Origin of the sequence: Streptomyces bicolor (genome assembly GCF_000719285.1) — a bacterium.
Lineage (GTDB): Bacteria > Actinomycetota > Actinomycetes > Streptomycetales > Streptomycetaceae > Streptomyces > Streptomyces bicolor.
In genome coordinates, this window is record NZ_JOFS01000009.1 from 56,075 (window position 1) to 112,590 (window position 56,516).

The window sequence follows — 56,516 nt, forward strand, 5'->3', positions numbered from 1 at the left end:
GATGCTGGTCGCGCTGCAGGTCGAGGACGGCAACCGAGTCCTGGAGATCGGCGCGGGCACCGGCTACAACGCCGCCCTGCTCGCCCACCGGCTCGGCGACGACGACCTCGTCACCACCGTCGATCTGGAGCCGGAGATCACCGAGTCGGCCCGGCGGCATCTGGCGGCCGCCGGCTACCAGCCCGTCGTCGTCACCGGGGACGGCGCACGCGGCGTCCCCGAACGCGCCCCCTTCGACCGGATCATCGCGACCTGCACCCTGCCGTCGATCCCGCGTGCCTGGCTGGCCCAGTGCCGCCCCGGCGCCCGGATCCTCACCCCGCTGGCCACCGGCCTGGTCGCCCTCGCCGTACGCGACGCCGAGCACGCCGAAGGGCGGTTCCTGCACACGCCCGCCTACTTCGTGCCACTGCGCGGCGGCATCCGTTCCGCGCCGGGAGCCGCGAACCTGGGTGGGCTGCCGCGCCAAGCCCGCGATCACGAGCTGTTCCGCTTCCTGCTGGCGCTGACCCGCGGCAGCCTCGACCCGCAGGAGGCCTACGCGCTGTGGGAGCGGGAGGGGCAGCCGCAGCGGGAGCGGTACGGGATCACGGTGAGCGGCGAGCACGAGTGGGCGTGGCTGGACGACCCGGACGGGCCGTACGCGTGGGCGCTGCCCGGCTGACGCGCCGGGCGTCGGTCGAACGCCGGAGGGGGCGGTCGTACGGCACTTTTCGCCGTACGACCGCCCCCTCCCGGTCTTGAGTCCGAACCGCGCCCGGACCTGAGGGCCGGTCCGTCGGATCAGCCCTGGCCGCGCCGGATCGTGATCGTCGTCCACGCCCCGACGTGCACCCGGTCACCGTCCTGCAGCGGCACCGGCACGAACGGTGTGATCGGCTCCTCGGCGCCGTTCACGGTCGTGCCGTTCGTCGAGTTCTGGTCGACGACCGCCCAGGTGCCGTCCGGCTGCTGGACCAGGACCGCGTGCTGGTGCGAGACGCCCGGGTCCTCCGGCGGCACCGACAGGTCGATGTCGGGGGTGTCGCCGGTGGAGTGGCGGCGGCGGCCGATGGTGATCTGGTTGCCGGTGAGCGTGCGCTGCTGCTCGGGCGAGTACGCGGGCAGGTTGAGGCCCGCGGCCTCGGGGCCGGAGCGCTGCATCATCGCCATGAAGTAGTCGCGGTCCGGGCCGATGGTCGCCAACCAGGTCGCCGGCTGCTGCGGGTAGGCCGGACCGGGCGGCGGGGCCTGGGCCGGGCCGGGCTGCGGGTAGCCGTAGCCGCCCTGAGGGGGAGCGCCGGGGGCACCCGGGCCGCCGGGACCGCCGGGGCCCGAGGTCGGCGGGGAGATCACCCAGTCGTCGTTGCCGCCGCCGAAGGACGGGCCGCCCTGCTGCGGACGGTTCGGGTCCTGCCCGAATCCGGGCTGGGCCGGAGGGGCGGCGGGACCGGCCGGGCCGGCCGGCTGGAACGCCTGCGGGGCACCGCTGGTCGCGCCGGGACCGCCGGGCGGGGTCGGGCCGTGCGGCGGCGGAACCGGCCGCGACGGGTCGCCGCCGAAGCCGGAGGGCGCGTTGCCACCCGGACCGCCGTGCCCCCCCGGACCACCGGGGCCGCCGGGGCCACCGAAACCGCCAGGGCCGCCAGGGCCGGTCGGTCCACCGGGGTTGCCCGGACCACCGTGGCCCGGACCGCCAGGGCCGGGACCGAAGCCGCCGGGACCACCGGGACCGCCAGGCCCGCCGAAGCCCGCACCAGGACCACCAGGGCCACCGGGACCAGGGCCACCGGGACCAGGGCCACCGGGACCGCCGGGACGGGGACCGCCGGGCCCACCCGGGCCTCCGGGGCCGCCAGGCCCTCCCGGACCAGGCGGTTCCGCGCCGAACGGCGGAATCGGTTCCGCCGGGCGGTTCACCTGGGACGGGCGCGAGCCCTGGTACTCGTACGAGTCACCGCCGCCGAACGACGGCGGGGGACCCGACTGCTGCTGGAAGTGGGAGGGCACGCCACCGCCGGGCGCCGGCGGGCGCGGGGCGGCGGGGGTGTACGACGTCGCCGTGTTCGTCAGGAAGTTCCACCGGCACTCCTCGCAGAACGGCGCACCGCCCTCACGCGGCGTACGGCACTGCGGGCACAGCTGGGGCTCCGGTACGGCGGACGGGTGCGGACGGCCGCCCGGCTGACCGGCGTTCGGGCCACCGGACGGACCGCCGGGGCCACCAGGGCCACCGGGCCCACCCGGGCCGCCGGGCGGCGGGAAGCCGTAGCCGCCGCCGGGCGGGGGCGGCGGAGGAGGTGGAGGTACGGCACCCGCCATGCGGTGACCGCAGACCTCGCACCAGTCGTCGGAACCCGACTGGTGTCCGTTCGGGCAGGTCGGCATGTCGGCGCTTCCCCCTCTCCTTTCCGGCCGTCCTCGACCGGACTTCTCCAACCCCAAGGGGTCAGGCTCGATGCTTTCAGGGTCCTGCTGGGGCAGTACTAGGTCACTTCTTTACACGAACAGTCTTTGTCGACCGTGTCTCGAGAGTCATCTCGTCGGCCTCCGCGACCTTCGCCTTCAGTCGCACAGTACCCGTCGTGGCGTCGACCACGTCCACCACCTTCGCAAGGAGTTTCGCGGTATCCGCGTTTCCGGAGGCGCTGGCGAGCTGTACGGCGCGGCCCAGTTTCGCCGTTGCTCCATCGATATCGCCCGCTTTGCGAAGATCGAGCCCTTGTTGGATGGCTTCTGCCAGTTCTGCCTGGCCGGTGTAATGGGCGACCTGTGGGTTGATCGACGTCGAGGCGACCATGTCGTCGGTCCACACGGCCCGTACGAGACCCTGGGCGCCCAAGTTCCGCGCGCTGCCGTCGGATTGCGGGACGACCAGGGAGACCCGGGCCGCGAGCATCTCCCGGCCCAGCTCAGCGGCGGGGACCTCGACGCAAACGTGGTAGTCACGGGACTCGTCGCCCCAGGAACCGGTGGGGTAGTCCCCGGCGCGCGGGCCGGCCTCCGTGCGCCGGTCGGTCAACTCCTCGACCGTCGGCGCGACTTGCTTGACGAACTTGATGGTCGTGCCCACCGGCGTCCACACCCGCAGGGCGACGTCCGCGACCTCCTTGCCCATCGCCGTCTCCATCATCCGCGTGAAGTCGGCGGCGAGACCGGCCGGGTCCGCGACGATGTCCGCGCTGCCGAGCAGGGCGGAGGCGATGCCTGTGACTTCTTTCACTTCCCAGTCGGTGCCCACGCCACGGGCGTCACAGGTGAAACGTCCGGCGCAGGCGTCGAGCGCGGCCTTGAGGTCCTCCGGGGACTCGTGCTCGTTGCGGCCGTCGGTGAGCAGGATGCCGTGCCGGATGGCGACGTCGTCCGAGTGCAGCAGCCGGTCGGCGAGGCGCAGCCAGGTGCCGATGGCCGTGCCGCCGCCCGCGCTGAGCCTGCGCAGCGCCTGTTTGGCCTGGTCGCGGGTGGTGGCGTCGGCCACGGCCAGGCGGCCGCCGCCCGGGTAGACCTCGCGGGCGATGTGCGTGCCGCCGATCACCGCGAAGTGCACACCGTCACGCAGGGTGTCGATCGCGGCGGCGGTGGCGTCCCGGGCGTTGCGCATCTTGGTCGGCGGGTAGTCCATCGAGCCGGAGCAGTCGACCATGATCGCCACGCCCGCGGACGGACCCTGCCCCGGCGCGTAGAGATGGGGTGCCGCGACCGCGCTTCCGACCGTGCCCCCGCCGGTCGAGGTCACCGTGACGATCGCGTTGACCTCGCGGCCGCCCTCCGGCAGGTACTCGTTCTGGTACACGTCCACCGAGAACTGCGGCACGTTCGACTTCGAGAAATTGGCCATGCGTTCTCAAATCCCCCTAAAGAACCCCATGGCGGTGCCATGGCTGTCGACGGACCGGTCCCCTCCGGTCCGTTGAGACCCCGCCCCGCGGTGCGGCCTCAGGCCGATCCTGCCCCCATCGGCGGCGCGGGGAACGGCAGGACGGCCACTGTTACGTTGTCGTGGCCCCCGCCGTCGAGCGCGTGACCGACCAGGACCTGGGCACTGTGCAGGGGGCGCGCGGCGGCGTCGAGGGGCACGACGTCGGCCATGTCCTCGGCCGCCTCCGCGTAGTTCCACAGCCCGTCCGTGCACACCACCACTACACCCGGGCGGTCCGGCTTGAAGGAAGCGGTGTGCGGCTCCAGTTCGTACGCGTCCGCGCCGAGCCAGCCCGTGATGGCGTGGGCGCGCTCGTCGGCGTACGCCTCGGCCTCGTTCATCAGGCCCGCGGCGACCATCTGCGCGGCCCAGGAGTCGTCCTCGGTGAGCCGGGCCGGGGGAGTGCTGCGGTCCGCCGGCACCCAGTAGGCGCGGCTGTCGCCCACCCAGCCGACGATCAGCAGTTCGGGAGTCACCACGGAGCCGACGATCGTGCAGGCGGGGGCGTTCTGGTGCGGGGCGTGCTCGCGGGCCGTGGCCGGTTCGCCCGCGAGCGCGTTGACCGCGTTCGCGGCGGCGACGATCGCCTCGTGCATCGCCTGCTGCGGGTGGGTGCCGCGCGGCAGGGCGGTCAGCAGCGACTCGCTCGCGGCCCGGGAGGCGGCCATCGATGCGGCGTCGGGGCGGGTCGCCGAGGACACGCCGTCGCAGACGATCGCCAGGACGGCGGGCCGGCCGTCGGGCAGCGCGGTGCAGCCGACGGCGAACGCGTCCTCGTTGCGGTGGTGGCGCAGACCGCGGTCGCTGACGGCGGCGACCGGGCCCACGTCCTGCTCCATGTGGTCGCGCTCGCGCGGCTGCGCGTGCCCGCAGTTCTCGCAGTACCCGTCGTGGTCGACCCGGCCCGCGCGGCAGGCCACGCACACCTTGGTGCCCTCGCGCGGGGTCGGCAGGTCGGGGGCGATGCGGGGGTCGGGCGCCTGCAACGGGTACTCCTCGGGCTCCGGCGGACGGTCGAACCGGACGCCGGACGCCGGGGAGTCGGGGGAGCCGGTCGGGGTGGGCGGACCGGCGGGCGCGGGCTGCGGGTGCGCGCCGTCCGGCACGCCGGCGCCCGGGGCCGGGAAGGCGAAGCCGGGCGCGGCGTGGTGGCCGGGAGCCGGCAGGCCGTGGTCGGTGGCGGCCGGGGAGCCCGGTGAGCCGGGCATGTCGCCCTGGTTGCCCTGAGCCGGGGCGACGGGCGCCGCTTGGGGACCGCTCATCGCCGGGGGTGCCGGTGGGGCGGGCGGCGGTGACAGCGGGGGCGGGGGTGTGCCCGGGGGCAGTTCGTGGCCGCCGGAGTCCCTGCCCTGAAGATCCGCCGGCAGATGCGTGGCCGCCGGGGCGGCGGTGCCGTCCGGCGCTGCGGCGACAGGCCAGTCCGTGCCCGGCGCGCCGGCAGGGGGCGCCGTCGAGCCGTTCATGGCGATGGTCGGGTTGTCGTCCGGCCGTACGGGCACGGCGGACAGGTCGTATCCGCACGCACCGCAGAAACGGTCACCTGACTCGAGCGGCCATTCGCAGCTCGGGCAGGCGGACAACTGGGGCATCTGCGACATCAACTACACCCACGTCCGGGGGCGGTAACGGTTGGCACGTTCCACCAGGTCGATCCTCTCCTCGCCGCCCCGCGCGAGCCGGGCCAGCGTGCGGTACGAACGCTCCAGGCCGAAACGCAGTCCCCGCTCGTCCAGGCCGCTGCCGAGCAGCGTCCGTCCTCCGGCGGCAGGTGGGGCGGAACCCTGGCCACCGGAGAGTATCCAGTCCAGCGCGCAACCGAGGACTTCCGCCGACAACTGCTCCCGGCGCGCCGGATCCAGACCGTACGCGTCCAGCGCCTCGACCTGGCTCGCGGCGGCGGTCAGGTCCTCCAGGAACGGTACGTCGGCGGCGGCCGCCGTGCGCCCACGCAGCCGCGCGCGGACGGCCGCCACGCGGGCGGCCGTGTAGTGAATGGAGCTTTCCGGAACCGACTCCAGGGTCCGTACGGCGTCGTGGCGGTCGCCGCTCGCGAGCTGGACGCGGGCCAGACCGAAGGCGGCGCTCACATAGCTCGGGTCGGTCGACCACACCAGCCGGTAGTACTCGGCGGCGTTGTCCAGCTGGCCCAGCACCTCCGCACACATGCCGAGGGCCAGCTTCGGGGCCGGCTCGCCGGGGAAGGCGTCGTAGATCGCGTCGAAGGCGAGCGCGGCGCCCTCGTGGTCGCCGGTGACGAGGGCGGCCACACCGCGGTACCAGACGACCCGCCAGTCGTCGGGCCGTTCGTCCTCCAGCTTCAGCAGCGTCTCGTGCGCGGTGCCGGTGTCGCCGTTCTCCAGCCAGGCGCGCACCTGCCGCAGCCGCGTCTCGGTCGACGGCGCCGACGCGGCGGCGAGGGCGCCGAGCAGCTCGGCCGGGGCGGTGGTCATCAGGCCCGCGAGGAAACCGGCGTTGGGGTCGGAAGGGTCCACGTGCGGGACGGGGAGCGCGAGGGCGGCCGCCGGGGCGTTGACGCCCTTGACGAGGTTCGAAGCGGCCGTCAGGGCGTTCGCGGCTCCTGCGTCCGGCCGCTCGGCACGTCCGGTGCCGACGGCAGGCCGACCGGCGGACGAGACGGGCGCGGCGAAGGAGTCGGGCGCGGCGGGAGACGGCGGAGCGGCCGTCGGACCGGACGCGGCCGACGCCTTCCTACTCCGTACCGCCCGCGCCCCCAGCCGCGAGACATCCCCGTCCAGCTTCGGGAACAACTCCGTGTCCGTGACCCGTACCTCCGGCCCGAACAGCGTCGACAGCGACGGCCGCGCCCGCCCCGTCTGCAGGGACACGACCTCGCGCAGCACACCCGTCAGCTGCTCCGCCATCTCCTGGGCGGAGGCGAAGCGGCGGGCCGGGTCGGGGTCGGTGGCGCGGACCAGGAGGCGGTAGAAGGACTCGTACTGGCGGAAGACCTCGATGTTGTCGGGGTCGGGCAGGGAGTCGACGTAGACGTTGGTGTAGCCCTGGAAGTCGAAGGTCAGGACGGCGAGCGTGCGGGCGACCGTGTAGAGGTCGGACGCCACCGACGGGCCCACGTCCGCGACCTCCGGCGCCTGGTAGCCCACCGTGCCGTAGATGGCCGACTCGTCGTCGTCCATCCTGCGCACCGCGCCCATGTCGATCAGCTTGAGCTGGTCCTCGGTCTGGATGGCGTTGTCGACCTTGAAGTCGCAGTAGAGGAGGTTCCGGCTGTGCAGATGGCCGAGGGCCTCCAGCGCCTCGATGCCGTACGCGCACGCCTGCTCCACGGGGAGCGGGTCCCGCCTGCCCTCGGGAGTGCGGCGGCCGTTGGCGATCTCCTTGAGCGACTTGCCGCCGACGTACTCCATGACGATGTAGCCGTCGAGGGAGCCGGTGCGCTTGTCGAGGTGCTCGACGAAGTTGTAGATCCGCACGATGTTGGCGTGCTCGATCTCCGCGAGGAAGCGCCGCTCGGAGATCGCCGCCGCCATCGCGTCCTGGTCGCCGGTGTCGAGCAGGCCCTTGAGCACCACCCAGCGGTCGGAGACCGCGCGGTCCACGGCGAGGTAGATCCAGCCCAGGCCGCCGTGCGCCAGACAGCCCACGACCTCGTACTGGCCGTGCACGATGTCCCCGGCCTTCAGCTTCGGGATGAAGGAGTACGGGTGACCGCACTTCGTGCAGAAGCCCTCCGTACGGCCGGGGCGGTCGCCGCGGGCCCGGCCGACCGGGGCACCGCAGTCCGAGCGGGAGCAGAACCGCTTGCGCTCGGGCACCTCCGGGTTCTCCAGCACCATCGCGCGCGGGTCGGGGCGCGGGACGTCCGGGACCTGGACGAGGCCCGCGCCGAGCCTGCCGCGCCCGCTGGAGCCGGCGCCCGAGCCGGAGCTGCGCACCGACACCGAGCGGCCGGTGGTACGGCCCGACAGCGAGCGGGACAGCCGTCCCGACACCGAGCGCCGGGACTTCGACGACTGGGACGACGTACGGGAGCTGCCGCGGCTGGTGGGGCGGGAGCTGCCGCTGCCCGCCGAGCCGCGCGAGCCCTTGCCGCCGACCGTCACTCCGGTGGGCGGCGAGCCCACCGTGCCGGTCGCCGAGACGACCGGGGCGAGGCCGCAGGTGTCGCAGTACAGCTCGCCGCCACCCATGTCCTCGTACGTCCCGCCGCAGTCCGGGCGCTGGCAGGACTGCTGTGCCTGACTCATGACGACGACTCCCCCCTGTCCCTCATCCCTGCGGCCCCCCGCGGTCCTCGGGCCCGCGCGGCCCCGGCACGCGTGGGCCGCCGAGCAGTTCGGCGGCCGCCTGCTGGTAGCGCAGGACGGCCTGTTCGGCGACGCGCAGGTCACAGGGCGCGCTCCAGAGCATGCGGCGGGCCGCGTCGTAGCGCTCGATGAGGAACGGGTCCTCCGCGAGGCCGTGCCGGGCCACCTTCGCCTTGTACGCGTCGAGGCGGCCGCGCAGTTCGGCGCGGACCGCCAGGGGTGCGGTGACCGCGGTCAACGACTCGCGGGCGCGCAGCAGTTCGTCCTCCGCCTTCTGCTCCAGCGACTCCAGGAGCGGCGACAGACGGTGCCACTGGGCCTGTCGGCGGTACTCGGCGGCCGTCGCCAGCTGCTCCTGCAGCACGGTCGGCGGGCCGCTGACGACCGGCACCTCCGTGGCGGCGATCTTCGCCAGCACCTCGCCGCGCGCGGTGCGGGCCTCGGCGAGCGTACGGTCCGCGCGGGACAGCACGTCACGCAGCTTGACCAGACGCTGCTCGGCATCCTGGCGGACCGTCAGTACCGCGTCGATCTCACGGCGTACGTCTTCCAGGGCGCGCGCCTCGCGGTCGTAGACCGTGGTGTCCGGCCGGCCGCCGCCCGGCGCCGAACTCCCTTGCGTGGGCAGCCAGTACGCGAGCGGGTCGGAGACCACCTCCGCGCGCAGGTTGGTGAGCGTGCGTGTGATGCGCTCCAGGTCGTCGCCCGCCGGATGCTCGCCGGGGCGTACGCCGACGGAGTGCGCGAGCCTTCGCGTGCGCTGGAGCTCGGCGGCCAGTAAATCGATACGGGCGGGCAGCGCCGACCAGACCGCGTCGGCGGCGACGACCATGTCCAGCGAGGTCGCGTACAGCTCGTTCATCCGGTCCACGAGCGTGGTCAGGGTGAACTGTTCGCTGAGCTTGCCCGAACCGCCGTGCAGGGTGGGGGCGTTGGCGGTCGCGGCCGTCGATCCGGCCACCGTCACGGACTCGCCGCGCAGCAGCTCCGTCAGTTCCACCAGGTCGTCGCGGCTGGACCAGCGGCGCCGGGCCCTGATCTCGCGGGCGGAGCGCAACGCGTCGGTGTAGGCGTCGAAGTACGCCCACAGCAGCGTGATCGACGCCTCCGCGGTCGTCCAGCGCTCCTTGGTGACGCCCGTGAGCTCGGCGCCCTCGAGGAGTCTGCGGCCCGCGTGGTCCTGCAGGGCGAGGAGCGAGGTCTCGATCGCCTCGTGCTCCGCGCCGAGCCGCGCCAGCGCACGGTCCACCTCGTCCCGGTCCATCACCGGCCCGGCGGGGTCCGTGACGCCCATCGATCACCTCTCGCTGCGTTGTGTTCCGTCGTCTGCTGTCGTGTGCTGCCGTCTGCTGCCGTGTTCCGTCGTGACGTCCGTCAGTCGATGGTCCGTCACTTGTACCGGGCTTCGGGAGGAGTCGCCGACGCCGACTTCTTGTCGCCCTGGTCCATGGTGGGGTGCAGCCACTTCTCGTACGACGCCTCCCAGCCGCCGTCCTTGACGTAGTTCTCCAGGGTCCGGTTGACCTGGCGTACCAGATCGTCGGAGCCCAGTTTCATCGCCACGCCGTAGTACTCGTCGGTGAACAGGCCGCCCTTGAGTTCGACCGTGGGGTCCTGCGCGGCCTGACTCGCGGCGAGCGCGCCGTCGGTGACGACCGCGTCGACCTGGCCGAGCTGCAACTTCACCAGGCAGTCGAGCTGGTTGGGCACGGTGGTCCTGATGTCGGCGGAGTCCGGTAGGTCGCCGTTCTTCCTGCCCTCTTCGAGGTTGTCGTACGCGGTGGAGCCCTGCGCCGAGCACACCTTCTTCTCGGCCAGGGTCTTGTCGAAGCCGGTGATCGTCGAGGTCTTGGGGGCCAGGACCTGCTGGCCGGTCACGAAGTAGGGCGCCGAGAAGGCGACTTGCTCGATGCGGTCGCAGTTGATCGTCATGGTGCGGACCACCATGTCGACCTCGCCCTTCTGGATCGCCTCGATACGGCGGCTGGTCGGGATCGCCTTGAACCGCACCGCGTCGCGGTCGCCGAGGATGTCCTCGGCGATCCGGTGGACCAGGTCGATGTCGAAGCCCTCCAGCTCACCGGCCGGGTTGTTCGGGTCGAGGTAGCCCCAGCGGTAGCTGTTGGTGTCGACGCCGACGATCAGGCGCCGGTCCTTGCGGGCCTTGATGGCGTCCAGCGTGGGTGCCTTGCCGTCGCCGCCGGACGGCGACAGGCTCTGGTCCTGCGGGTTCTCGCAGTCGTCGGCCTTCACCTGGGTGGTGTGGGTGATGCCCTGGCCGCCGGTCGTCGTACCGGCGTCGTCTCCCCGCGGCTGGCTCAGGGGCAGCAGCAGGGCGAACGTCACCGCCAGGGCGCAGAGGAGGGCCATCGCGCCCACGCCGCCCCAGCCGCGCAGGCCGGTGCGCAGACGCCGCCACGGGCCGGCCGCGGGCCGGAGAACGACCGGGGCGTGGGCGGCTGCGTGCGTCGTCGTGCCGTGTGCGTGCGTCGTCGTGTCGCGTGCGTTCATCGTGGTGCCCCCTCTCACCGGTACTCCGACAGCCGGCGGCCGATGCCGAGGACCGCGCCGGTCGCGCCCAGGACCGCGAGGACCGCGGCGCCGGTCGGGAGGCCGGTCAGCGAGTCACGGCCGTCGCTCGCGGCCTGCTTGAACTCGTTCTGCTCGTGGGTGAGCGCCGTCGCCAGCGCCTTGTCGACGTTGTCGAAGCACACGCTGGTCGGCTCCTTCGCGGCGCCGATGACGCGGTCGCGGGCAGCCTGGTAGTTGCCGGAGTTGTTGTCGTCGCGGGCGAGGCTGTGGCGGTCCTTCCAGATCTTCATGAAGCCGTTCGCGTCCTGAACGGGCTTCTGACCCGCCGAGTCGTCGGCGAGGCCCTCCGCTCGGGCGAGAGCCTTGCCGAGCTCGTCGATCTGCTGGTCGTAGCCCCACTCGTAGGCGTCCACGACGGCACCGTCGTCGAGCGTCTTGGAGTCCGCGCCCCTTCGCACCAGGGTCATGTTCTCGTCGCTGCGGGCGGTCAGGGAGGCGATGCGGGCCTCGTGCAGGACGTTCAGGGAGCGGACGCCGTGCTCGTAGGAGTCGTTCAGGCCCGCCCGTGCCACCGTGTGGCTCACGGCGAGCCACAGCAGGACCACGCTGGCGGCGGCTGTCGCGGTGACGAGGCCGTGGTTGAGGACCCTGTTCGTGCGCTGGTAGTTGCGGCGCTGGGCCCAGGCCAGGGCGGCAAGGGCGAGGAGGCCGAGGCCGGCCGATGCCCAGGGGAAGGACTTCGCGTCCGCGTAGTCGGAGCGCAGACGCTGGTTCTCCGTCTGGTACAGCTCTTCGGCCGACGGCAGCATCTTCTGCTGCATCATCTCGTTCGCCGCGCGCAGGTACGCGCCGCCCACGGGGTAGCCCTGGCGGTTGTTGGCCCGCGCGGTCTCGACCAGGCCCTTGTACTCCGGCAGGAGCCTGCTGAGTTCAGCGATGGTGTTCGCCGAGGGGGAGCCCGGTTCGGAGTTGGCGGCGGCCTTGACGAGTTTCTCGGCGGCCGTGCGGATGTCCTTCTCGTAGCCCTCGCGCATGGCGGGCTTCTCCTGCAGGCCCGCGAGGTAGCCGCTGGCGGCCGCGGTGTTGGCGTCCGCCAGGGAGCGGTAGATGTCGGCCGCGTCGGAGCTGAGGGGCTGGCTGCGGTTGAGGACGTCGTCGGCCGCTGCGGCCCGCTCCGTCATCTGCCAGGCGGCCACGGCGCCGAAGGCGACGACGAAGAGGGCCAGCAGGGCGCCGATGATCCTCAGGCGGCCGGGTTCGGTGGTGGCGACGGCGCGGAGTTGGTCCAAACCCTCGGCGAAGGCCGTACGGCGGGGTTGGGCGGGGATGGCGGGGCGGCTGGGCTGTGGTGGTACGGACGGCATGGTGGGTGCGCCGGGGGCCGGGCTGTGTCCCGGTGGTGGTGCGCTGCTCGTCGGCGTCTGTGTCACTGTTGACCTCCCCCGTGGTCATCCCGTCGCCGCAAGTATCGCTGGCGGGACTGACATCCGCACCGGCCTTCACTGGATCTTGATCGGATCGCAGTGGAAGCGGCTGGGCAGGATCCCCCCCGCACCACCCCTGCCCATGAACACGCGGCGGGAATCGGTTCGGTTCCCCCTGGGGCCTGCGGGCCCCAGAGCCCCGCTGACGCGGACCGGCGTTCAGGGTTCGAAGTGGGTGCGTACCCGCTCGTGCACCTCCGCCACCGCCCCCACCCGGTCCAGGCCCAGCAGTGCCGCCCCCAGTACCGGGCTCGCCGTGACCACCCGCGGTACCGCCTTGGGGGCGCGGGACGTGAGGAGGTCACGGATTCCGTCGGTCAGTCGGGGGTGCCGGGCCGCCAGTACGCCCCCGCCCAGCAGTACCGGTGCCTCCTCCTCCAGTAGGTCGAGGCGGGTCAGGGCCACCGTGGCCATGGTCACCACCTCGTCGGCCAGGCGGTCCACGATGGCGCGGGCCACGGGGTCGCCGGACGTCGCCGTGGCGAACAGGACCGGCGTCAGTTCGTGGCGGCGGGCGTCGGGGATGTCCTGCAGGTGCAGGGCCTCGATCAGGGCGTACATGGTGGGCAGGCCGAAGTGGCCGGGGAGCGTTTGCGCCAACGCCGTGGCCACTCCGCGGCCGTCCTCCGCGCGGGCCGCGTGCCACAGCGCCTCCTCCGCCAGGCCCCAACCGCCGCCCCAGTCACCGGAGATACGGCCCAGCGCGGGGAAGCGGGCGGTACGGCCGTCGGGGCGCATGCCGACGCAGTTGATGCCGGCGCCGCAGACCACGGCGACCCCGCGAGGTTCCGGCACGCCCGCGCGCAGGATCGCGAAGGTGTCGTTGCGGACCTCGACGGTCGTGCCCCACGCGCGTGCGTGCAGCGCGGTCGCCAGGGTCTCCTCCTCCACCGGGAAGTCGGCGTTCGCCAGACAGGCCGAGACATGGTCGACGGAGGTCACCCCCGCCGCGGTGAAGGCCTGTTCCACCGCCTCGGCGAGGGTGTCCATCGCCGGCTGCACGCCCACCGCCGGCGGGCGGAAGCCGCCTCCGCGGGCGGTGGCCAGGACGGTTCCGTCGGCTGCCACCACCGCCACGTCGGTCTTGCTGTTGCCCGCGTCGACAGCGAGGACACGTGCGGTCATGCCCACGCGAGGTGCTCCCGGTTGTGTGCGATCAGCTGGTCGGTGAGGGCGTCGGCGTACGCGTACTGGCCGATGAGGGGGTGCGCGAGCAGGGTCCTGAACACCCGGTCGCGGCCGCCGCGCAGCGCCGCGTCCAGGGCCAGGTCCTCGTAGGCCGTGACGTTCGCCATCAGGCCCGCGTACAGGGGGTCCACGGCGGGCACCGGCAGCGGGGCCGGACCCGACGGCCCCACCGCCGCCTGCACCTCGATCACGGCGTCGTCGGGGAGGAAGGGCAGCGTTCCGTTGTTGTACGTGTTCACCACCTGGTAGGGGCTGCCCGCGCCGTTCAGCAGCGCTGCCGCCAGGTCCACCGCCGCCTCCGAGTAGTAGGCGCCGCCCCTCTTGGAGAGCAGGTCCGGCTTCCCGTCCAGGGCCGGGTCGGCGTACAGGTCCAGCAACTGCCGTTCCATTTCGGCCACTTGGGCGGCGCGTGACGGTTTGGTGCGCAGTTCCTCCACCACTTCGTCGTGGGCGTAGTAGTAGCGCAGGTAGTACGACGGGACCACGGCCAGGCGGTCCAGGAGGGTGCGGGGGAGGTGCAGGTCGGCGGCGATGGTGTCGCCGTGGTCCGTGAGGAGTTTCGGCAGGACGTTCTCGCCCTCGGGGCCGCCCAGGCGCACCCCGGTCTCCCAGGTGAGGTGGTTGAGCCCCACATGGTCGAGGTGGACGTCGGAGGGGGTGACGCCGAGCAGGGCCGCGAACTTGCGCTGGAAGCCGATCGCCACGTTGCACAGGCCGACCGCCTTGTGGCCCTCCTGGAGCAGGGCGCGGGTCACGATGCCGACCGGGTTGGTGAAGTCGATGATCCAGGCGGTGGGGTTGGTGCGACGGACGCGGTCCGCGATGTCCAGGACCACAGGGACCGTGCGCAGTGCCTTCGCCAGGCCGCCGGCGCCCGTCGTCTCCTGGCCCACGCAGCCGCATTCCAGGGGCCAGGTCTCGTCCTGTTCGCGGGCCGCCTGGCCGCCCACCCGGAGCTGGAGGAGGACCGCGTCGGCGCCGTCCACCGCCTCGTCCAGGTTCGTGGTGGTCGTGATCGTGCCGGGGTGGCCCTGGCGGGTGAGGATACGGCGGGCCAGGGCGCCGATCAGTTCCAGGCGGTCCGTCGCCGGGTCCATCAGGACCAGTTCCTCTATGGGCAGGGTGTCCCGGAGGCGGGCGAAGCCGTCGATGAGTTCGGGGGTGTAGGTCGAGCCTCCGCCGACCACGGTGAGTTTCATAGGTTGTTCAACCCTTTACTCCGGTGAGTGTGACGCCCTCTACGAACGCCTTCTGGGCGAAGAAGAACACGACGATCACGGGGGCCATGACCAGTACGGTCGCGGCCATGGTCAGGTTCCAGTCGGTGTGGTGCGCGCCCTTGAACGACTCCAGGCCGTAGGACAGGGTCCATGCGCCGGGGTTCTCGGACGCGTAGATCTGGGGGCCGAAGTAGTCGTTCCACGCGTAGAAGAACTGGAAGAGGGCCACCGCGGCTATGCCCGGTTTCGCCATGGGAAGGACGACTCGCAGGAGCGTGCGGAACTCGCCGCAGCCGTCCACCTTCGCCGCGTCCAGGTACTCGTTCGGGATCGTCGTCAGGAACTGGCGCAGGAGGAAGATCGAGAACGCGTCCCCGAACGCCATCGGGATGATCAGGGGCCAGAGGGTCCCCGAGAGGTCCAGTTGCTTCGCCCAGAACAGGTACATCGGGATGATGACCACCTGCGGCGGCAGCATCATCATCGAGATGACCAGCATCAGGGTCAGATTCCGGCCGCGGAAGCGGAACTTGGCGAGCGCGTACGCCACCGGGACGGACGACACCACGGTGAGGACCGTGCCCAGGCCGGCGTAGACGAGCGTGTTCTTCCACCAGGTCAGGAAGCCAGGTGTGTCGAAGACCTTGGTGTAGTTGCTCCACTCCCAGGTGTCCGGGACGAGGTCGCGGGTGAGCGCCTGCTGGTCGCTCATCAGGGAGGTCAGGACGACGAAGACGAAGGGCAGGGTGAAGAAGAGGGCGGCCGCGATGCCCAGGGAGTGGATCGCTATCCATTCCAGGAGCGCCTTGCGGCGGGCCGTGCGCTCGGCGACTGTTGGGGTTCCCAACTGAACCGGCTTTTCCAGCACTTGGGTCATGGTCAGTCACCTGCCTGGATCAGTCCGCCCCGGCGCCGCATCAGCAGCGCGGTGAACGCCATGGCGAGGGCGAACAGGACGAGCGCGACCACGCAGGCAGAGCCGTAGTCGAAGCGCTGGAAGCCGAGGTTGTAGACGAGCTGGGGGAGGGTCAGCGTGGACTTGTCCGGGTAGCCGGGCTCGAACTGCTGGCCGGAGCCGCCGATGATGCCGGAGGCGACCTTCCCGGCGACCAGCGGCTGCGTGTAGTACTGCATCGTCTGGATCACGCCCGTGACGACGGCGAACATCACGATCGGCGAGATGTTCGGCAGGGTGACGTACCGGAACCGCTGCCAGGCCGATGTGCCGTCCAGCTCGGCGGCCTCGTACTGCTCCTTCGGTACGTCGAGCAGCGCGGCCATGAAGATGACCATCAGGTCGCCCACCCCCCACAGCGCGAGCGCGGTGAGGGCCGGCTTGGACCAGGTGGGGTCCGTGAACCAGCCGGGCGTCGGCAGGCCCAGGCCGTCCAGGACCGAGTTGACCGGGCCGGTGCCGGGGTTGAGGAGGAAGACGAAGGCCAGCGTCGCGGCGACCGGCGGGGCGAGGTAGGGCAGGTAGAAGAGGGTGCGGAAGACACCCGTGCCGGTCTTGATCTTCGTGATGAGCAGGCCGATGCCGAGGCCGAACACGACCCGGCAGCTCACCATCACCAGCACCAGCCAGAGCGTGTTGCGCAGGGCCGGCCAGAACAGGGGGTAGTCGTTGAAGACGTAGGCCCAGTTGCCCAGGCCGCGGAACGCCGGTGTGCCGAAGCCGTCGTACTTCATCAGGGAGAAGTACACGGTGGACACCAGCGGATAGGCGAAGAAGACGCCGAACCCGATGAGCCACGGTGACAGGAAGGCCACCGTTCGAAGCGCCGACCTGCGGCGCTTCGCGCGGAGAGTGTGCGTGGGCATCGACGGCGCTACTTCGCCTGCTCGATGTCGGTGTCGATCTGCTCGGCGGTCTTCTCCAGACCGGCCTTGAGGTCCGTCACCTTGCCGGACTCGTACTGGTAGCCGAAGTCCTGCAGCGTCGTCTGGTACGTGGAGCCGTTGACGGAGGCCGGCGGGGTGTTCGAGTGCGGGTTCTGGGCGATGTCCAGGAACGTCTTGAAGCCGGGGTCCACCTTGAGGTCGGGCGACTTCAGGGCGGCGAACGTGGAGGGCACGTTGTGGATGGCGTTGGCGAAGGAGACGACGGCTTCGGTGTCGGTCGTCAGGTACTTCACCAGTTCCCAGGCCGCGTTCTGCTTCTCGCTCTGCGGGTCGATGCCGATGATCGTGCCGGAGAGGAAGCCCTTGCCGTACTCGTCGGCCTCGTCGTCGGCGACGGGCATCGGGGCGGTGCCGATCTCGAAGTCGACGCCGGCGTCCTTCGCCATGCCGAGGCGCCACTCGCCGTCGAGCTGCATGGCCACCTGGCCGGTCTGGAACGGGTGCTTGGCGCCCCACTCGTCGCCGAAGGTGTTGCGGTACTTCTCCAGCTTCTGGAAGCCGCCGAGGTCGTCGATGAGCTTCTTCTGGTACGTGAACATCTCGGCGAAGGCCGGGTCCTTGGCGATGTTCGACTTGCCGTCCTTGTCGAAGTAGGCGTGGTCCCACTGGGACATGTAGTGGTCCACGACCGTCTCGTAGCCGTGGTACGTCGGCATGAAACCGAGCTGCTGGTAACTGTCACCCTTGCTTACGGTCAGCTTCTCGGCGACCTTCGCGAACTCCGACCAGGTCTTCGGCGGGGACTTGATGCCGGCCTTGTCGAAGGCGTCCTTGTTGTAGTAGAGGCCGTACGCGTCGCCCAGCAGGGGCAGGGCGCAGCGGGTGCCCTCGAACTGGGTGTAGTCCAGCATCGGCTTCGGGATCAGCTTGTCGAGGTCGAGCTTCGACTTCTCGATGAAGGGCTTCAGGTCGAGGAAGGCGCCGGAGGAGCAGAACTTGCCGATGTTGGAGGTCGTGAACGACGACACCACGTCCGGCCCGTTCGAACCGCCCGCGCGCAGCGCCTGGTTGAGCTTGTCGTCGTTGATGTTGCCGACGACCTTCACCGTGATGTTCGGGTGGGCCTTCTCGAAGCGGTCGACGTTCTCCTGGATCGCCTTGGCCTCGGCGGGCGCGCTCCAGCCGTGCCAGAAGGTGATCGTCGTCCTGGCGTTGGGGTCGTCGGTGGCGCCGGACTCCGACTGGCCGGTACAGGCCGTGGCGAGCAGGGCCAGGGAGGCGGTGGCGGCGAGGGCGGCGGCCGTCCTACGGGGCGCTGAGGGTATGACGTTCTTGGACTTTCCGGACATGGCGAGGTCTCCCAAGGGCGGGACAGGGGTGGGTGAGGGAAGGCGGGGGGTGGGTCGGAAGGGCTCAGCTGCCGAGTGGGAGGGCTGAGCTGCTGGGGTGAAGGGCTGGGCTGCGGGGGCGGGCGGTCAGCGCGAGGTGTCGAAGACCTCGTCGCGTGTGGTCGCGAGCGCGCTCTCCAACGCGCCCCGCAGCACGGGGTGTTCACGGACGTCACCGACGACGAGCCGGGGCCTGGACGCGGCCAGCTCCTCCAGCTCGTCCTGGACGAGGGCGCGCAGCACCTCGCCGCCGGAGGTGAGGGAGGCGCCGCTGAGGACGACCAGTTCGGGGTCGAGGACCGACACCAGGGAGGCGAGACCGGTGGCCAGCCGGGTCGCATAGGTCTGCAGGAGCAGCCGGTTCAGGACGGTGTCCTCGCCTGCGGCCCGTTCGACGAGGGTGGCGGCGGCCTCGGCGTACGGCCCCGACGGGATGTTCGTCATGCCGATGTCGCGTGCGAGCTGAGGGATCGCCTGTGAACCGGCGAGCTCCTGGTAGCCGCCACTGTTGGCTTTGGTCACCTGACGGACCAGGGGTGCACCCGGAACCGGCAGGAAACCCACCTCGCCCGCGCCGCCGGTCCAGCCGCGGTGCAGGCGCCCGCCGAGGACCAGGGCGGCACCGAGGCCGCCCTCGTTCCACAGCAGCACGAAGTCCTCGTGGCCGCGGGCCGCGCCGAGCCGTTGCTCGGCCAACGCCACGAGGTTGACGTCGTTCTCGTACTCGACCGGCATCGGCAGGGCGGCCGCGAGTTCGTCGAGCAGCGCGGGGGTGTGCCAGCCGGGGAGGTGGGAGGCGTAGCGCAGCCGGCCCGTGTTGGGGTCGAAGGCGCCGGGGGTGCCGATGACGAGCCGGTGGACGTCGTCGCGGGCGAGGCCCGCCGCCTTCACCGCGCCGTCGAGGGCGTCGGTGACCTGCCGTGCGACCGGATGGGCCGGGCGTCTGCCGGGGGTGGGCAGTTCGTACGACCCGACCGTGCGGCCGGTGATGTCGGCGACGGCGGCGAGGATGCGTTCGGGGGTGACGTCGAGCCCAGCGGCGTACGCGGCGGCCGGATTGACCTCGTACAGCTGGGCGCCCGGACCGGGTCGGCCCTCGGTCGTGCCGGTGGCCAGGACGAGGCCGGCGGCCTCCAGGCGGGCCAGCAACTGGGAGGCGGTCGGCTTGGACAGGCCGGTGAGCTTGCCGATCCGCGTGCGGGACAGTGGCCCGTGCTCCAGGAGGAGGTCCAGGGCGGCACGGTCGTTCATGGCGCGCAGGACGCGTGGGGTGCCCGGCGTACCGGCGGATCCTGCCATGGCGATCGACACCTGCCTCTCGGCTGACCAGCTTCTCAGCGATCTACGACGGAAGTCCATCCAGGATCACTGTTAGGAAAGTTTCCTATCGACTTGCCCAGGAAGGTAGACCCGATGGGAAGGTGGCGTCAAGAGAGGTCTATACCAGGCGACCCAGTCGTTACCCGGTGGCGCTGTGGAGCGGTGCACGCTCGCGCCGGGGGAGGAGGAGTGGGGTCGCCAGGAGCAGGGTGCCGGCCAGCGCGATCGCGATGCGTGGGCCGGTCAGAGCCGCCAACAGGCCCCACAGCGCGGTCATGGCGGCGGTCGTCGTCCTGCTCGTGACCGTCCATGCCGACAGGGTGCGGGTGATCCGGTCCGGCGGGGTGCGGTCGAGGCGGGTGGTGGCGAGCACCGGGTTGAAGACGCCGATGCAGGTGATCAGGCCGAACTCGACGGCCATGACGAGGAGGAGCCCGGGCGTGCCAGGGCCGACGAAGGCCAGCCCGATGGGCCAGCAGGCGCGCAGTGTGCCGGCGGTGAGCAGGACCGGGTGTCGGCCGTAACGGGCCACCAGCCGGCGCGAGAGGCGCGAGCCCAGCAGGCCGCCCAGGCATGGGGTGGCCAGGGCGAGCCCGTACTGCCAGGGGCTGAAGCCGAGTTGGCCGAGCATGAGGACGGTGAGCAACGGGGCCGGTGCCATGATCAGGGCGTTGACCAGGACCTGGTTGAGGAACAGCGGGCGCAGGGTGGGGTCCGTGAGGAGGTGCCGCCAGCCGGCCATGAGGTCGCCCGTCCGCAGGCCTGAGGGTATGTCAGGGCGGGTCTGTTGCCTTTCCTTACCGCCGATCGCCCCGATTCCCAGCGCCGACAGCAGATAGCTCGCCGCATCCGCCAGCACCGTGGTCATCGGGCCGAACACCCCGATCGCCACCCCGCCGAGCGGCGGCCCGAGCGCGGTGGCCGTCCACATCGTGGCCTCGAAACGGCCGTTCGCCACGAGCAGCTTCTCCGGCGGAACGAGGGACTTCAGATGGGCCCCGCTCGCCGCGACGAACGTGATGTCCGACGCGGCGACGACCACCGATACCACCAGCAGTTGCCCGATACCGAGCCCGTCCAGTGCGAACGCGGCGGGAATGCTCAGCAGCGCCGCGCACCGGAGCAGGTCGGCCACGATCATCACCGGCCGCTTCCGGCGGAACTCCACCCACGCCCCGAGCGGCACCGCCACCACCGCCCCCACCGCGAGCCCCGAGGCCGCCAGCAACGCCACCTCGGTCGCCCCGGCGTGCAGCACGGCGACCGCGATCAGCGGCAACGCGTCGAAGGCCAGCCGTGTCCCGAACGTACTGACCCCGTAGGCCGCCCACAGCCACCCGAAGTCCCGCCCCAGCGACCGCCTGCCCGTCATGCCCGCCCCAGCCTCGGCCCAGCCCCAACCTCACGTTGACCGGAGACATCCAAGCCGCAGGCGATTCCTCAGTTCAAACAACCGACGGGCTCCCGGACACAACCACCAGTTGTACGCCTACGATGGCGCTGTGGATCTCGACGCCGTGCGCACCTTCGTCGCCGCAGCGGACTCGGGCCGGTTCCAGGACGCCGCCGTGCTCCTGTCGGTCACCCAGCAGGCCGTCTCCAAGCGCATCGCCGCGCTGGAGAAGCACCTCGGGGTGCGCCTGTTCACCCGCGCCGCGCGCGGGGCCAGGCTCACCATCGACGGACAGGCATTCCTGCCCCACGCGCGTGCCCTCCTCCAGGCCGAGGAACGGGCCGTCGCCTCCGTACGCCCCGGCCGCCGTGCCCTGCGCGTCGACGTGATCGGCCGGCGGCTCGCCCCGGCGGTCCTGCTGCGCGGCTTCCATCGAGCCCACCCCGACACCGACCTCGACGTCGTCACCCTCTTCGACGCCGACGCGGCCGTGGCCGCCCTGCGCGCCGGCACGATCGACGCGTCCTTCCGTGCGGTCACCGTTCCGGCGAGCCGGCTGCCCGACGGCATCGAGGCCGTCCCGGTGTACGACGAGCCGCTGCAGCTCCTCACGGGAGCGGGACACGCGCTGGCCGCCGCCCGCGCCGTGGCGCCGGCCCGCCTCGCCGGGCACCGGATCTGGATGCCCGGCATCGTCGAGGGCACCGAATGGGCCGCCTACTACGCGGCTCTCGCCGCGGAGTTCGGGCTCACCATCGAGGCGACCGGACCCGACTTCGGCATCGAGCCGCTCTGTGACACGATCGCCGACTCCGCCGTACTGGCGTCCTTCGTCGGCGCGGACACCCGCCTGGTCTGGCCCGCCGACCAGGACCTGCGCCGCATTCCGCTGCGCGACCCGACTCCGGTCTATCCGCACTCCCTGCTCTGGTGCACCGACAACCCGCACCCCACCCTCACGGCACTCCGCGCCCACCTCGCCGCGAACCGGACCGAGCGCCGGGAGACGGAGATCTGGACGCCGGGCTGGGCGCGGTGACCGCTCGGAGTTAGATTGCACGGATGCCACATGATCGCCGCCGTTCGCTGTTCGCCTGGCTCGCCGTGATCCTTGCGGGTGTCTCTTTCGTCTACTGGGCGACCCGGCCGGTGCCGCACGGCGAGTGCGTGGTCGCCTACTCACTCTTCGGCAAGCCGCCGCCCGGACCTCAGCTGGATCAGTTCGCCCAGCAGGCCTATGAGGAGGCGGTCGCCGACGGGCGATGTGAGCCGCCTTGGCCGCGGTGGCGGGGGTGGGTGGACTGAGGTGTCTGCCCGCGCGATGAGCGCGAAGGGGGCGCCCGGAGATCCGGGCGCCCCCTTCGTCGTACGCCTGCTTCGGCCTCGTACGCCTACTTCGTCACACTCGGCGGCGCCAGCGGCGTAGCCGCCTGCGCCTGCGGCGAGGACGTGTTGGAGTACGCCGACGGGGCTGCCATGCCCGCCGTCGGGTCGGTCGCGGCCTGCTCCTCCGCCGTGAGGGGGGCGCGGCCGACGATCGGGATGTCGGCGGCGTCGAAGGCGCGCTTGATGCGCCAGCGCAGTTCGCGTTCGACCGTGAGGGACTTGCCGGGCATGGTCTTCGCCGAGACGCGCACGACCATGGAGTCCAGCAGCACGCTGTCCAGGCCGAGCACCTCGATCGGGCCCCACAGGAGCTCGTTCCAGGGCTCCTCCTTGCTCATCGCCTCGCCGACCTCGTTCAGCACGGCCTTCACGCGGTCGAGGTTCTCGGAGGGGCGGACCGTGACGTCCACGCCCGCCGTCGACCAGCCCTGCGAGAGGTTGCCGATGCGCTTGACCTCGCCGTTGCGGACGTACCAGATCTCGCCGTTGTCGCCGCGCAGCTTGGTCACGCGCAGGCCGACCTCGATGACCTCGCCGGAGGCGACGCCCGCGTCGATCGAGTCGCCGACGCCGTACTGGTCCTCCAGGATCATGAAGACGCCGGAGAGGAAGTCGGTGACCAGGTTGCGGGCGCCGAAGCCGATCGCCACACCCGCGACACCGGCCGAGGCGAGCAGCGGCGCCAGGTTGATGTCGAAGGCGGACAGGACCATCAGCGCGGCCGTGCCCATGATCACGAAGCTGGCCACCGAGCGCAGCACCGAGCCGATCGCCTGGGAGCGCTGACGGCGGCGTTCGACATTGACCAGGAGGCCGCCGATAGCCGTGCCGTCCACCGCCTGCGCGGTGCGGTTCATCCGGTCTATGAGCTTGGTGATCGCCCGCCGGATCAGCACTCTCAGCACCCCCGCGATCACCAGGATCAACAGGACCTTGAGGCCTATCGCGAGCCACGTCGACCAGTTCTGCTCGACCCAGCTCGCGGCCTGGGTCGCGCTCTCCTGGGCGTCCTGGATCGAGGGAACCGCCGGAGTCGTCGACCCCGAGGGAGTCGGCGACGGCGACGAGCCGGCGGTCAGTAGGACGGCGGGCAGGGACACGGCGGGTACCTCCAGTGCAGCGGCCCGCCCCACCGGCAGATGGTCAAGGTCGATCAAGGTCACGAAAAGGTCACCGGCGGGGCAGGTCCACCACACTATCGGGGCATCGTGTGTGGATCGCCGCCATGTTCGAGGGAGGAAACGTGCCCACCCGGGGATGAACTGGGGGGATGAAGCGTTCATCGTCCGGGGGATGAATCAGATGTGGTTGAAAACACTCCCAGCCCGTTACCGGGACATGGTGGCGCTTTCACCAGGCAAGAGGGGAGACTGACTACAGATCGTCCCGGCGCGAGCCACGCGCCGCCGACGCCCAAGGAGGCATCCGTGCCGCATGTCCTGGTCCTCAACGCGTCGTACGAGCCACTCGGCGTCGTACCGCTCCGCCGCGCGCTCGTCCTCGTCCTCGAGAACAAGGCCGTATGCCTCGAGGAGTCCGGCGCCTTCATGCACAGCGCGACCGTCACAGTCCCCGCACCCAGCGTGGTCCGGCTCAAGCGATTCGTCCGGGTCCCCTATCGGGGGCCCGTTCCCCTCACCCGCAGAGCGCTCTTCGCGCGCGACGGGGGCCGGTGCATGTACTGCGGTGGCGTCGCAACCAGCGTCGACCATGTCATTCCGCGCAGCCGCGGGGGCAAGCACGTCTGGGACAACGTGGTGGCGTCCTGCCGCCGCTGCAACCATGTGAAGGCCGACCGACACCTGTTCGAGATCGGCTGGCGGCTGCGCCACAAACCCGCTCCACCCACCGGTCTCGCCTGGCGCATCATCGGCACCGGGCATAGGGACCCGCGCTGGCTGCCGTACTTGCAGCCGTACGGCGCGGAGGACGCCATGGCCCGGATCGACGGCATTTCCGCCTGACGATCCGGGCCTTCGCATACCCGGTGCCTCCGGGACCCCGCGGTCTCGTCGCGGGGTCCCCCGACACGGGTCTCTCAGTCGCGCGCCCCTTCCGCCCGCGCGCCCCGCAGCACATACAGCACGCCGCCGACGCCGAAGGCGACGAGCGCCACCACCCATGCGCCTCGCTCCGCGGCCGGCTGCACCAGCCATGCCCACAGCGGTACCGAGTTCCCGCGCAGGGCGGAGGCTCCCAGATACACCGCGCTGACGTACCCGAAGACCGGCAGCCAGCTCAGCCGGGCGCCGAGCAGGGCGGCCGCGGCCGCGGTGAGGCCGGTGCAGCCGAGCGTGTTGCGGATCATGGCCGACGGGCCGAAGAAGGACGCGTGCCCGAGGACGGCCCACGGCAGCAGGGCCGCGGCCAGCGCCGTGAGGGTCAGCAGATGGACCAGACGGCGCCGCCACCAGGGGCGGACGGCCGTGCGGTCCAGTTCCTCGGAGGCCGTGTACAGGCTCGTGCCGATCACCGCGGCCGCGAACAGCGGGGCCAGCGCGATGACCGGCACCCGGCGGTCCGGGTCCAGATAGGCGTCCAGTTCGTGTGCGGCCCAGACCGCGAGGGCGGCGGTCGCGGCGAGCGCGGCGACCGTGCGAGGGACGGTGCGCGAGCGGACGTAGAGGAGCGGGCCGGACGTCGTCACAGGGCCGGCACCTCGCTCGGGTCGCACGCCCGCGCGGTCGCGAAGTACGCGGACAGCCAGGCCCGGCGCTCCTCGCCGCCCATCTCCCTCAGGCGGGCCCGGGCCTCGAGCCGGTCCCGCAGTTCCGCGCGATCGGCCTCGCTCCCCTCGGCCTCCAGCTTGTCGAAGTCCCCGGCCAGCGGATTCGGTGCCAGGTAGTGCTGCACGGCCTCGTCGACCCTTGCCACGCTCGGGTCCACGGCCGTGTCGCACTCGGCGCGGTCGTACAGCGCCATCCCGGCCTCCCACGCGAACTGCCGCGGAGAGGCGAGCCGTCCCCGTACGACCGTCCAGCCGATCGGCGTGGTGATCGGCAGACGGACCTCGTCCGGGCCGGGCTCCCCCGGCAGATCGGTGAAGCGGACCGGCAGGTTCTGTACGCCGTCCAGTCGGCCCGTCAGGTCGGCCAAGGCGGCCGTGACCTGCGGCAGGAGGTCTTCATAGCGGGCGTTGACGCAGATCTGCGGGGTGGTGGAGGTGTCGCACACCTGCCGCCGGGCGACCGGGTTGGTGTGCCACAGCCCGTCGCCGGTCTGCACCAGCAGCGTGCCCGCGGCCATAGCGGCGGCCAGCGGCAACAGGGCCGTGAACCGGCGGCGGGCCGCGTACGCGAGGACCGCGGCCGCCGCCAGACCGCCCGTCCACACCGCCATGACGAGCGGTTGCCACCACACCGGTACGTCGATGTCCGAGGTGTCGCCGATGGGGGTCAGGTGCCGGAGCGAGCCGGTGCTGTCGTACGTCACGAAGCCGAGGACGACGTACCCGGCCACCGCCAGCAGCGGCGGCGTCAACCGCCACGGCAGCCGGCGGCCCACGACGTGTCCCACCAGGACGGCGGACGCCAGGGCGACCGCGTCCGTGAGCGGCGCGACGAGATCCGGACGATCACCGGTGGCCCGGAGCGCCGTGGCGAGCAGGGTCAGGGCGGCGGCGACCACGTACCCGGCGACCGCCCAGCATGCGACCGGCAGTGCGGCGGCCAGGAACCGGGCGAGCGTGCCCCGCACGGCCGTCGCCATCAGCTCCTCGGTACGGCGTCTGCGCTCCCGGCCGCCCTGCCGGCAGCCGGCGGCCAGGGCCAGCGGCACGCCGAGCAGCACGGCTGTGGTGTGCAGCCGCCCACGGGTCTCGGCCCATCCGCCCTGCCACTGCGCGGACGTGCCGGCCATGGCCACGGCGATGGCGAGGAAGAGCGCCACGCCCGTCCAGGGGGCGAAGCCGCGCAGGAACTCGGCGCGGAGGGGATGGCGGGATGCGCGACGAGGACGGCGGGATGCGCGCGGGGGAGGGGCGCTCGGGGCGTTGTCGTGCGCCTGCTGTCCCGGCTCCTGGCCATGCGCGTGGTCCTGGGCTGCAATGAGGGTCATCGGGCCGCCCCTTCGAGGGGGTGGGCCGTGGGGGCGGCGGACTCGGGGCCGCGGTGGGCGCGCAGGGCTGCCGTGTAACCGCGCTCGATCGGGTTGTCGCCGACGACGCCCGCCGCCGTTTCACCGAGAGCCGCGAGGGACTCGGGTGTGCCGCGGTAGGCGACCCGACCCGCGTCGATGAGCGTGACCTCCGTACAGGCCGCCGCCACGTCCTCCACGAGGTGGGTGGAGACGATGACCGTGGCCGAGGCGCCCAGTTCGCGCAGCAGTTCGCGGAACTCCACACGCTGTTCCGGGTCGAGACCGGCGGTCGGCTCGTCGAGGAGCAGCACCCGGGGGTCGTTGACGATGGCCTGGGCGATGCCGACACGGCGGACCATCCCACCGGACAGCGTCCTGACCTTCGCGTCGATCCGGTCGCCGAGGCCGACCCGGGCGACGGCCCGTTCGACGGCGGCCGGGGTCTCGGCGGCGGGCATGTCCTTCAGCCACGCCACGTAGGCGACGAACTCCCGCACGGTGAAACCCGGGTAGTAGCCGAACTCCTGCGGAAGGTAGCCGAGCCGGCGCCGCACCGCGCTGCGGCGCCGGTGCTCCCCGGTGTCCTCGCCGAGGATCTCCACCCGGCCGCTGTTCGGTTCGGCGACCGTGGCGAGGACCCGGATCAGCGAGGTCTTGCCGGCCCCGTTCGGACCGAGCAGTCCGTGGACGCCGGGGCCGAAGTCGACGTCGAGGGAGTCGAGGGCGACGGTCTTGCGGTGACGGACGTGGAGATCGGTCACGCGGATGGTGGGCAAGGGGGCTCCAGGTGGATCGGGTGGGGTGAGTGGCCGCGTGGGACGGCCGCCTCGGCCTGAGGCGGAGGGGATGTGCGGCGAGGTTCGGTGTGATGTCGGGTGCGGGCCGGGCTTCCCGGCCGAGGTCAACGCCGGTCCAGGCGGTCGTAGGCGGGACGGCGGGCGGCCAGCAGCGCGGCGCACAGCACTGCCGCCGCCGCCCAGCCGCCCTGGGCCGGGGCACCGTCGAGGTAGGCGGAGACCTGCTCGGCCAGGCGTGCGGTCAGCCGGCCGTCCGCGGTGAGCACCGGGCCCAGTACGGCACACAGCCAGCCGCCGCCGGTCACGGCCGTTGCGGCACGGAAGCCGACGTAACCGGCCAGGGCCAGCGAAACCAGCGTCAGCGTGAGCCCGGGCAGCAGCCAGGTCGCCGCGGCGGGGGCACCCGAGGAGGGCAGCAGCGCCCCCGCCAGGGTCAGCAGCGGCAGGCTCACCGCCAGCACGGCGGCCGTCCGCGTCAGCACCAGCCGGAGCCCCGCCGAGGGTGTCGCCGCCGCGATCTCGTGCAGCGGATCGGAGTGCGCCCCGTAGGACAGGGCGACACCGGCGACCGGCACCGCCGGAGCGACGGCCAGCAACAGGGGCCGCGCCCCCGCGAAGTCGGCGAACCGGGCCAGCAGGACCGCGGCGAGTGCCACTCCCAGCACGGCCGCCGACCAGGCACCGCGTACGGCGGGCCCGGCGGCCCACAGCACACGGGCCGTGCGGGAGCCGATCGGCGCGGTGGTGAGGGACCGGGGTCCCCGGAGCCGGGCTCGGCGGTAAGGCCGCGAGGGTGCGGCGGCCGTGGTGTGGTCCGGCGTGGATGTGGATGCGGATGCGGATGCGGCGGAGGTGGAGGCGGAGCCGGAGGTGGAGGCATGAGCCCCGGACGCCCGTGCGTCCCCCGCCGTTCGTACGGCCGGCGCTGCCCGAGTGCCCCGGGCGGTCAGGGCACCCTCCGCCGCTTCCCGCTCGCTCGTCCTCAGCACCGTCTCCCGCACCTCGGCCAGCACCACGCCGGCCGGTGTCTCCCGCACCGCTCGCGACACACGGGCCGCGCACCTTCCGCAGGACTCCAGGTGCTTCTCCAGCGACCAGGCGTCCGGGTCCGGCAGTGAGCCGTTCGCGTAGCGGGTGACAAGGGCGTCGGACGCGTGCCAGCCGGTCATGCCGGGCCTCCCAATGGCGAGGGGTGCAACTGGGCGAGCGCGGCGCGGAGTTCGGCGCGGGCGCGCATCGCGCGGGACTTGACGGTGCCCTCGGGTATGCCGAGGAGGCGGGCGGTCTCACGGGTGGACAGTCCGTCGACGACCGTGGCGCGCAGCACGTCGCGCAGTTCGGGCGAGATCCGGTCGAGGGCGGTGCCCACATCGCCGTACTCCAGTCCCGCCAGCACCCGGTCCTCGGCGGACGGCACGGCCGACTGCGGCGCGTGCCCGGTGTGAGCCTCGTCCATCGGCGCCGCCTCCAGCCGCGTGGTTCGCTCGTGCGCCCGCCGTGCGTCGACCAGGCGCCGCGCGGCGATGGTCCACAGCCAGCCGCCGGCCTCGTCGCCACGGTGCGCGTCCGCCGACCGCCACACCGTCACGAACGTGTCCTGCAGCACCTCGCGCACCACCTCGGGATCGGCGCAGCGCCGGCGCAGCCGTGCGTGCAGCCACCCCGCGTGCCGGTCGTAGAGCGTGGCCAGCGCCGCCGAGTCGCCGCCCGCCACGGCACGCAGCAGCGCCGCGTCCGAGTGCTCCTCGTCCTTCTCCCGGTGGCCCCCCATGGGGCGGAACAGTCTCACACCCCGTCTATCGACGACTCCGGGGTGGCCGGTTCACGCCCGCGGAACATCAGGGCGCGTCCACGGAACAGTCCCCGGAACATCAGTGCGCCCCCGTGGCGGGACAAGGAATGTGACGAGAGGCACGTTGTTGCGTTGTGTACGTCTGCCTCCGCGCCCACTGGGTAGGGCTGCGGTAACCGCCACGACGCACACGACGTACACGACGTACTCGACAAGGAGGACCCCGTGCCCGCAGCATCGGCCCTGTCCAAACCTGAGGCGCCCATCGGACCCGAGATGCACGACTGCGTCTTCAGCGCCGAGGGCGCCTGCGCCGAGACCCCGCTCACCAGCGAACCACCCCTGCCCGACGCCGAGCCCCTCACCAGCGAGCCGCCGCTCGCCGACGCCGCGCCGCTGACCAGTGAGGCGGCGGTCTGGGATGCGGGTATGGACACCGGTATGGACCTGGACATGGACTTCCCGAGGCCGTAGATGACAGCCCAGCGGTCGGCTGAACCCCTCGCCGAGGGCCCTGAAGGTCCTGAGGACCCTGAGGGCCGCCCCTGCGACGACCTGTCCCGGCTCGCCGAGCTGTACGGCGTCGCCACCTCCTACCAGCCGTCCGCCGACCGCACGGTCACGGCCTCCGCCACCGCACTCACCCTCGCCCTGGCCGCCCTCGACGTCGACACGAGCACGCCCGGCGCGGTCCGTACCGCGCTCGCCGCGCGAGAGCGGGAACTGCGCGAGCGGCTGCTGCCCCCGACGGTGGTGTGCTGGAGCGGGGCCGAGCCCGAGGCGCCGGCCGGGCTGCCGTCCGGCACCCGGCTGCACATCACGACGGAGCAGGGCGAGATCCGCACCGACACCGGCGGACTCCCGCCCGGCGTCCACCGTTTGACGGCGACCACACCGGACGGCCGTACGGCGACCAGCCACCTGGTCGTCGCCCCGCCCCGGCTGCCCACGCCCACCGGACGCTCGTACGGCCTGCTCGTCCAGCTCTACTCCCTGCTGTCCCGCCGCTCCTGGGGCATGGGCGACCTCGGCGACCTGGCCGAACTCGCCGGCTGGGCCGGCCGGGTGCTCGGCGCCGGATTCGTGCAGGTCAACCCGCTGCACGCGGCCGTACCCGGCACCCCGACCGACCCGTCCCCCTACCGCCCCTCCTCCCGCCGCTTCCCCGACCCCGTGCACCTGCGGGTCGAGGACATCCCCGAGTTCGCGTACGTCGAGGACCGCGAGCGCGTACGGGGGCTGCTCGAGCGGGCCGGGCGGCTGCGGGAAGCGGTGCTGGAGAAGGGGGAGTTGATCGACCGGGACGCGGTGTGGGAGGCGAAGCGGGAGGCGCTCGAACTGGTCCGCGCGGTGCCGCTCGGGCCGGGGCGGCGGGCCGCCTACGTCGACTTCCTCGCGCGGGAGGGACAGGCGCTCGAGGACCACGCCACATGGTGCGCGCTGGCGGAGGTGCACGGCTCGGACTGGCAGCGGTGGCCGGAGGGACTACGGGACCCGAGGTCACCCGAAACCGCCCGCGCACGCGGCGAGTTGATGGACCGGGTCGACTTCCACTGCCGTCTCGCCTGGCTCACCGACACCCAGCTGACCGCAGCCCAGCGGGTCGCGCGGGAGGCGGGGATGCCGGTCGGGATCGTGCACGACCTCGCGGTCGGTGTGCACCCCGGGGGCGCGGACGCCTGGGCGCAGCAGGAGTACTTCGCCGCCGGGATGTCGGTGGGCGCGCCGCCGGACGCCTTCAACGCGCGCGGCCAGGACTGGGGACTTCCGCCCTGGCGGCCGGACCGGCTCGCCGAGTCGGGATACGAGCCGTACCGCCGACTGCTGCGGGCCCTGTTCCGTTCCGCGGGCGCCCTGCGCATCGACCACGTCATGGGGCTGTTCCGGCTGTGGTGGGTGCCGCAGGGGCATACGCCGACCGAGGGGACTTACGTCCGTTACGACGCCGAGGCCATGCTCGCGATCCTGGTGCTGGAGGCCTCCCGGGCCGGGGCGGTGGTGATCGGGGAGGATCTCGGCACGGTGGAGCCGGGTGTGCGGGAGACGCTGCGCTCGCGGGGCGTGCTCGGCACCTCGGTGCTGTGGTTCGAGCGGGACTGGAACGGCGACGGCCGGCCACTGCCGCCGGAGTCCTGGCGCGCCGACTGCCTCGCCACCGCCACCACGCACGACCTGCCGTCCACCGCGGCCCGCCTCACCGGCGAGCACGTCGAACTCCGCGACAGTCTCGGCCTGTTGACCCGGCCCCTGGAGCAGGAGCGGGCGGAGGCGTCGGCGGACACGGGCGAGTGGCTGGAGCTGCTGTCCCGGCTGGGGCTGCTGCAGGGCACCCACGGCGGGCGCGGCACCTCGGAGGAGGAGGCCGAAATTCAGGCCGTGCACCGCTTCCTGCTGCGCACCCCGGCCCGCATGGTCGGCGTCTGGCTCCCGGACGGCGTGGGCGACCGACGGCCGCAGAACCTGCCGGGGACGTGGGACCAGTATCCGAACTGGCGGCTGCCGGTCGCCGACGCGGAGGGGCGGCCGGTGACGCTGGAGGAGCTGGCGGCATCGCCGAGGGTGCGGGCGTTGGTGGAGGTACTGCGGGGCGGCGACAGTCCCGCCTGACGGTGACCCTGTGTGAGGCCGCCCGGGGCTACGTCGCATACGGCACCCCGGGCGCGCGGCCCCTCGTGGGGTTCTGTACTTTTGGGACCGTGGACAAGAAGAACGCCCTGCGCGCCGGCGCCCTGGCCGCCGGTACGACGCTGATGATGCTGCTCATGTCGTCCCCCGCGCTCGCGCTCACGCGTGACGACGGCGACGACCCCGGCCAGGGCCTGAGCGTCATGGAGACGCTGGGCCAGTTCGTCTTGGCCCCCATCGTGCTGTTCGCGGTGATCGCGGGCCTCGTGATGGTCCTGGACCGCTCCACCGACCGCCAGCCGAAGGCGAAGGCCAAGGCGAAGGCCTGACCGGGACGGTTCCGTCCGGTCATCTCTCTTCCCGAGGGCGCCGGCCCCGTCGTGCGTACGCGCATCCGCCGTACGGTACGACGAGGTCGGCGCCCTCTGTGTGTTCTCACGCCGGGTGCGGCGCCGTCAGATACCGCTGCACCGTGGGCGCCAGCCAGGCCACGACCTCCTCGGGGGCCAGATCCACGGCGGGCGGAAACCGCAGGACGTAGCGCGTGAGCGCCAGCCCCAGCAACTGCGCCGACACCAGCGCCGCCCGCGCCGACGCCTGCTCGGGGTCGGGGCACACCCGGCGGGCGACCGGCAGCAACTGGTCCCCGAAGATGCCCCGCATGCGCTCGGCCCCGGCCTGGTTGGTCGCGCCGACCCTGAGCAGGGCCGTGAGCACCTCGTTCTTCTCCCACATGCCCAGGAAGTGCGTCACGAGCGCCCGGCCGACGTCGTCCCGGGTCAGCGACGCCGGGTCCGGCAGGTGCAGGTCGATGGCGACGGCCGCCGCGAACAGGCCCTCCTTGTTGCCGTAGTAGCGCATCACCATCGACGGATCGATGCCGGCGTCCTTGGCGATGGCGCGGATGGTGGCGCGGTCGTATCCGTCGGTCGCGAAGCGCTCGCGGGCGGCGTCGAGGATCGCCTTGCGCGTGGCGTCGGAGCGGCGGGAGGGGGCGGGGGACGTGCTCTGGTTCATGCCAACAACCGTAGGCCAACGTGTGTGGGTCAACAAGCGTGGGTCAACAAGCGTGGGTCAACGATTGTGGGCAACGACTCTGGGCGACGACTGTGGGTCACCGCTTGGTGGTCAATGCGCGTTTGCCAACGGTTGTAGGCCAACAAGTGTTGACATCCATGGCGCGCGCCCATACGGTTGCCAACAAGCGTTGACCAACAACCGTTGGCACAGGAGGCCACCATGAACGGCACTCGCACCCCCAGCTCCCCGGGCGCCACCCACCCCGTGATCGTCGTCGGCGCCGGCCCCACCGGCCTCCTCCTCGCCGGTGACCTGGCCGCAGCCGGTGTCCCCGTCGTCCTCCTCGAGCGGCGCCCGCACAAGATCAGCAATCTCTCCCGCGCCTTCGGTGTGCACGCCCGGACCCTGGAGCAGCTCGACGCCCGCGGCCTCGCCGACCCGCTGCTCGCCACCGGCAGCACCATCACCGAGCTGCGCCTCTTCCGTCGCCTCTCGCTCGACCTCGGCACGCTGCCGTCCCGCTTCCCGTTCCTGCTGATCACGCCGCAGTACGAGGTCGAGCGGCTGCTGGAGCGGCGGGCGCGGGAGCTCGGCGTGGAGTTCCTCTTCGAGCACGAGGTCGTCGGGCTGCGGCAGGACGACAGCGGGGTCGACCTCGATGTGCGCGGCCCGGACGGGGCGGTCGTGACGCGGCGCGCGGCGTACGTCGTCGGCGCGGACGGTCACCGCAGTGCCGTGCGCGAGGCCATCGGCCTGCCCTTCCCCGGTGTCTCGGTCATCAAGTCCCTGTTCCTGGCGGACGTCCGGCTCGCCGAGCGGCCCGAGAGCGTGCTCACGGTCAACGGCGCGGGCGACTCCTTCGCGATGATCGCGTCCTTCGGCGACGGCTGGTACCGCGTCATGGGCTGGAACCGCCGCCACGAGGCCCCCGACGACGCCCCGCTCGACCTCGACGAGGTCAAGGAGGTCGCCCGGCGCGCCCTGGGTACCGACTACGGCATGCACGACGCGCGCTGGCTCTCCCGCTTCCACAGCGACGAGCGGCAGGCGCCCCAGTACCGGGTCGGCCGGGTCTTCCTCGCCGGCGACGCCGCGCACGTCCACTCACCGGCCGGCGGCCAGGGCATGAATACCGGCCTTCAGGACGCGGCCAACCTCGGCTGGAAGCTCGCCGCGGCCGTGCGGGGCTGGGCTCCCGAGGGCCTGCTGGACACCTACCAGGCCGAGCGGCACCCCGTCGGCAAGGCCGTGCTGCGCAGCAGCGGCGGGCTGGTCCGGCTCGCGCGGGCGCAGAACCCGGCGCTGCGTGCCGTACGCGCCCTCTTCTCCGCCTTCGTCAACGCGGCCCGGCCCGCCCAGGCCAAGGCCCTGGCCCAGATCTCGGGCGTCGGCTACAAGTACCCCGCCCCCCGCGGCTCCCACCGCCTGGTCGGCACCCGTGTCCCCGACGTGGCGCTGGAGAGCGGCCGGCTCTACGAGGCCCTGCGTGGCGGACGGTCCGTGCTGATCGCCCCGGAGGGCCTGGAGGTGCCCGAGGAGCAGGGCGGGCGCAAGGACCGGCTGACCGTGGAACGCTGGGCGAGCGATCGCCGTACGACCGTGCTGGTGCGGCCCGACGGATACGTGGCATGGGCGGCGGAGGGCGCGGACGTGGCGGCCGTGGAGGCGGCGCTCGCCGCCCATCTGGGGTGAGCGGAACCCGTCCTATCGGGGTTCGGGCGTCCCCGCGAGCAACGCCCGCAACAGGTCGGCCAGTCGGTCGGCCTGTTCGTCGTCGAGGGTGGACAGTGCCTCCGTCTGGACGGCGAGCCCGGCGCCGACGGCCTCGTCGATGAGGCTCAAGCCCTTCTCGGTGAGCGTGACTTGAAGTCCGCGCCGGTCGTGCGGGTCGGGGGAGCGGCGCAGCAGGCCGGCCCGTTCCAGCTTGTCGAGGCGGCCGGTCATGCCGCCGGTGGTGAGCATCAGCGTCGCCGAGAGCTGCCGGGGCGAGAGCGTGTAGGGCTCGCCGGAGCGGCGCAGGGTCGCCAGGACGTCGAACTCGCCGCGTGAGATGCCGTAGGGCGCGTACGCCTTCTCCATGCGGTCGCCCATCGTGCGCGAGAGGCGGTAGATCCGCCCGAAGACCTCCATGGCCTTCGTCTCGAGGTCGGGTCGCACGGCCGCCCACTGGTCGATGATCGCGTCGACGGGGTCCTTGCGCTGCGGGTGTTCGCTCATGCGCCGAGTATCGGCCGCCGGATGCTCGGCCGCAAGAAAGTGGCTTGACGGAAAGTAGATTAGCGCTAAGCTGCTTTCTACTGACCTACTAGCCCTGAAGGGTGTGCCCCATGGCCGCCAACCGTGCCGCCCTGACCCTCCTCACCGCCCTGGCGCCCATCTCCTGGGGAACCACTTACGCCGTCACCACGGAGTTCCTCCCGCCCGACCGGCCCCTCTTCACGGGCCTGATGCGCGCCCTCCCCGCCGGGCTGCTGCTGCTCGCCGTCGCCCGTGTGCTGCCGCGCGGCGCCTGGTGGTGGAAGTCGGCGGTGCTGGGGGCGCTGAACATCGGTGCCTTCTTCCCGCTGCTCTTCCTCTCCGCGTACCGCCTGCCCGGCGGTATGGCGGCGGTCGTCGGCTCGGTCGGCCCGCTGTTCGTCGTGGGCCTCTCGGCGCTGCTGCTGGGGCAACGGCCGACGGTGCGGAACGTGCTCACCGGCATCGTGGCCGCGTTCGGCGTCAGCCTCGTCGTGCTGAAGGCGGCCGGCGCGCTCGATGCGGTCGGCGTGCTGGCCGCGCTGGCCTCCACGGCGTCCATGTCCGCCGGCACCGTACTGACCAAGCGCTGGGGACGCCCGGACGGCGTCGGCCCCCTCGCCCTCACCGGCTGGCAGCTGACGGCCGGCGGCCTGCTCATCGCCCCGCTCGCCGTTCTGGTCGAGGGCGCTCCGCCCGCGCTCGACGGCCGGGCGGCCGCCGGCTACCTCTATCTGGCGCTGGCGAACACGGCGGTCGCGTACTGGCTCTGGTTCCGCGGCATCGGCCGCCTCAGCGCCACCCAGGTCACCTTCCTCGGGCCGCTGTCGCCCCTCACGGCGGCGGTGGTCGGCTGGGCGGCACTGGGGCAGGCGCTGACGCCGGTGCAGCTCGTCGGGATGGGGCTGGCTTTCGGGGCGACGGTTGTGGGTCAACTCCGGCCGCGTACCAAGGTCGCGACACGACCCTTCAGTTCCTCTGAAAAGAACGCTCGAAAAGATTCGATGGACGCGATGGATCCGGCGCTGCGACGGTAGATCAAGCCCGATCACCGCCCAGCGAAAGGACCTCCGTGACCGTCGTCCTCCCCAGGACAGCCACCCCGACCGCCCTCCCCAAGGCGGCCGCCCTCGGTATCGCGCTCGCCGCCCTCGCCACACTCGTCTGGTCCGGCAGCTTCGTCACCTCACGCGCGCTGCACGACAGCGTTCCGCCCGTGCAGCACGCGTTCTGGAGGTGGATGGTGGCGCTGGTCGCGGTGGCACCCTTCGGGGCCCGGCAGGCATGGCGGCAACGGAAGCTGATCCGCCGTCACCTGGGCTTCGTGCTCCTTGCCTCACTCCTCGGCATCACCACGTACAACACCCTCGTCAACCAGGCCGGCTTGACCACGCCCGCCGCCAACATGGGCATGATCATGGCGGCATCGCCGGTCCTGATCGCCGTGTTCGAGCGGGTCGCGGGAGTGCGGCTGGGGGCGCGCCGGGTGCTGGGACTGCTCACGGCCTGTGCGGGCGTCGTGCTGCTGATAGGCGGTGGCACCGGCGGGGGCGGTTTCGCGGCGGGGGACCTGTGGATGGTGGCGGCGGCGTGCTGCTTCGCGTCGTACAGCGGCCTGTTGCGGCGCAAGCCGGCCGAACTCGGCGGTACCGCCTTCCTGTTCACCACGTTCCTGCTGGGCACGGCACTGCTGCTGCCCGCGCAGGGCATGAGCCTCGTCGTGCAGGGCGGCTTCGACCCGACGCCCGGCACCGTCCTGCCGATCCTGTACGTGGGGGTCGCCTCCTCCGCAGTCGCCTTCTTCGCCTGGAACCGGGCGATCGCGCTGGTCGGCGCGAGCCGTGCCGGGGTCGTCTATTACCTCCAGCCGCTGTGCGTGGCCCTGCTGTCCTGGGCCGTCCTCGGCGAGGCGATCGGCTGGACGCAGGTGCTGTGCATGGCGCTGATCCTCGGTGGGGTCGTCCTGGGTGCGGCGGCGCGTCGGTGACGTAGGTTGCCGCCATGGTCGACTGGGACATCCGGAAGCTGCAGATCCTGCGGACGTTGCGGGAGCGGGGGACGGTGACCGCGACAGCCGAGGCGTTGCGGATGACGCCGTCGGCCGTGTCGCAGCAGCTGACGAATCTCGCCAAGCAGGTCGGGGTGCCCTTGCTGGAGGCGCAGGGGCGGCGGGTGCGGCTGACGGACGCGGCGCGGCTGGTGCTGCGGCATGCCGAGGCCGTGTTCGAGCAACTGGAGCGCGCGGACGCCGAGTTGGCGGCCTACGTGCACGGTGAGCTCGGCGAGGTGCGGGTGGGGGCCTTCTCCACGGCGGTGCCCGCGCTGGTCGTACCGGCTGTGCGGGCGTTGCGGGAGACGGCGCCCGGCGTGGTCGTGCGGGTGCGGGAGGCCGAGGCAGGGGAGGCGTACGAGTTGCTGGCCGCGGGGGAGGTGGACCTCGCGCTGTCGCTGGCCGCGCAGGCACCGGCGGTCGGGGACGCGCGCTTCACGCGGGTGGAACTGCTCGCGGACCCGTTGGACGTCGCGCTTCCGAAGGGGCACGAACTGGCGGCCGTAGAAGGGCTGCGGCTGACCGATCTCGCCGGGGAGGAGTGGATCTTCGGAGGGAGCGGGCCGTGGTCGGACATCACGCGAGGGGCGTGCGAGGCGGCCGGGTTCAGTCCTCGGCAGGGGCATTCGGCGGCGGGGTGGACGGCGATTCTGGCGATGGTGGAGGCGGGGATGGGGGTGGCGTTGGTGCCCCGGATGGTTGCGGTGGGGCGGGACGGTGTCGTGATGCGGGAGGTGGGGGAGCCGCGGCCGGTTCGGCATGTGGTGGCGGCCGTCCGGAAGGGGGCGGAGGCGCGGGCTGTGGTGGGGCGGGTGCTGGCGGCGCTGGGGGATGTTGCTGCGGGGCTCACTTGCCCCAGCGGCACGACTGCCCGCGGGCTGGGCAGGTAGGGCTGGAAGTGGCCCGCAGGCCAGGCGGTTCCTCGCTTCGGGCAGCAGGGGGCGCCCAGTGTTGTACCGGGCGCCCCACCACGTACGTCCTACGAAACGGCTACCGCTCCGCCGCCGCGTCCGCAGCCTGCGCCTTCAGCGCCCGCTCAACGCCCGCCCGCGACTCCGACACCAGCCGTCGCAGGGCCGCGTTCGGTTCCGCCGACGACAGCCAGACGTCCGTCTTGCTGAGCGTGGCCTCGGAGACCTGGATCGCCGGGTACAGGCCGATCGCGATCTGCTGGGCGATCTCGTGGGAGCGGGCGTCCCAGATGTCCTTGACGACCTCGAAGAACTTGTCCGTGTAGGGGGCGAGGAGTTCGCGCTGGTCGGTCTGGACGAAGCCCGCGATCACCGCCTCCTGGACGGCGTTCGGGAGCTTGTCGGAGTCGATGACCGACGACCAGGCCTCGGCCTTGGCCTCGGCGGTCGGGCGGGCGGCGCGGGCCGTGGCGGCGTGGCGCTCGCCGGCCGCGGTCTTGTCCCGCTCGTACTCGCCCGCGATCTCCGCCTCGTCGAAGCGGCCCACCGCCGCCAGGCGCTGCACGAACGCCCAGCGCAGCTCCGTGTCGACGACCAGCCCCTCGATCGTCTGGGAGCCGTCCAGCAGGCCCTCCAGCAGGTCCAGCTGCTCCGGCGTCCGGGCCGTCGCCGCGAACGCCCGCGCCCACGCCAGCTGGTGGTCGCTGCCCGCGTCCGCCGAGCGCAGGTGGGCCAGCGTGGCGTCCGTCCAGCGGGTCAGCAGGGCCTCGCGGGCGGCCGGGGCGGCGTACAGCTCGATCGCCAGCTTCACCTGGCGCTGCAGCGACTGCACGACGCCGATGTCGGACTCCTTGCCGATGCCCGACAGGACCAGGGACAGGTAGTCGCGGGTGGCGAGTTCGGCGTCGCGCACCATGTCCCAGGAGGACGCCCAGGACAGGGCCCGGGGGAGCGAGGCCTCGAAGTCGCCCAGGTGGTCCTTGACGAAGGCCAGCGACTCCTCGTCCAGGCGGACCTTCGCGTACGACAGGTCGTCGTCGTTGAGGAGGACGACGTCCGGGCGGCGCGTGCCCGACAGCTGCGGTACGGCCGTCAGTTCGCCGTCCACGTCCAGCTCGATGCGCTCGTCGCGCAGCAGCTTGCCCGACTCGTCGTCCAGGTTGTAGAGGCCCACCGCGATACGGTGCGGGCGCAGCGTGGGCTCGCCCTTCGCGCCCGTCGGCAGCGCCGGGGCCTCCTGGCGGATCGCGAAGGACGTGATGACGCCGTCCGCGTCCGTCTCGATCTCGGGGCGCAGGATGTTGATGCCCGCCGTCTCCAGCCACAGCTTCGACCAGCTCTTCAGGTCGCGGCCGGAGGTCTCCTCCAGCGCGCCCAGCAGGTCGGACAGGCGCGTGTTGCCGTACGCGTGCCGCTTGAAGTACGCCTGGACGCCCGTGAAGAACGCGTCCTGGCCGACGTACGCGACGAGCTGCTTGAGGACCGAGGCGCCCTTGGCGTAGGTGATGCCGTCGAAGTTGACGAGGACGTCGTCCAGGTCGCGGATCTCCGCCATGATCGGGTGCGTCGACGGCAGCTGGTCCTGCCGGTACGCCCAGGTCTTCATCTGGTTGGCGAAGGTGGTCCACGCCTGCGGCCAGCGCGACTCGGGGGCGTGCGCCTGGCAGGCGATGGAGGTGTAGGTGGCGAACGACTCGTTCAGCCACAGGTCGTTCCACCACTCCATGGTGACCAGGTCGCCGAACCACATGTGGGCCAGCTCGTGCAGGATGGTCTCCGCGCGCGTCTCGTACGCCGCGCTCGTCACCTTGGACCGGAAGACGTACTGGTCGCGGATGGTCACCGCGCCCGCGTTCTCCATCGCGCCCGCGTTGAACTCCGGCACGAACAGCTGGTCGTACTTCTTGAACGGGTACGGATAGTCGAACTTCTCCTGGAACCAGTCGAAGCCCTGCCGGGTCACCTCGAAGATGGCGTCCGAGTCGAGGTACTCGGCGAGCGACGGCCGGCAGTAGATGCCGAGCGGGACGGACTGGCCTTCCTTCTCGTAGACGCTGTGCACGGAGTGGTAAGGGCCGACGATGAGCGCCGTGATGTACGTCGAGATGCGCGGCGTCGGCTCGAAGGACCAGACGCTGTCCTTGGGCTCCGGGGTGGGCGAGTTGGAGATGACCGTCCAGCCCTCCGGGGCCTTCACGGTGAACTGGAAGGTCGCCTTCAGGTCGGGCTGCTCGAAGGACGCGAAGACGCGGCGGGCGTCCGGGACCTCGAACTGGGTGTACAGATACGCCTGCTGGTCGACCGGGTCGACGAAGCGGTGCAGGCCCTCGCCCGTGTTGGTGTACGCGCAGTCGGCGACGACCCGCAGCACGTTGCGGCCCTGAAGCAGGCCGGGCAGCGCGATCCGGGAGTCGTTGAAGACCTCGCTCGCGTCGAGCGGGTCGCCGTTGAGGGTGACCTCGTGGACGGTCGGGGCCACGAGGTCGATGAAGGAGTCGGCGCCGTTCTCGGCGACGTCGAAGCGCACCGTGGTCACGGACCGGTAGGTGCCGCCCTCCTGCGCGCCGGAGAGGTCGAGATCGACCTCGTACGAGTCAACGGTCAGCAGCTTCGCCCGCTGCTGCGCCTCTTCGCGAGTCAGGTTTGTGCCAGGCACGCGGTCATCTCCTCGATATGTGTGGGTTGCGCCATCCTTCCATGGGACTCGCACGGAGCGCGATGTCCGGTCACCGCCGGTGGGCGGGGCACGGGCGGGTGAGGCTGGCGGCATGACGGCCTACCTCGCACGCGCCATCGATCCGACGGTCCTGAAGGAGTTGCGCTCAGTTGACGACGCGGGACGCCGCATGGTTCCCGTGACCGACGAGGAGGGCGGGGCGCCGTTGCGCTGCTGCCTGCGCCGCAGCGCTCCCGGCGATCGGATCGCGCTCGTCTCGTACGCGCCCCTGCGGCGCTGGGCGGCGGAGCACGGGGTCGATCCGGGGGCCTACGACGAGCAGGGGCCGGTGTTCGTCCACGCCGAGGAGTGCGACGGCCCCGACGGGGACACGCTGCCCTTCACCAACGCCCACCGCACGCTGCGGCGGTACTCGGCCGACGGGCGGATCCTCGGGGGCCGGCTCGTGGAATCGGGGGGTTTCGAGGGGGCCTTCGCGGAGGCTTTCGCCGACCCAGCGGTGGCGGTCGTCCATGTGCGGGCTGTGGAGTACGGGTGTTTCCTCTATGAGGTGCGCAAGAGTTGGCTCTCTATCGGTAGTACGATTGGTAGCCAAGGTGGTCATACCTTGCTACCCTGAGGGTATGAAGATCAGTGTGAGTCTGCCCGAGGAGGATGTTGCCTTCGTCGACGAGTACGCCGCGAAGAAAGCGGCGGACTCCCGGTCCGCGGTGATACACGACGCCATCGAGCTGCTGCGTCGAGCTCATCTGGAGCAGGAGTACGCGGAGGCGTTCGCCGAGTGGGACGGCAGCGAGGACGCCGAGTTCTGGGACCAGTTCTCGGGGGACGGGTTGACCGATGAAGCGCGGTGACATCTACCTCGTCGACTACGAGCCGACGCGCGGCAGTGAGGCCAGCAAGGCGCGTCCGGCGGTGATCGTCTCGAACGACGGTGCGAATACGGCGGTCGAGCGCACCGGACGGGGCGTCGTGACGCTGGTTCCCCTGACCGCGAACACCTCGCGCGTCCATCCGTTCCAGGTGCTGCTTCCCGCGGGGGAGTGCGGTCTCCTCAAGGACTCCAAGGTGCAGTGCGAGCAGGTCCGTGCGCTGGCCCCGGACCGGCTGCTGCGGCCGATCGGGTCGGTACCTCGTCAGCGCATGGCACAGATCGACGCCGCCCTTCGGCTCCATCTCGACCTCTGAGCACGACGAAGGGGCGCCCCCCGTTCCCCGGCGGGCGCCCCTTTCGCATGCGTACCGGCGTCAGCCCTTCAGCTCGGCCGCCACCAGCTCCGCGATCTGCACCGCGTTCAGCGCGGCACCCTTGCGGAGGTTGTCGTTGGAGACGAACAGGGCGAGGCCGTGCTCGACCGTCTCGTCGCTGCGGATACGGCCGACGTACGACGGGTCCTGGCCGGCCGCCTGCAGCGGGGTCGGGACGTCGGTGAGGGCCACGCCGGGGGCGCCGGCCAGCAGCTCCTTGGCGCGCTCCACGCTGATCGGGCGGGCGAAGCGGGCGTTGACCTGGAGGGAGTGGCCGGAGAAGACCGGGACGCGCACGCAGGTGCCGGAGACCTTCAGGCCGGGGATCTCCAGGATCTTGCGGGACTCGTGGCGGAGCTTCTGCTCCTCGTCGGTTTCGTTCAGACCGTCGTCCACGATGGAGCCGGCCATCGGCAGGACGTTGTACGCGATCGGCGCGACGTACTTGTTCGGCGCGGGGAACTCCGCCGCCGAGCCGTCGTGGGTCAGCTTGGGCGCGTCGTCGCCGACCTTCTTGACCTGCTCGAACAGCTCGTCGACGCCCGCGAGACCCGAACCCGACACCGCCTGGTAGGTGGCGACGACCAGCGCCTCGAGGCCGGCCTCCGCGTGCAGCGGCTTCAGCACCGGCATCGCGGCCATCGTCGTGCAGTTCGGGTTGGCGATGATGCCCTTGGGGCGGTCGGCGATCGCGTGCGGGTTCACCTCGGAGACGACCAGCGGGACCTCGGGGTCGCGGCGCCAGGCGGAGGAGTTGTCGATCACCACGGCGCCCTGCGAGGCGACCTTCGGCGCGAGCGCCTTCGAGGTCGAGCCGCCCGCCGAGAACAGCACGATGTCCAGGCCGGTGTAGTCGGCCGTGGTGGCGTCCTCCACCGTCACGCCGTCCAGGACCGTCCCCGCCGAACGGGCCGAGGCGAACAGGCGCAGCTCGGTCACCGGGAACTCACGCTCCGCGAGGATCCTGCGCATGACCGTGCCGACCTGACCGGTGGCTCCGACGATTCCGACCCTCACGGCGACTCCTTCTACGTGGCTTGTCTGTGTCTGCTGCATGGCCGAGGCGTTTCCATCATGCGGTCAGTCTCGGCCCGCCTGTCCAATTGTTTGACCGGGATGCCCGAACCATGGGACGCGACGGACCCCGTCCCCGGCTCCGGTTCTACGGCTCCCACCCCGTCTGAGCTGCAGAAAATCGTCCCACGGCGGCCCCGCGCCGCAAGCTCGCCTGCCCGCACGCCACCGGGCTACGCAGCGGTGTGACGTACGCCTCTGCGGCACTGAGGAAAATCCGGCCGAACGTTTTGGCCCACACCGGCGTCATAGGCACAACACGGCGAGGGGAGGGGTGGCTGTGCTGCGCAGAAAGGCACGCCGCGGCCAGGGGGGCGGCGCCGTCCAGGACGTACTGGACGATCCGCTGGACGCGGCCCAGGAGCGTCGGGTGCGGGCGGTGCTCGCGCTGGGCGGGGTGCCGCAGGCGGACCTGCCGGACGGGGTACAGCAGGTCCGCCTGCGGCTGCTGGAGCGGACCGCGAGCGGCCGGGAGGCGCCGCGGGACGTGTCGGCGTGGGCGGCGGTGGTCGCCTCCAACCTCGCCATGGACTGGCACCGCGCCAAGAAGCGCCAGGAGCGGCTCGGCGAACGGCTCGCCGCCCTGCGCGAGCCGGCCCACCCCTCCGGCGAGGACACCAGGCTGCTCTCCCTCGCCGTCGCCCAGGGCCTGGACGAACTGCCCGACGCCCAGCGTCAGGTCCTCGTCCTGCGCTTCTACGCCGACCTGCCCGTGCGTGGCATCGCCGAGCAGCTCGGCATCCCGGAGGGCACGGTCAAGAGCAGGCTGCACACGGCGGTACGGGCCCTGCGCGCCCGCCTGCACGAGGACGAGGTGGTGTGACATGGCCGCCGAGAACGAAGACCGGCGCAGCTACATCAGCAGCGACGATGCCCTGCTGGCCGCGATCATGGACGAGCCTCTGCCGGACGAGGCTCGCGCCGATTCCGCCTTCATGGCCGAGCACCGCTCCGCGGTCGCCGATGTGGCGCTGCTGCGGGAGCAGCTGGACATCATCGGGCGGGCGCTCGCCGAACCACCGGCACCGGCCCCCGAGCCCGCCCCGGTTCCGGTACGGCAGCCCTCCCGCGTCCGGCGGCGGGTGTTCGCCGCCGCCTTCGGCGGCCTCGCCGTGGCCGCCGCGGCGTCCGTGCTGGTCGGCATGGGCTGGCTGCTGACCCAGACCGGGTCCGGCGACACCGCGAGCTCGGGAGGGGACGCGGCCGCCGACAGCAAGGAGGCCGCCTCCCCGGCCTCCGGCACCGCCTTCGGCAGCCCCCACTACCTCGCCTGCGCCCGCCTGGTCGCCGAGGGCGACGTCATCGCCGTGGCGCCGGTGCCCGGGACGGGGCAGGAGCGGATCACCCTGAGCGTGACGCGCTTCTTCCAGCCGGCGAAGAGCGAGGACGGCGAGGTGACCTTCGTGATGGAGGAGGACTCAGTCGACAAGGGCGAACACATCCTGGTCGGCATCCCCAGGGACGCCGCGAGCCCGGACGTCTGGGTCGTCGGCGAGCAGGACATCGCCCCCGAACGGGCCTGGATCACCGCATCGCTGCCCGAGGCGCGCAAGCTGACCTGCGAATGACGAAGGGCGGGCGCCCGGTACTGGACCGGACGCCCGCCCTCACGGCCGCGGCGACGACTCAGTCCCACACCCAGCCGTCCGGCCCATCGCTCTGGGGAGGGGGCATGTGATCGCTGCCCTCGGACGGGCCTTTCTCATCGGCCGGCTGCAGGGCCACCGCCGAATACTCGGTGTCCGGTGTGCCGCTGACAGAAAGGGAAATGAACGGAATGGTCACCGCTGTCATGATGCCGATAATTCTGGCGGACGCCGTGGTGCGATTTCTCATTTCCCCACCCGATTTCTGTGCCGATTGGTCTGCGCGGAGTCGGCGCCTACGGGGTCGGTGTCCGTCGCGCTTTTCCGCTCCGGAAGAAATCATCGACGCCTTCGGGTGTCCGTGTCAGTACTTCACTCTGGCCCACGGCGGACATGACACTCACATGCCATACTCCTCGGTGGCCTCGACCGTGAGCCAGAGATCCCCTTCGCAGCGGACCAGGGACCAGCCACGTAGCCGCTCCTCGTCCAGCCACGAAAGACATGCGGCATGGGCCACGGACTCCGCCTCGCGGAGATCCCGTGCCTCCGTGAAGATCATGGCCGTGAGGCCCCGGCTGCTGCGCCGGAGAGTGACGTGCGCGACGGCCGGTGGTGAAGCCCCCAACAAGTGCCCTGCAAAGGAAGGTTCGGGTGGATCGGTGGCGGTGGCCTCGGCGCGGGGTGCCAGAACGGCCTTGACGGCGAACACACTTCGATCCTGACGGTCGTCGAGTGCATCCGCGCTCGTCCGGCAATGGCAGCAGGCTGCCATTGCCGGGTCCGGCCACCGAGCCCGATCCCGCGGAGCGGCTACATCCAGCCTCGCCGGGCGGCCTCGGCTCCCGCCTGGAACCGGCTCTGCGCGTCGAGACGTTCCAGCAGGGCCGCCATGTGCCGGCGCACCGTTCGCAGCGACACGCCCATCTTGCGGGCGATGCCCTCGTCGGTCAGCCCGGCGCCGAGCATCTTGAGCAGCGCGCGTTCACGATCGGTGGGCGCGTCGTCCTGTTCGCCTTCCGAGCGCGCCCCGAGCGGTGTGGCATGCTCCCAGACCATCTCGAAGAGCTCTCCCAGGGCCTTGACCAGGCTGGGGTAGCGAACGAGGTAGGCGCCTTGGCTGCTGTCGTCGACATCGATCGGGACGATGCCGGCGATGTCGTCGCAAAGGATCATGCGCATCGGCAGCACCTGCACCGTGCGCGTCGCGCCGCCCAGGGAGGTCAGCCAGGTCGCGTAGTCGACGGTCGCCGGATCGTTGCGGACGCTTTCCAGGAAGACGGTGCGGATGCGTACACCACGTGCCAGGTTCTGCTCGTCCAGTGGGCGGCCCGCGGCCAGCGCGGCGGGACTCAGTGCGCCGCCCGGAACGAAGGTGCGTACCTCCGACTCGGCCCGCTGGGACAGCTCCAACAGCCGCACCCGCACGGAGTCCACGCCGACGAGCCGCTCCGTGTCCCCGCTGCCGCGGCCGGTCGTCAGCGCCGCGTACTCGGCGGCCAGATCGGCGATGGCCGCCCGCTCCCGGGCGAGATGGGCACGCCGGGCGTCCAGTTCCGCCTCCAGGCGCCGCAGGGCGGGTGTCAGTGCGACCTCCGGGTTGACCGGGATGAACCCGCCACCGCTGTCCGCGCGTTCATGGAGCAGCGAGCGGTCCGTCAGTTGGTCGAGGGCGGAGCGGACCTCGTCCTCGGACAGCCGGGTGTTCCGTGCGATGTCCGCCAGCCCCCACTCGGGATGCTGGAGCAGTGCCCGGTAGACGGCTTGGACTTCAGTGCTCAGACTCGCCGTCTTGGACACCTGTCCCCCTGATGTAACTCCAAGTAATTCTGTGGTCGCGTCGAAGTTTAAGGCGAAAGCCATGCAACGAACAGCACTTTCATGTGACAGGCGACCTTGGATGGGGTGAATTGGGCGATTCGCCCGGCCGGTTGGCCGCCACGTGCCAAGGCCGCCGGCTGCCACCCGGAAACTCTCGGGAATGCCGTGACGGCGTTCTAGATTCGGTGCAGTCGAACAGCGGGCCGGGAAATTCCGGAGCGCATCACCCACCACATTTCAGGAGTGGCTTCAGCATGCTCGTTTCGCGCACTCTTCGCAGCGGCTTCGTCAAGTCGGCGATGGTTCTGAGCGCGGTGGCCGCGCTTTCCGCCACCGTTCCGGCAGCCCATGCGGCCGGAACTCCGGACCCGGCCGTGGCAGCTGCGCTGCAGCGTATTCAGAACGGAACGTGGACCAACGCGGACGCCGAACTGATCGCCGGCATTCCGGAGTTGGCCGCGACGACGCCGGACCCGCGCGTCGAGCCCAGGACGTCGGTCGAGGAGATCGAGTACGTCATCCTTCCCGACGGCACCATGGAATCCACCGCCACCTCGGGGCTCTCCGACGCGGACTCAGCCGCGGCGGAGACCAGCGACGGACTCAAGAGACTGCTGGCGGCCGACCGGGGGGACTCTACCGTCGGTGACGTCGTGGAGGTGCCCGAGGAGACCGCGGCGTCCGGCGCTTCGGTGAGAGCGGCCGCGGGCCGCTGGAAGTGGACACACGTCACCGTCACGAACTACAGCTACACGGGAACGGTGATCTACAAGTACCACCACAAGGCGCGCTTCAAGTACGACGGATCCAAGGTCACGGCCTGGGGCGAGCGGTCCGACTACACCTCGAACGAGCAGGATGTCGTTCAGGTGGGCGAGCGCATGCGCAACGAGAAGAGCAGGGTTCCGGCCGCGTCGGCCACTTCGCTCATGAAGCGGCGCATCGATCTCTGTGCGCCCGTCTATGGTTGCTACGCCACCAACTACCCCTGGTCGAAGATCAAGGTGAAGGGGAACGGCGGCACATCCTTCACCAGCTCCAACAAGTAAGGAAGACGCCTGGTGGTCAAGCTTCTCCTGAAGGTTCTCGCGACTGTCGCGGTGTTCGCCGGCCTACTGGTCCTGCTCGGCAGCGGGTTCGGGACCATAGAGATCACCGCGTGGACGGTCCTGCTGGTCATCGCGGTCGCCGTTGTGGTCAAACGGCACAGGTCCGCGGGATGACGGAAGCGGGGCCGGTGCTCTGCCGAGCACCGGCCCCGCTCGTCCTCATGCCGGGAACTACTGCTACGGAACGGCCTTCTCGATGGTGACCGTGCTCGTCCCCGCGACCGTGCCGCGGCTGTTCACCAGCTGGAGCTCGCCGAAGAACTTCCGGCCCTCGGGAGCCGCGCCCTTCACCAGGACCTCGGCGGACACCTTCGCCGACTCGCCGCTCGCCAGCTTCACAGCCGTCGAGGCATCCGTGGTCACCGCGCCGAGCGAGGGCGCGAAGTACACGTCCTTGTAGCCGTACGACGTCGATCCGCTGGGAACGGAGTAGCCGTCGACGACGATCGTGTACGTACCGGCGGCCGGCGCGGTCACGCTGACCTTCTCCTCCGAGTCACCGTCGGCGGACTGACCGACGACCTGGCCGTCCTTGAGCACCGCGAGGTCGAGGTCCGCCTTCAGATCGGAGACGCCCCCGATCGCCACCTCAAGACGCTCCACACCCTCGGGGAGAGTGAGGGAGGTCTCCTGCGACTCGCCGTCCGCGATGGTCCTCTCGCCGACCATGCCAGAACCCAGGGAGCCGCCCTTCAGGCTGCCGTCGATCGCGGAGAACTCGTTGGTGACGGTCCACTCCGCCGTGACCGGAGTGCCGATCTTCGCCTCGGCGATGGTCTTCTCCGCCGGGTCGAAGGTCGCGCCCAACACCTGGGCGTCGAGCTTGTACGGGTTGTCGAGCAGCGGCGACGTACGCCGGGACTCGACCTCGATCTCCCAGACACCGGCCCGCGGGTCGGCGTACGACCGCACATCGGGCTTGCAGCCGTTGCCGTCGAGGTAGTTGTTGTAGCAGTACGGGGTGCCCGTGGTGTCGGCCGGGACGCCCGTCGGGTCGATGGCGATGAACCGGGTCTGGCTCTTGCCCTTCAGCCCGCCGATCGCGACCTCCAGCGACTTCGCGCCCTCGGGGACGGTCACGAAGTACGACTTGGTGCTGTTGCGCTGCACCGAACCCGACGCGGAGTAGGTGTACTTGAGCGGCGCGGAGACCACGACCGTGTTGAGGACCTGCTTGTCGATGCCCTCGGTGCGCGGGTCGTCGACCTCCAGGATCGCGCTCTTGATGCCCGCCGAGGACGGCTTGGCTGCGACCTTGACGGTGACCGGCTTGTTCAGGCCGAGGCGGATCTCGTCGTCGCCGATGATCCGGAAGGTGTCACCCGCGTTGTTCTCGAAGTCCAGCTCGTGCCGGATCGCCTTGTCCGGGCCGGACGTACGCGTGATCGTGACGTCGTACGTCTTCTTCTGCCCGGCCTTGAGGCCGCCCTCGCGGTCGTAGACGCCCGTGCCGAAGCCCGGCGTCTTCAGGAACTGGTCGATCGCGGTGTCGACCGGTGCCTTGATCGTGTACTCGTGGGCGGTGGCGCCGTCACGGATGGAGTCCCAGGCGTCCTCGATGTCGATGAGGCCGGCACCCTCCTCGTACGCCTGAACACCCTTGATGTGGTCGGCGGTCGAGGTGAGAGCCGTGCGCAGCTTCGCGGGCGTCAGGTCGATGCCCTTCTGCTTGGCGGCGCTCAGCAGCAGCGCCGACGCGCCCGCCGCCTGCGGGGACGCCATCGAGGTGCCCTGGAGCATGCCGTAGCCGGCCGGCAGCGAGTAGCCCGCCTCGGCGACCGGGGCGCCCGGCAGCCAGGTCTGGATGGTGTTGATCGCGGCGCCCGGCGCGGAGAGCGTCGGGGTGAAGCCGCCGTCCTCACGCGGGCCGCGCGAGGAGAACGGCATCATCGCGTACGGCTTGGACACGACCGAGCCGTAGTTGGCGGCCCAGGTCTCCTTGGAGACGGTCGCGCCGACCGAGATGACCTTGGCGGCCAGGGCCGGGTCGCCGATGGTGTTGGCGCCGGGGCCGGAGTTGCCCGCCGATATCACCAGCTGGACGCCGTAGGTGTCGATGAGGCGCGTGTAGAGCTCGGCGCGGGCGTTGTTGCCGTCGTTCAGCGCCGGGAGACCGCCGATGGACATGTTGACGATGTCGACGCCGCGGTTGACGACGAGGTCGATCATGCCCTCGGTGAGCGCGACGTTGGTGCAGCCGCCGGTCCAGGTGCAGGCGCGGGAGGAGACGAGCTTCGCGCCCGGCGCCGCGCCGTTCATCTCGCCGCCGAACAGGCCGTTCGCGGCGGTGATGCCGGCGACGTGCGTGCCGTGCTCGGACTCGATGACGCCGATGTTGACGAAGTCGCGCTTCTGGCCGACCCAGTCGCCGCCGAGGGGGTCCATCGGGACGTCCTTGCGGATCTCCACGACGAACGGCTGCCGCTCGGCGACGTCGGTGGCCGGGTTGTCGGTGCCGAAGTACCCGATCTGGAAGCCGTCCTTGTACGGCTTCATCGGGGTGTCGTCACCGAAGTCGTTGTTGTTGTTCAGGTCGACCCGGACCGTGCCGGCCGCCGCGTCGTACAGCACGCCCCACGAGTCGGTCTTGTCGCCGTCGCGGTTGGCGTCACCCGCCGCGTCACCGCCGGTGGTGTACGACTCCAGGAATGTGCTCACCTGGTACGAACCCGCGGGCGCCGTCCAGGTCTTGCCGCCGTAGGTGAAGGTGGGCCCGGAGACGGAGGTAACCATCGGGCGCCAGGTGCGGTCGCTGTCGACTATGGGGTCGGTGGCGGTGACCCAGTCGACTATCTTCCGCTCGCCGGTGGTGGTCTTCTGCAGCGCCGGGTGCCCGAGGTCCACACCGCTGTCGAGGATGCCGATGGTGATGCCACGGCCGTCCGACTTCGGGTGGTCCTCGACGAAGTCGACGGCGCCCGTCTCGAAGGACGGGTTGTACGGATTCTCCGCCGGGGTGTTCTTGCCCGGGGCGGCGGCCGCGGTGGCGGCGGCCGACGACTCCTTCGTGTCGACGGCGGGATCGTCCAGGGGTATCTCCTCGCGCAGGTCGATGCCGTGCACCGAGGAGAGCTTCGTGGCGGCGGCGATGGCCGAGTCGGCCTTGCCGGTGGGGACGGTGGCCCGGACGTAGCCGAGCTTGTCGTAGGTACGGCCCACAGAGCCGACCGCGTCCAGCTGCCCGGCGACCTTCTCGGTCTGGCCGGGCGCGGTCGCGACCATCATCGTGACGTTCTTGGCGCCGTCGGCCTTGGCCTCGGCGAGCAGGTCGGCGTCGTCCGAACCGAGCTTGTCATGGGCGGACTTGACGCTGGGGTCCGCCGCGGCGGGCGCGGGGTCCACGGCCATGGCCATGGGTATCGGCCCGGCCGCGGAGAGCGCGGCGACGAGACCGGCGGCCACGGCAATGCGGGCCGCGCGTCTCGGGCCCGGCTTCGGTTCCCGCTGGGGGGTGAGGGTCATCGGCATCCCTTGTTGGTAAAGGAGCATCGGGCGTCCGGTATGTGATCCCGGACGACCGCACAGCCTTACGCAAGGGAAGGATGTTTGGGAAGAGTTGACCCAATCGAAATGGAGGGATGGGGGAAACCCGCTGTGCATTTGGGGTGAGAGGGCGTGAAAAGGGGGCGCATCGCCCGCAAGCCGAATACTCACCTGCCGATCCGCTGCCGGCGCTCTAATGTCCGTATGTGCGGAAGAAGTTGAGGGTGGCGGCCTACGCCATATGCGTACGAGACGGACAACTCCTGCTCGCCCGGTCCCCGGCGCCCGGCGGCGGCTTCGAGTGGGTGCTGCCGGGCGGTGGCATGGAGCACGGCGAGGATCCCTACGACACGGTCGTACGGGAGCTGGCGGAGGAGACCGGCTACCTCGTCGAGCCCACGGGTCTGCTGGGCATCGACTCCTCCCACCGCGTCTTCCCGGGCCGCTTCGGCCGGAACGTCGACCATCACGGCGTACGGCTCGTCTACGAGGCGCGGATCACCGGCGGCGAGCTGCGCTACGAGGCCAACGGCTCGACGGACATGGCGGCCTGGCACCCGCTCGACGAGGTGACCGGGCTGACCCGCGTGTCCATGGTCGACAAGGGGTTGTCGCTGTGGCGGGAGCGGCCGGCCGCGGGGCGGATCCGGGCCGCCGGGAAGTAGCTTCACTACCCCGAAAGATGAACAGCGAGTGACCGCGTCCCGGCCGTTCGACGAGCGGCCGTGAACGCGGAAGGTGGGCGAAGATCCACGTACGGTGATCGGCGCTGCGCGTTGCCGTCATGTTCATGCACAGGTCATCCCCGGTGCCAACGATCCACAGTGAGCGGGCCGTTCGCGTCAGGCGGACGCTCGTGTCCTGTTGCCGACGCGTTCGCACTCGGGGAGATCGCGCATGTCGCGCATACGCTCTGTCGCCAGCTCCGCGCTGGGGGTCCACCGCCGCACCCTGCTCGCCGCCACCGGAGCGGTGTCCCTCTCCGCGGGCGTCGGCTACGCCCTGCGGCCCACCGACAGCCAGGCCGCCACGACCACGAACGCGCCGAACGCCGCGAGCGCACCGAACGCCGCCGCGGGTGAAGCCGCCGCCGAGGCCCCCGTCGGAGCCTCCCGCAGGGTGCCGGCCGCGCTCGCGCCGTACACCCGGGGCACCACGCTCACGAACGTCGCCACCCCGCGCGGCACCTCCGGCTACCGCCGGCTCGGCGACGGCCCCGGCTGGAAGCGGGTCGTCCGGGAGAACCTGGCGTCGGCCAAGTCGGGGCGCGAGAGCAGGCGTACGGCGCTCGCCGCGTTCGTGCAGCTCACCGACCTGCACCTGATCGACGCCCAGCACCCGCTCCGGCTGGAGTACCTGCGCTCGACGGACGTGCACGCGTGGCGGCCGCAGGAGGCGCTGACCGTGCCGGGCGCGGTGGCGCTCGTCGAGCGGATCAACGCGCTGCGGGGCGCCCCCGTCACCGGCGCCCCGCTGCACTTCGCCATGACCACCGGCGACAACACGGACAACAACTGCAAGTCCGAGCTGGAGTGGTTCCTGACGGTGATGAGCGGTGGCCGCGTCACCCCGAACACCGGTGACCCGCGGCACTACGAGGGCGTCCAGAACAGCGGCCTGAAGCTGTACTGGCAGGCCGACGACAGCGTCCGCGACGCCGACAAGCAGCTCGGCTTCCCGCACATCGACGGCTATCTGGCCGCCGCGATCCGCGAGTTGCGCAGCCCGGGCCTGAACATCCCCTGGTACTCGACGGTCGGCAACCACGACGCGATGCCGCTCGGCACCTACGCCTCGCACAGCGACTCCTACCTCACCGACCTGGCCGTCGGCGGCAAGAAGCTGATGAACGTCTCCGCCGGGGACGCCAAGAAGCTCCAGGACTCCCTCAAGCAGGACAAGGACCCCAGGGGCACCGTCTTCAAGGACTTCCTCAAGGCCCACGCCCGCTCGATGCGCTCGGTCACGCCGGACGAGAGCCGGGCGCCCTTCACGCCGAAGCAGTACGTGCAAGCCCACCTGAACCCGGCCCACCGCGGCCACGGCCCGGTCGGCCACGGCTACTCGACGGCCAACCTGGACGCGGGCACCCAGTACTACAGCTTCCGGATCGCCGACGACGTCATCGGCATCAGCCTCGACACGACCGACCCGGGCGGGCACTACGAAGGGTCCATCGGGGCGGCCCAGTTCAAGTGGCTGGACAGGACGCTGCGCGACAACAAGGACTCGTACGCGATCATCTTCAGCCATCACACCAGCGAGACGATGGACAACCTCCGCCGCGACCCGGCCCGCCCGAACGAGCGGCGCGTGGGCGGCGCGGAGCTGCTCTCCCTGCTCGGCGGCCACCGCAACGTCCTCGCCTGGGTGAACGGCCACATCCACAAGAACGTCATCACGCCGCACTCCGGCTCCGGCGGCCACTCCTTCTGGGAGATCTCCACCGCCTCCCACGTCGACTTCCCCCAACTCGCCCGGATCATCGAGGTGGTGGACAACCACGACGGCACGATCTCGCTCTTCACGACGCTGATCGAGTCCTCGGCCCCACACCGCACCAGCTTCACGGACCTCTCCCAGACGGGCCTGGCCGCCCTCTACCGCGAGCTCTCCCTCAACGCACCGGGCGCGCGGACGACGCTGGCGGGCGAGCGGAAGGACCGGAACGCGGAGTTGGTGCTGAAGAAGGGCTGAAACTCGCTCAACTGCCGTACCGGGGCTCAACCTTGACCCCAAGCGCCCGGTCTCTCCCACCGACCACGCTCGATGAGAGCGGACGAGATGGGGGAGAGAGATGAGCGTACGTATGACCCGCACGGCCCTGTTGGTGACCACCGCGGTGGCGCTGTCCGTGGCCCTCGCGGCCCCCGCGGTGGCGGCGCCGCCCGTCGGAGGCGACCACGAGGCGACCCGGAAGGCCATCGAGGCCGCGGTCGGGGACGGCGTCCCCGGTGTGACGGTGACGGCGAAGGACGGTCACGGCACCTGGTCGGCGACGGCTGGGGTCGGCAACCTGAAGACGGGCAAGCCGCGTTCCGCGGACGACCGCTACCGGGTCGGCAGCATCACCAAGACGTTCGTCGCGACGGTGCTGCTCCAGTTGGAGGCGGAGGGCAGGCTGTCGCTGGACGACACCGTGGAGCAGTGGCTGCCGGGCGTGGTGCGGGGCAACGGCCACGACGGCGGCCGGATCACCGTCCGCCAGCTTCTCAACCACACCAGCGGCATCTTCAACTACACGGCGGACGAGGACTTCGGCCGCACGTATTTCCTCAAGGACGGCTTCTTCGAGCACCGCTACGACACGAAGAAGCCCGAGGAACTGGTCGCGCTCGCCATGACCCACGAGCCGGACTTCGAGCCGGGGGCGTCCTGGAAGTACTCCAACACCAACTACGTCGTGGCCGGGATGGTGATCGAGAAGGTCACAGGGCGGCCGTACGGCGACGCGATCCGTGAGCGGATCATCAAGCCCCTGCACCTGACGGCCACGTCCGTCCCCGGCACCCGCGTGACCATGCCCCGGCCCAGCAGCCGCGCCTACGCCAAGCTGGCCGAGACGACGACGGGGCCGACGTACGACGTCACGGAGCTCAACCCGTCGCTCGCCTACGCGGCCGGCGAGATGATCTCCAGCTCGGCCGATCTGAGCCGCTTCTACACGGCCCTCCTGCGCGGCAGGCTCATCCCGCGCGAGCAACTGGCCGAGATGACCACGACGGGCCCCAACGGCTACGGTCTCGGTCTGATCAAGACAGAGCTGAGCTGCGGCGTCACCGTCTGGGGCCACGCCGGCGGCATCCACGGCTCCCTGTCCGAGGCGGTCACGACCAAGGACGGCCGCCATTCCCTCGCCCTCAACCTCAACGGCGACTGGGCGGGGGACATGGCGAGCGTGGTCGAGGCCGAGTTCTGCGGAAAGGCGCCGGTGAGGGCCGGTAATCGAGAGGACTCGGACACGAAGCACCGTGTTCATTCGGACGTAATGTCCGTACCGCCTCATATCGGCTAACCCGCACTTCACGGGGGATGGCTTGATATGTGTGCAAGGCGGGTGATCGTATGCGCGCGGAACACGGACTGCGTGTGCTGTCGGTCTACGACGGTTTCTTCTCGGGCGGAGCCCGGATCGCGCACGGCGACGTGGTGCTGGGGCTCATGGAGGGCGGCCAGCGCCACCGGGTGCTGAGCATTCACGGCGAGGTGTACCGCGAGGCCACCCGCCAGCGCATGGAGGACGACGCCTGCTACCGGTCGCTGACCGCGGCCGGGGCGGGCGTCACCTCGCTGGGCCGAGTCCAGGGCGCGGGTCATGATCCGGCCACCTTCAGCGGGCCGGAGCTGGCCGAAACCGCGCGGGCCATGGCCGGGGCCGACGTCATCCTCTCCCTCAAGGAACAGCCGCTCGCCCTGCTCAACCAGGCGGGCCTGCCGCGCCGCCCGGTCCTGGTCTCCCTGCACCGCTCCGACCCGCAGAACCAGGGCCCCGCGCTGGACGAGCTCAAGGCCGCCATCGCCGACGGCACGGTGGCGGCCTGCGTCTGCTGCGCCGAGTCGACGCGGGCCGCGTACGAGGCGGCGGGCATCCCGGCCGACCTGCTCCACGTCATCCCGAACGGCGTCGACCTGCTCCGCTTCCGCCCCGACCCGGCGCGCCGGCTCGCCCTGCGGACGGAACTCGGCATCGACCACCCGGCGCCGGTCGTGGTCTACGCCGCCCGCTACGACGCGATGAAGAACGTCCCCCTCTTCCTCCGGGCCGCCGGTGCCTGGCTGCGCCGCACCCCGGGCGGTCACGTCCTGATGTGCGGCGCCGGAATGACGGCCGCCAACCCCGCGCTCGACGCCGACATCGAGGCCGCCGTCGGACCCGACCGGCGCCGCCTGCGCCTCCTCGGCGTCCGGAGCGACATGGAGACCCTCTACGCCGGTGCCGACGTGGTCGCCCTGACCTCGGCCTGGGGCGAGGCGGCGCCCCTGTGCCTCATCGAGGGCATGATGTGCGGGGCCGTACCCGTGACCACCGACGTCGGCGACAGCGCGGCCATCGTGGCCGGACGCGGCATCCTCACGGCACCGGACCCCGAGGAGATCGCCGGCGCCTGGACGACCGCGGTCGCCGACCGCGCCGCGTACGCCCCGGCCCTCGCGGCGAGCCGCGAACTCTTCAGCCGCACCCGCATGATCGCCTCCTACGCGGCCCTCATCGACCGACTCCACACCGGGGCGCCACGCCCGACGCTGCCGGAGCCGCTCTGAGGACATTTCTGCAGGCGACCGATCGCCGCTACCCGACGTCTTCGATCGCCTCACGCAGAAGCCGTACGGCCTCCCCCACCGTCCCATCCGCAAGATTCCCGTACCCGAGGACCAGGCCGTGATCGGCGTGGTCCTCGGTGGCGTGATAGGCCGTGAGGTCGGCGATGCGCAACGAGCGGGCGGCCGCCGCGCCGACCACGGCGGCGGAGTCCACGTCGGCGGGCAGCCGGAGGATGAGGTGCAGGCCGGCCGCGATGCCGGAGACCGGGGCGCCGGGCAACTCCTCGGCGAGGGCTCGCACGAGCGCGTCGCGGCGGTCGCGGTACCGCTTGCGGCAGGCGCGCAGATGGCGGTCGTACGCGCCCGACTCCAGGAGGGCGGCGAAGGCCAGCTGGTCGAGGGTCGGGGGCTGCGTCGCCGTCTGGTCCGACCGGTGCAGGTGCCGGGTCCAGCGCGGCGGTGCCACGATCCAGCCGATGCCGAGCGCCGGGGACAGTATCTTGCTCAGCGACTTGAACAGGACGACGCGGGACGGGTCCATGCCCTGCAGGGCCGCGACCGGGCGGCGGTCGTAGCGGAACTCCGCGTCGTAGTCGTCCTCCAGGACGACGCCGTCCACCTGGCGGGCCCACCGCAGCAGGGCGGCGCGCCGCTCGGGGGCGAGGACGGTGCCCAGCGGGAACTGGTGCGCCGGGGAGGTCAGCACGGCCCGCAGACCGGTGTGTCCGGCGAGGTCGTCGACGCGCAGGCCCCCGCCGTCCGTGCGTACGGGCACCGGGTCCACACCCGCGGCCCGGATCACGTCCCGCAGC

The 56,516-nt window shown here is 71.5% G+C and carries 51 protein-coding genes (2 of these 51 running past the window's edge); 22 read left to right on the forward strand and 29 right to left on the reverse strand.

Going from position 1 to position 56,516, the window contains the following annotated elements; genetic code table 11:
• Positions 1-664, forward strand: partial view of a methyltransferase domain-containing protein gene (locus tag IF78_RS0113400; RefSeq protein ID WP_031476729.1) — the 3' portion only. It extends 332 nt beyond the left edge of the window; only the last 664 of its 996 coding nucleotides appear in the window; the start codon falls outside the window, past its left edge; the stop codon is at positions 662-664.
• A gap of 119 nt (positions 665-783) precedes the next feature.
• Here the strand turns inward: IF78_RS0113400 and IF78_RS46050 are convergent, their stop codons facing one another.
• The 14 genes from IF78_RS46050 to IF78_RS0113470 all read right to left on the reverse strand — a co-directional run bounded on the left by IF78_RS46050 (position 784) and on the right by IF78_RS0113470 (position 20,530).
• Positions 784-2,367 carry an FHA domain-containing protein gene (locus tag IF78_RS46050; RefSeq protein WP_078662427.1) on the reverse strand — a complete coding sequence of 528 codons (1,584 nt, stop codon included), beginning with the start codon at positions 2,365-2,367 and terminating at the stop codon, positions 784-786.
• Positions 2,368-2,470: 103 nt separating this feature from the next.
• Positions 2,471-3,817 carry a vWA domain-containing protein gene (locus IF78_RS0113410; protein ID WP_031476733.1) on the reverse strand — a complete coding sequence of 449 codons (1,347 nt, stop codon included), beginning with the start codon at positions 3,815-3,817 and terminating at the stop codon, positions 2,471-2,473.
• A gap of 98 nt (positions 3,818-3,915) precedes the next feature.
• Positions 3,916-5,496 (reverse strand): PP2C family protein-serine/threonine phosphatase, encoded by a 1,581-nt coding sequence (locus IF78_RS0113415; protein ID WP_031476734.1) that lies wholly within the window; start codon positions 5,494-5,496, stop codon positions 3,916-3,918.
• Positions 5,497-5,499: 3 nt separating this feature from the next.
• A complete protein-coding gene (locus tag IF78_RS0113420; RefSeq protein WP_031476736.1) occupies positions 5,500-8,124 on the reverse strand; it encodes a serine/threonine-protein kinase in 2,625 nt (874 codons plus the stop codon).
• A 22-nt stretch (positions 8,125-8,146) separates the two neighbouring features.
• On the reverse strand, positions 8,147-9,478 hold the full coding sequence (locus tag IF78_RS0113425; RefSeq protein WP_031476738.1) for a coiled-coil domain-containing protein: 1,332 nt from the start codon (positions 9,476-9,478) through the stop codon (positions 8,147-8,149).
• A 95-nt stretch (positions 9,479-9,573) separates the two neighbouring features.
• Positions 9,574-10,695, reverse strand: a complete 1,122-nt coding sequence (locus tag IF78_RS0113430) for a glutamate ABC transporter substrate-binding protein (protein ID WP_078662429.1) — start codon at positions 10,693-10,695, stop codon at positions 9,574-9,576.
• Between the two features lie 14 nt (positions 10,696-10,709).
• On the reverse strand, positions 10,710-12,146 hold the full coding sequence (locus IF78_RS0113435; RefSeq protein WP_031476740.1) for a hypothetical protein: 1,437 nt from the start codon (positions 12,144-12,146) through the stop codon (positions 10,710-10,712).
• Positions 12,147-12,359: 213 nt separating this feature from the next.
• Positions 12,360-13,331 carry an N-acetylglucosamine kinase gene (locus IF78_RS0113440; protein WP_031476742.1) on the reverse strand — a complete coding sequence of 324 codons (972 nt, stop codon included), beginning with the start codon at positions 13,329-13,331 and terminating at the stop codon, positions 12,360-12,362.
• Positions 13,322-14,587 (reverse strand): 6-phospho-beta-glucosidase, encoded by a 1,266-nt coding sequence (locus tag IF78_RS0113445; protein WP_031476744.1) that lies wholly within the window; start codon positions 14,585-14,587, stop codon positions 13,322-13,324. Before IF78_RS0113445 ends, IF78_RS0113440 begins: the two co-directional genes overlap by 10 nt.
• Before the next feature lie 7 nt (positions 14,588-14,594).
• Entirely contained in the window at positions 14,595-15,485 is an 891-nt protein-coding gene (locus IF78_RS0113450; protein WP_031476745.1) for a carbohydrate ABC transporter permease, read from the reverse strand.
• Positions 15,486-15,487: 2 nt separating this feature from the next.
• Positions 15,488-16,429: a carbohydrate ABC transporter permease gene (locus IF78_RS0113455; RefSeq protein WP_031476747.1), complete on the reverse strand. Its 942-nt coding sequence runs from the start codon at positions 16,427-16,429 to the stop codon at positions 15,488-15,490.
• A gap of 8 nt (positions 16,430-16,437) precedes the next feature.
• A complete protein-coding gene (locus IF78_RS0113460) occupies positions 16,438-17,799 on the reverse strand; it encodes an ABC transporter substrate-binding protein (RefSeq protein WP_078662430.1) in 1,362 nt (453 codons plus the stop codon).
• 126 nt (positions 17,800-17,925) lie between these two features.
• Positions 17,926-19,137: an ROK family transcriptional regulator gene (locus tag IF78_RS0113465; RefSeq protein ID WP_031476750.1), complete on the reverse strand. Its 1,212-nt coding sequence runs from the start codon at positions 19,135-19,137 to the stop codon at positions 17,926-17,928.
• 160 nt (positions 19,138-19,297) lie between these two features.
• Positions 19,298-20,530 carry an MFS transporter gene (locus tag IF78_RS0113470; protein WP_031476751.1) on the reverse strand — a complete coding sequence of 411 codons (1,233 nt, stop codon included), beginning with the start codon at positions 20,528-20,530 and terminating at the stop codon, positions 19,298-19,300.
• Between the two features lie 130 nt (positions 20,531-20,660).
• On the opposite strand from IF78_RS0113470, the gene IF78_RS0113475 reads away from it, so the two are divergent.
• Together IF78_RS0113475 and IF78_RS0113480 are read left to right on the forward strand one after the other, a co-directional pair.
• On the forward strand, positions 20,661-21,590 hold the full coding sequence (locus IF78_RS0113475; RefSeq protein WP_031476753.1) for a LysR family transcriptional regulator: 930 nt from the start codon (positions 20,661-20,663) through the stop codon (positions 21,588-21,590).
• Between the two features lie 23 nt (positions 21,591-21,613).
• The gene (locus IF78_RS0113480; RefSeq protein WP_031476754.1) at positions 21,614-21,856 is read left to right on the forward strand and encodes a hypothetical protein; all 243 of its coding nucleotides are present in this window, start codon (positions 21,614-21,616) and stop codon (positions 21,854-21,856) included.
• 86 nt (positions 21,857-21,942) lie between these two features.
• On the opposite strand, the gene IF78_RS0113485 is transcribed toward IF78_RS0113480, so the two are convergent.
• Positions 21,943-23,037 carry a mechanosensitive ion channel family protein gene (locus IF78_RS0113485; RefSeq protein WP_031476756.1) on the reverse strand — a complete coding sequence of 365 codons (1,095 nt, stop codon included), beginning with the start codon at positions 23,035-23,037 and terminating at the stop codon, positions 21,943-21,945.
• A gap of 327 nt (positions 23,038-23,364) precedes the next feature.
• Between IF78_RS0113485 and IF78_RS0113490 the strand changes: the two genes are divergently transcribed.
• Positions 23,365-23,901, forward strand: coding sequence for an HNH endonuclease (locus tag IF78_RS0113490; protein WP_031476758.1), 537 nt, complete (start codon positions 23,365-23,367; stop codon positions 23,899-23,901).
• 74 nt (positions 23,902-23,975) lie between these two features.
• On the opposite strand, the gene IF78_RS0113495 is transcribed toward IF78_RS0113490, so the two are convergent.
• The 5 genes from IF78_RS0113495 to IF78_RS0113515 form a co-directional block, all read right to left on the reverse strand.
• The gene (locus IF78_RS0113495; RefSeq protein WP_031476759.1) at positions 23,976-24,584 is read right to left on the reverse strand and encodes a hypothetical protein; all 609 of its coding nucleotides are present in this window, start codon (positions 24,582-24,584) and stop codon (positions 23,976-23,978) included.
• Entirely contained in the window at positions 24,581-25,993 is a 1,413-nt protein-coding gene (locus tag IF78_RS0113500; RefSeq protein WP_078662431.1) for a hypothetical protein, read from the reverse strand. Before IF78_RS0113500 ends, IF78_RS0113495 begins: the two co-directional genes overlap by 4 nt.
• Positions 25,990-26,775: an ABC transporter ATP-binding protein gene (locus IF78_RS0113505; RefSeq protein ID WP_031476763.1), complete on the reverse strand. Its 786-nt coding sequence runs from the start codon at positions 26,773-26,775 to the stop codon at positions 25,990-25,992. Before IF78_RS0113505 ends, IF78_RS0113500 begins: the two co-directional genes overlap by 4 nt.
• Before the next feature lie 140 nt (positions 26,776-26,915).
• Positions 26,916-27,980, reverse strand: coding sequence for a zf-HC2 domain-containing protein (locus IF78_RS0113510; RefSeq protein WP_031476764.1), 1,065 nt, complete (start codon positions 27,978-27,980; stop codon positions 26,916-26,918).
• On the reverse strand, positions 27,977-28,582 hold the full coding sequence (locus IF78_RS0113515) for an RNA polymerase sigma factor (RefSeq protein ID WP_031476765.1): 606 nt from the start codon (positions 28,580-28,582) through the stop codon (positions 27,977-27,979). Before IF78_RS0113515 ends, IF78_RS0113510 begins: the two co-directional genes overlap by 4 nt.
• Positions 28,583-28,879: 297 nt before the next feature.
• Here IF78_RS0113515 and IF78_RS43600 point away from each other — a divergent pair, with 297 nt between their 5' ends.
• The 3 genes from IF78_RS43600 (at position 28,880) to IF78_RS0113530 (ending at position 31,557) form a co-directional block, all read left to right on the forward strand.
• A complete protein-coding gene (locus IF78_RS43600) occupies positions 28,880-29,077 on the forward strand; it encodes a hypothetical protein (protein ID WP_234439724.1) in 198 nt (65 codons plus the stop codon).
• The gene (gene malQ, locus IF78_RS0113525) at positions 29,078-31,210 is read left to right on the forward strand and encodes a 4-alpha-glucanotransferase (protein ID WP_031476769.1); all 2,133 of its coding nucleotides are present in this window, start codon (positions 29,078-29,080) and stop codon (positions 31,208-31,210) included.
• A gap of 89 nt (positions 31,211-31,299) precedes the next feature.
• Positions 31,300-31,557, forward strand: a complete 258-nt coding sequence (locus IF78_RS0113530) for a hypothetical protein (protein ID WP_031476771.1) — start codon at positions 31,300-31,302, stop codon at positions 31,555-31,557.
• Between the two features lie 106 nt (positions 31,558-31,663).
• On the opposite strand, the gene IF78_RS0113535 is transcribed toward IF78_RS0113530, so the two are convergent.
• Positions 31,664-32,245 (reverse strand): TetR/AcrR family transcriptional regulator, encoded by a 582-nt coding sequence (locus tag IF78_RS0113535; RefSeq protein WP_031476773.1) that lies wholly within the window; start codon positions 32,243-32,245, stop codon positions 31,664-31,666.
• 222 nt (positions 32,246-32,467) lie between these two features.
• Here IF78_RS0113535 and IF78_RS0113540 point away from each other — a divergent pair, with 222 nt between their 5' ends.
• The gene (locus IF78_RS0113540) at positions 32,468-33,940 is read left to right on the forward strand and encodes an FAD-dependent monooxygenase (protein ID WP_031476775.1); all 1,473 of its coding nucleotides are present in this window, start codon (positions 32,468-32,470) and stop codon (positions 33,938-33,940) included.
• A 12-nt stretch (positions 33,941-33,952) separates the two neighbouring features.
• Here the strand turns inward: IF78_RS0113540 and IF78_RS0113545 are convergent, their stop codons facing one another.
• Complete coding sequence (locus IF78_RS0113545) at positions 33,953-34,465, reverse strand: MarR family winged helix-turn-helix transcriptional regulator (RefSeq protein ID WP_031476777.1); 513 nt, start codon at positions 34,463-34,465, stop codon at positions 33,953-33,955.
• A 110-nt stretch (positions 34,466-34,575) separates the two neighbouring features.
• On the opposite strand from IF78_RS0113545, the gene IF78_RS0113550 reads away from it, so the two are divergent.
• From IF78_RS0113550 to IF78_RS0113560, 3 genes are read left to right on the forward strand one after another with little or no spacing between them, the layout of a single operon-like run.
• Positions 34,576-35,520, forward strand: coding sequence for an EamA family transporter (locus IF78_RS0113550; RefSeq protein ID WP_031476779.1), 945 nt, complete (start codon positions 34,576-34,578; stop codon positions 35,518-35,520).
• Between the two features lie 35 nt (positions 35,521-35,555).
• On the forward strand, positions 35,556-36,470 hold the full coding sequence (locus IF78_RS0113555) for a DMT family transporter (protein WP_031476781.1): 915 nt from the start codon (positions 35,556-35,558) through the stop codon (positions 36,468-36,470).
• A gap of 14 nt (positions 36,471-36,484) precedes the next feature.
• Positions 36,485-37,423 (forward strand): LysR family transcriptional regulator, encoded by a 939-nt coding sequence (locus tag IF78_RS0113560; RefSeq protein WP_031476783.1) that lies wholly within the window; start codon positions 36,485-36,487, stop codon positions 37,421-37,423.
• Between the two features lie 100 nt (positions 37,424-37,523).
• Here IF78_RS0113560 and pepN read toward each other — a convergent pair whose 3' ends face one another.
• Positions 37,524-40,100 carry an aminopeptidase N gene (gene pepN / locus IF78_RS0113565; protein ID WP_031476785.1) on the reverse strand — a complete coding sequence of 859 codons (2,577 nt, stop codon included), beginning with the start codon at positions 40,098-40,100 and terminating at the stop codon, positions 37,524-37,526.
• 112 nt (positions 40,101-40,212) lie between these two features.
• Here pepN and IF78_RS0113570 point away from each other — a divergent pair, with 112 nt between their 5' ends.
• From IF78_RS0113570 to IF78_RS0113580, 3 genes are read left to right on the forward strand one after another with little or no spacing between them, the layout of a single operon-like run.
• On the forward strand, positions 40,213-40,740 hold the full coding sequence (locus IF78_RS0113570) for a DUF1203 domain-containing protein (protein WP_051827809.1): 528 nt from the start codon (positions 40,213-40,215) through the stop codon (positions 40,738-40,740).
• Positions 40,741-40,744: 4 nt separating this feature from the next.
• Positions 40,745-40,975 (forward strand): ribbon-helix-helix domain-containing protein, encoded by a 231-nt coding sequence (locus tag IF78_RS0113575; RefSeq protein WP_031476789.1) that lies wholly within the window; start codon positions 40,745-40,747, stop codon positions 40,973-40,975.
• Entirely contained in the window at positions 40,962-41,309 is a 348-nt protein-coding gene (locus IF78_RS0113580; RefSeq protein ID WP_031476791.1) for a type II toxin-antitoxin system PemK/MazF family toxin, read from the forward strand. Before IF78_RS0113575 ends, IF78_RS0113580 begins: the two co-directional genes overlap by 14 nt.
• 60 nt (positions 41,310-41,369) lie before the next feature.
• Here the strand turns inward: IF78_RS0113580 and IF78_RS0113585 are convergent, their stop codons facing one another.
• A complete protein-coding gene (locus tag IF78_RS0113585; RefSeq protein ID WP_031476793.1) occupies positions 41,370-42,386 on the reverse strand; it encodes an aspartate-semialdehyde dehydrogenase in 1,017 nt (338 codons plus the stop codon).
• A gap of 331 nt (positions 42,387-42,717) precedes the next feature.
• Here IF78_RS0113585 and IF78_RS0113590 point away from each other — a divergent pair, with 331 nt between their 5' ends.
• Together IF78_RS0113590 and IF78_RS0113595 are read left to right on the forward strand one after the other, a co-directional pair.
• On the forward strand, positions 42,718-43,266 hold the full coding sequence (locus tag IF78_RS0113590; RefSeq protein WP_031476795.1) for an RNA polymerase sigma factor: 549 nt from the start codon (positions 42,718-42,720) through the stop codon (positions 43,264-43,266).
• Between the two features lies 1 nt (position 43,267).
• Positions 43,268-44,011, forward strand: a complete 744-nt coding sequence (locus tag IF78_RS0113595; protein ID WP_031476797.1) for a hypothetical protein — start codon at positions 43,268-43,270, stop codon at positions 44,009-44,011.
• Positions 44,012-44,069: 58 nt separating this feature from the next.
• Here IF78_RS0113595 and IF78_RS0113600 read toward each other — a convergent pair whose 3' ends face one another.
• The 3 genes from IF78_RS0113600 to IF78_RS0113610 all read right to left on the reverse strand — a co-directional run bounded on the left by IF78_RS0113600 (position 44,070) and on the right by IF78_RS0113610 (position 45,829).
• Positions 44,070-44,279, reverse strand: a complete 210-nt coding sequence (locus IF78_RS0113600; RefSeq protein WP_031476799.1) for a hypothetical protein — start codon at positions 44,277-44,279, stop codon at positions 44,070-44,072.
• 150 nt (positions 44,280-44,429) lie between these two features.
• Positions 44,430-44,741 (reverse strand): hypothetical protein, encoded by a 312-nt coding sequence (locus tag IF78_RS0113605; protein WP_031476801.1) that lies wholly within the window; start codon positions 44,739-44,741, stop codon positions 44,430-44,432.
• 101 nt (positions 44,742-44,842) lie between these two features.
• Positions 44,843-45,829 (reverse strand): helix-turn-helix domain-containing protein, encoded by a 987-nt coding sequence (locus tag IF78_RS0113610; RefSeq protein ID WP_037640397.1) that lies wholly within the window; start codon positions 45,827-45,829, stop codon positions 44,843-44,845.
• A 275-nt stretch (positions 45,830-46,104) separates the two neighbouring features.
• Here IF78_RS0113610 and IF78_RS0113615 point away from each other — a divergent pair, with 275 nt between their 5' ends.
• Positions 46,105-46,899 carry a hypothetical protein gene (locus IF78_RS0113615; RefSeq protein WP_031476805.1) on the forward strand — a complete coding sequence of 265 codons (795 nt, stop codon included), beginning with the start codon at positions 46,105-46,107 and terminating at the stop codon, positions 46,897-46,899.
• 12 nt (positions 46,900-46,911) lie between these two features.
• Positions 46,912-47,073, forward strand: a complete 162-nt coding sequence (locus tag IF78_RS48390) for a hypothetical protein (protein ID WP_158751366.1) — start codon at positions 46,912-46,914, stop codon at positions 47,071-47,073.
• Between the two features lie 63 nt (positions 47,074-47,136).
• Here the strand turns inward: IF78_RS48390 and IF78_RS0113625 are convergent, their stop codons facing one another.
• On the reverse strand, positions 47,137-50,421 hold the full coding sequence (locus IF78_RS0113625; RefSeq protein WP_031476807.1) for a S8 family serine peptidase: 3,285 nt from the start codon (positions 50,419-50,421) through the stop codon (positions 47,137-47,139).
• A gap of 227 nt (positions 50,422-50,648) precedes the next feature.
• Here IF78_RS0113625 and IF78_RS0113630 point away from each other — a divergent pair, with 227 nt between their 5' ends.
• The 4 genes from IF78_RS0113630 to IF78_RS0113645 all read left to right on the forward strand — a co-directional run bounded on the left by IF78_RS0113630 (position 50,649) and on the right by IF78_RS0113645 (position 55,704).
• Positions 50,649-51,107 (forward strand): NUDIX hydrolase, encoded by a 459-nt coding sequence (locus IF78_RS0113630; RefSeq protein ID WP_031476808.1) that lies wholly within the window; start codon positions 50,649-50,651, stop codon positions 51,105-51,107.
• A gap of 232 nt (positions 51,108-51,339) precedes the next feature.
• Positions 51,340-53,139, forward strand: coding sequence for a TIGR03767 family metallophosphoesterase (locus IF78_RS0113635; RefSeq protein WP_031476809.1), 1,800 nt, complete (start codon positions 51,340-51,342; stop codon positions 53,137-53,139).
• Positions 53,140-53,251: 112 nt separating this feature from the next.
• Complete coding sequence (locus IF78_RS0113640) at positions 53,252-54,457, forward strand: serine hydrolase domain-containing protein (RefSeq protein ID WP_425314614.1); 1,206 nt, start codon at positions 53,252-53,254, stop codon at positions 54,455-54,457.
• 74 nt (positions 54,458-54,531) lie between these two features.
• On the forward strand, positions 54,532-55,704 hold the full coding sequence (locus IF78_RS0113645) for a glycosyltransferase family 4 protein (RefSeq protein ID WP_031476811.1): 1,173 nt from the start codon (positions 54,532-54,534) through the stop codon (positions 55,702-55,704).
• 28 nt (positions 55,705-55,732) lie between these two features.
• Here the strand turns inward: IF78_RS0113645 and pdxR are convergent, their stop codons facing one another.
• Positions 55,733-56,516, reverse strand: the 3' portion of a protein-coding gene (gene pdxR / locus IF78_RS0113650) for a MocR-like pyridoxine biosynthesis transcription factor PdxR (protein WP_031476812.1). The gene runs 626 nt beyond the window's last position; only the last 784 of its 1,410 coding nucleotides appear in the window; its start codon lies off the right edge, out of view — the gene reads right to left on this strand; the stop codon is at positions 55,733-55,735.

What these genes read in the sequence shown, in the direction of transcription:
- IF78_RS46050 (WP_078662427.1), bottom strand. Translation starts at nt 2,367, where the DNA reads ATGCCGACCTGCCCGAACGGACACCAGTCGGGTTCCGACGACTGGTGC.
- IF78_RS0113410 (WP_031476733.1), bottom strand. Translation starts at nt 3,817, where the DNA reads ATGGCCAATTTCTCGAAGTCGAACGTGCCGCAGTTCTCGGTGGACGTG.
- IF78_RS0113415 (WP_031476734.1), bottom strand. Translation starts at nt 5,496, where the DNA reads ATGTCGCAGATGCCCCAGTTGTCCGCCTGCCCGAGCTGCGAATGGCCG.
- IF78_RS0113420 (WP_031476736.1), bottom strand. Translation starts at nt 8,124, where the DNA reads ATGAGTCAGGCACAGCAGTCCTGCCAGCGCCCGGACTGCGGCGGGACG.
- IF78_RS0113425 (WP_031476738.1), bottom strand. Translation starts at nt 9,478, where the DNA reads ATGGGCGTCACGGACCCCGCCGGGCCGGTGATGGACCGGGACGAGGTG.
- IF78_RS0113430 (WP_078662429.1), bottom strand. Translation starts at nt 10,695, where the DNA reads ATGAACGCACGCGACACGACGACGCACGCACACGGCACGACGACGCAC.
- IF78_RS0113445 (WP_031476744.1), bottom strand. Translation starts at nt 14,587, where the DNA reads ATGAAACTCACCGTGGTCGGCGGAGGCTCGACCTACACCCCCGAACTC.
- IF78_RS0113450 (WP_031476745.1), bottom strand. Translation starts at nt 15,485, where the DNA reads ATGACCCAAGTGCTGGAAAAGCCGGTTCAGTTGGGAACCCCAACAGTC.
- IF78_RS0113455 (WP_031476747.1), bottom strand. Translation starts at nt 16,429, where the DNA reads ATGCCCACGCACACTCTCCGCGCGAAGCGCCGCAGGTCGGCGCTTCGA.
- IF78_RS0113460 (WP_078662430.1), bottom strand. Translation starts at nt 17,799, where the DNA reads ATGTCCGGAAAGTCCAAGAACGTCATACCCTCAGCGCCCCGTAGGACG.
- IF78_RS0113465 (WP_031476750.1), bottom strand. Translation starts at nt 19,137, where the DNA reads ATGGCAGGATCCGCCGGTACGCCGGGCACCCCACGCGTCCTGCGCGCC.
- IF78_RS0113470 (WP_031476751.1), bottom strand. Translation starts at nt 20,530, where the DNA reads ATGACGGGCAGGCGGTCGCTGGGGCGGGACTTCGGGTGGCTGTGGGCG.
- IF78_RS0113480 (WP_031476754.1), top strand. Translation starts at nt 21,614, where the DNA reads ATGCCACATGATCGCCGCCGTTCGCTGTTCGCCTGGCTCGCCGTGATC.
- IF78_RS0113500 (WP_078662431.1), bottom strand. Translation starts at nt 25,993, where the DNA reads ATGACCCTCATTGCAGCCCAGGACCACGCGCATGGCCAGGAGCCGGGA.
- IF78_RS0113510 (WP_031476764.1), bottom strand. Translation starts at nt 27,980, where the DNA reads ATGACCGGCTGGCACGCGTCCGACGCCCTTGTCACCCGCTACGCGAAC.
- IF78_RS0113515 (WP_031476765.1), bottom strand. Translation starts at nt 28,582, where the DNA reads ATGGGGGGCCACCGGGAGAAGGACGAGGAGCACTCGGACGCGGCGCTG.
- IF78_RS43600 (WP_234439724.1), top strand. Translation starts at nt 28,880, where the DNA reads ATGCACGACTGCGTCTTCAGCGCCGAGGGCGCCTGCGCCGAGACCCCG.
- malQ (WP_031476769.1), top strand. Translation starts at nt 29,078, where the DNA reads ATGACAGCCCAGCGGTCGGCTGAACCCCTCGCCGAGGGCCCTGAAGGT.
- IF78_RS0113535 (WP_031476773.1), bottom strand. Translation starts at nt 32,245, where the DNA reads ATGAACCAGAGCACGTCCCCCGCCCCCTCCCGCCGCTCCGACGCCACG.
- IF78_RS0113540 (WP_031476775.1), top strand. Translation starts at nt 32,468, where the DNA reads ATGAACGGCACTCGCACCCCCAGCTCCCCGGGCGCCACCCACCCCGTG.
- IF78_RS0113545 (WP_031476777.1), bottom strand. Translation starts at nt 34,465, where the DNA reads ATGAGCGAACACCCGCAGCGCAAGGACCCCGTCGACGCGATCATCGAC.
- IF78_RS0113550 (WP_031476779.1), top strand. Translation starts at nt 34,576, where the DNA reads ATGGCCGCCAACCGTGCCGCCCTGACCCTCCTCACCGCCCTGGCGCCC.
- IF78_RS0113560 (WP_031476783.1), top strand. Translation starts at nt 36,485, where the DNA reads ATGGTCGACTGGGACATCCGGAAGCTGCAGATCCTGCGGACGTTGCGG.
- IF78_RS0113570 (WP_051827809.1), top strand. Translation starts at nt 40,213, where the DNA reads ATGACGGCCTACCTCGCACGCGCCATCGATCCGACGGTCCTGAAGGAG.
- IF78_RS0113575 (WP_031476789.1), top strand. Translation starts at nt 40,745, where the DNA reads ATGAAGATCAGTGTGAGTCTGCCCGAGGAGGATGTTGCCTTCGTCGAC.
- IF78_RS0113580 (WP_031476791.1), top strand. Translation starts at nt 40,962, where the DNA reads ATGAAGCGCGGTGACATCTACCTCGTCGACTACGAGCCGACGCGCGGC.
- IF78_RS0113595 (WP_031476797.1), top strand. Translation starts at nt 43,268, where the DNA reads ATGGCCGCCGAGAACGAAGACCGGCGCAGCTACATCAGCAGCGACGAT.
- IF78_RS0113600 (WP_031476799.1), bottom strand. Translation starts at nt 44,279, where the DNA reads ATGAGAAATCGCACCACGGCGTCCGCCAGAATTATCGGCATCATGACA.
- IF78_RS0113615 (WP_031476805.1), top strand. Translation starts at nt 46,105, where the DNA reads ATGCTCGTTTCGCGCACTCTTCGCAGCGGCTTCGTCAAGTCGGCGATG.
- IF78_RS0113625 (WP_031476807.1), bottom strand. Translation starts at nt 50,421, where the DNA reads ATGACCCTCACCCCCCAGCGGGAACCGAAGCCGGGCCCGAGACGCGCG.
- IF78_RS0113635 (WP_031476809.1), top strand. Translation starts at nt 51,340, where the DNA reads ATGTCGCGCATACGCTCTGTCGCCAGCTCCGCGCTGGGGGTCCACCGC.
- IF78_RS0113640 (WP_425314614.1), top strand. Translation starts at nt 53,252, where the DNA reads ATGACCCGCACGGCCCTGTTGGTGACCACCGCGGTGGCGCTGTCCGTG.